This window comes from Microcoleus sp. EPA2 (assembly GCA_020882975.1).
Taxonomy (GTDB): Bacteria; Cyanobacteriota; Cyanobacteriia; order Cyanobacteriales; family Microcoleaceae; genus Microcoleus.
Map to the genome: position 1 here is coordinate 68,732 of JAHRFD010000003.1, position 57,671 is coordinate 126,402.

Below are 57,671 nucleotides of genomic sequence, written 5' to 3' on the forward strand. Positions count from 1 at the left end.
GGGCACCGCCCCTACGCATCGGATGGGGCGGGCACGGGGGCACCGCCCCTACGCATCGGATGGGGCGGGCACGGGGGCACCGCCCCTACGCATCGGATGGGGCGGGCACGGGGGCACCGCCCCTACGCATCGGATGGGGCGGGCACGGGGGCACCGCCCCTACGGTACAATCGAATAGACATCACAATCGAATTATCATGAAGTACGATGCTGCTAAACATCATCGGCGTTCTATTCGCCTCAAGGGATATGATTATTCTCAAGCGGGAGCTTATTTTGTCACTATCTGTATTAAAGATGGTTTATATACATTAGGAGAAATCCGCAATAACCAAATATATTTGAGCGAAGCAGGGCTGATGGTGCAAACTATTTGGGATGAATTGCCGTTGAATTATCCAGGTGTAGAAGTCGATGCTTTTGTGGTAATGCCAGATCATTTTCACGGAATTATTGTTTTGATGCCAGAAAATATTTCTGGCGCTATTCCTAAGAAACCCATGACATTACCAGATGTGGTTCAGCGCTTCAAATCACTGACAACTGCTAAATACCGACATGGTGTTGCCAACTTAGGTTGGACACCATTTCCCAAAAAATTTTGGCAGCGAAATTATCACGAACATATTATTCGCGATGAGGAATCTTGCGAAACAATTCGTGAATATATCCTCAACAATCCAATCGCTTGGGAAGACGAACCTTTGCATTTAGAAAAATACCATCCCCAACCCGATATGTAGGGGCGGTGCCCCCGTGCCCAACCCGATATGTAGGGGCGGTGCCCCCGTGCCCGCCCTGGCCTAGGGCAACCACGGGGGGATTGCCCCTACATCCGCTCTTGTTGTGGCAAACATGGGCAACCACGGGGGGATTGCCCCTACATCCGCTCTTGTTGTGGCAAACATGGGCAACCACGGGGGGATTGCCCCTACATCCGCTCTTGTTGTGGCAAACATGGGCAACCACGGGGGGATTGCCCATACATCCGCTCTTGTTGTGGCAAACATGGGCAACCACGGGGGGATTGCCCCTACATCCGCTCTTGTTGTGGCAAACATGGGCAACCACGGGGGGATTGCCCCTACAAATTCTAGGGCTTTAATGCGTTACTGACATCCCCGAATATTCCTTCTAATTCCTGACCATTCATTTGCTAAACTAGATTGAGAACTGGAAATTTTTCGACCCAACATTTGAGGATTTCTCTCATAAAATATCAGGTCGGCTTTATAGTCACATATTTTTACTTTGTCATTGGTGTTTGAAGGTGTACCGTATTTAGATAGGTTGGCTAGTTGTTCAATAGACTTCAAACCGCGATAGGTGCGACCATTAATTACCCATGTAGGAAAGCTATCTATTCTGGCGTTCTCGCAATGGGGATTAAATCCACGATCTCTACCGGCAGGGAAGCATTCAATATACGGAACTTGGCTGAAAGCATCTCCAAAAACTTGAATTTGTCTTCGACACATAGGACACCAAGAAGCGCTGTACATCTTAGCGCCTGCTTGTTTGAGATGGTAGGCTAGGGATGCGGCGGTTTGTGCGGTGGCTGGTTTGACTAGGCTGGTACAATCTATGCCTATTGCACTGATTAGGGCTAGTGTTGCTAGTATTTTGAATTTTAGTTTAATCATGATTCAATCTCTATGAGAGGGTTGGGATTTAAGGACGGTGGTTGTGGGGAAGTCTGGGTATTGGGGATTGTTTTAGAGGGCGATCGCACTTTGTGTCGTAAAGGGCGATCGCACTTTTTTTAATCGCAGATGAACAAGGATGGATGTAGTGGGGATTAAGGGCGATCGCACTTTTTGTCGTAAGGGCGATCGCCTGTGGAACTAAACCGATTATAATTGCTAAAATAAAACTAAATTGCTCTTTATCTCTAATCAGATTATGACTGTTATTGAACAGATTTATGCGATCGTCAAAACTCTTCCCCAAAATCAAGCTAGCGAAATTCTCACTTTCGCTGAGTTTATTCGTGCCAAGTACCTGAATGGGAATCAATCCACCGATACAGTAGATGCTTTAATTCCTTGGACGGAACTGGTTTATTCCCTAGCTGGAACCTGGGCAGAAGACTTTCCTACTCTGGAAGAGATTCGTACCCAGTCGGGGGAAGACATTTTGCGGGAGAGCTTCTAGATGTATATAACAAATGGGCGATCCTCTTCGAGGGCTTCGCTAACGCACTTCGTCTGTTTTTGCTAAAATTAAATAGCTCTAAACATTACCAATTAGGAGCCTTTGACGCTTTATGTCTAAGCAATCAGTCATCACAAAGTATATTGAAATTACACCGGGAGTGCTTGGTGGTAAACCACGCATTGCGGGTCATCGAATTTCTGTAGCACACATCGCTGAAATGTATCTTAATATGGGAGAGTCAATAGAAGAAATCGCTAGGGATTATAATTTGTCACCTGCTTCGGTTCATGCAGCCATGACTTACTATTACGATAATCGAGAAGAAATTGACCGCCGCACTGCTGAATCAGATGCTTTTGTCGAAGAGTTGAAGCGCAAGAGTCCACCTTCTCGTTTGCAGGAAAAGCTGAGGGAAATTAGAGGTGAGTGAACGCATCCGCTTTCATTTAGATGAAAATGTTAAATCTGCTGTGGCGCGAGAGTTGCGTCGGCACGGCATTGATGTTACAACAACTATTGAGGCGGGGTTACTTGCTCGGAGTGATGAATCACAGTTAGCATTTATCTGCGAACAAAAGCGAGTGATTATGACTCACGATGATGATTTTTTAACGATCGCCAGTCTTAGCAGCGAGCATCCAGGTATTGCTTATTGTAAGCAAGGGACTCGTTCGATCGGACAAATCATTGAAGCTCTGGTTTTGATTTATGAAGTGTACACGCCTGAAGAAATGCTTGGGCGTGTTGAGTTTTTGTGAAAAAGGGTAAGGGCGATCGCTCTTTTTGTGTTAAGGGCGATCGCACTTCTTAATATTGCTGTGACGAACTATGGGGTAACTTTCCTACAGCGTCATCCTATCTGAGTGATTGGATCGTTCAGAGGAATAGTAAATAAGGCATTTTTCACAATGTCTGGCTGCGTGTTGATGACGACACCAAAGATGTTTGTATAGACACCTATAATTTCGTTGTTTTCTGTGTACTGAATAATGGTGTCTGCAATACCATCTTGATTGACATCAGTAGGGGTGAAAGTGAGAATGTTAATTGGTACGCCTCCATTGATGCCAATTAGATCGCCTTCACTCGCATTGAAGTCAAGTAACCAATCAGCAGTAGCAGGATTGGTTTCCTCTATACCTGTATCTGTTCTCAAGATAAAAACATCTGTCCCGCTGCCACCAGTTAGCCGATCTGTTCCTTTTTCACCGATTAAAATATCGTCTCCGTCATTGCCAAAAATTTCATCATTGTTTTGTCCACCCCGCACTAAATCATTGCCAGGGCCTCCTGAGATAAAATCATCACCTTCATTGCCGTTGAGAATGTCGTTGCCATCGTCACCTAAAATGCGATCGCTTCCTTTTCCGCCTCGCAGGTAATCATTGCCAACAGCACCCTCGATAGTATCAGCACCTCTGGCTGCGAATACTACATCAGTTACGGGCGATCCTAAGATTTTCTCATTTTTATCAGAACCTTGGACACCCCCCGGATTTTCAGCCATTATTGCTTGAGTAATCTGAAATGTAGTTCCCGTATCTGTTGGGGGATTGACTTGGCTGGCACTTCTAGTTGTTCTTGAAGCCTCTGGCAAGAGGTAAACTAGAGGCCCTCTCAAAATTGCATTTTGTGCATCAGCAATTATGTTCCTAAAACCATCATAAGTCTCTTGAAACTTATTTCCAAGTTCCTTTGCTCCCTCTCGTATACCAGTAAAATCTCCTATGCGAGTAAAAATAGTCACGGGGACAATTTTACCAAGTAAAGCAGCGGTAGCAGTGGTATTTTCTGGTGAGTCAAATTGACCTACAGTGCTTTTACCACCATCTGAAGTAAAACCAAACAAATCGAGGGTATATTCAGCACCCGCAACTTTAATTCTCTCTTTGGATAATCCTGCACCTGAAAAAAGAAGCCTATCACCATCCAGAACTGCATTGCCTGTATCATTAGGAACAACTTGGTTTTTGACTACAAAGTTAAAGGTTTGGGGGCTGCTTTGTGGTTGGGTGACTGACAGAGTAATTTCAAGAGGAATATCTCCTTTGGGTTCTGAACCTAAATTAGTTACTCCATTTTGGTACGTTAATTTACCGAGGCTAAAATTAATATCGGTTCCTGTACTAAAAGTATTCCCATCAAACTGTACAAAGCTGGCAAATGTAGGTGTTCCTAAACTGAACTTATTGCTGCCACCTCCAAAAGTACCAGTTATTGATCCTGTAAAACTTGGTTTGGTCGTATCAATGTTGATACGACCTGTTTCTGGAGAATAAAACTGTTCTCTATCGAATTTACTTCCATCTGCTTGATAAAAAGACCCTCCCTTTATTAATTCTGTAAAGCCCTTAGTAATAGAGCCGTGATTATCTATAGAATTAGATGCCCCTGGTTGAAGTAGCAGTTTTTCATTGAAATAAATATCCTTGGTTCCTATTTGATCTTTATACCCAAATGTGTTAGGTGCCGAATGACCAGCAATTACTTGTTTAGCATCAGTCGGATCTAGGCGATCGCTTGGAGGAACTGGTTCTTCAACCACACCAGTTCCTAACGCTCCTCCTATCGGTCTGCTCCTAGTTGTAAATTCAGGTCCAGCAGGATCTAAACCTACAATACGATTAATCAGATTACCTGTTAGCTGTCGAAACTGAGCACTTGCAAAGCCAGATATATGAGCACCTAAACTGTGACCAATTAGTTCTGTTTTGTTGGGATCAACTCCCTGATCTCTTAAATACTCAGCGAGTTGATTGCCAACTTCTCTCGTATTTCCTGCTGCGACTTTGTAATCAACACCAATCAAAAAGGGTTTAGCGCCACTTTCCCAGTCCACCGCGACAATATTTGGCTCAACAAAAAAGGCTCATTTGTCTCATTTGGCTCATCTTTCGGCTCTCCAACCTGAGCTATAATTAAATTTGATCGCAATTGTGCTAAAGGACTAACAATGGCTGGTTTGCTCAGAGCATCTGAAGAAGGGCTAAAAATCATTGACATGGTAAGACGCAATCTCGGATGGAACAAAACTGAGGATACTTGGTGCAGAGCGGCTCTAACTTCCAAAGCCACTTTAAGGAGGTTTTGGGCGCAAAACCGAATTCGACGCGAAACATTTATCGATATTTGCAAGGCTGTAGGAATCAATAACTGGGAAGATATTATCGAGCGCAATGATATAAAGGAAACAGAATTACTTTTAGCCGCCCCGATCGCAGATATCCCCCAAGACAACCAAAACGATCGCACATTCCCCCTCCCAGAAAACTTACCCCCCGTCAGAAATTGGGTACAGCGCACCAAAGAAATCGACACCTTAAAAACCCTAATTGCTCCTACTCCCCCCCTTACCAATGAATCGCCCACTCTTGCTCCCCCCCTTACCAAGGGGGGGCTGGGGGGGGTTCCCATCGCCATCTCAATTGTCGGATTACCAGGCATCGGAAAAACCACCCTCATCAGCCAACTAATCCGCCAACTCCACACCGAAAATACCCCCTTCGCCTGCGCCGCTTGGCAATCCTTGGAATCCGCAACAGGCAAAGCACCCCCCTGCGATCGCACAATTGACTCCCTGCTATTCACCCTCTCCAACGGCGACATTACTCCCGCCGTCAACGCTGAAAATGAGTGTGGCAAAAAAACCGAAAATCTGCTCAAAATCCTCAGAGAAAAACCTTGCTTAATTGTGTTCGATCGCGCCGAAACACTTTTGAAAACAGGAGAAGCCAAAGCGGCTGGTTATTTCGCAGACGATTGTGCAGAATATGCTTGGTTATTCAAACAACTATTAGAAACAGAACATCAAAGCAAAATCATCTTCACCAGTCGCGAAAGCTTAGCCGAATTGCCGCCCACTGTCACCCGCGAAATCCAGCTCAATGGATTGGATCGAGATAGCGCAATTTCCCTGTTGCAATCTTTTAATCTGACTGCAAATGCAGAGGAATTAGCGGAAATGGGCGATCGCTATTCAGGACATCCCAAAGCCTTACAACTCGTCGCAGCCTTGATTCGAGATGATACCGAGTTTCAAGGAAATGTCGGGATTTTTCTGCACCAGAGAGACTGGTTGCTGATTCGAGATATTGAAAGATTAATTGATGAAATGATAGCGCGTCTCAGTGACGGCGAGCAAACTTGTCTGGGCCGAATTTCAGTCTATCAAACCTCAGAATATCCCCTATCTTTTGCCGGAATTAGCGCTCAAATGCCAGAACTCAGCAAATACGAACTAAAAGAAAATATTATCCTGGCACTGAAGCGCCGACAATTACTATATTACGATCGCCATTTCAAATCCTATCAGTTGCATCCCCTAGTCCGAGAAAAGGGCGAACATCTGCTAAATCACCATCCCGGACATCTCCGTAACGCTCACAGCCAAGCCTATCACTATTATATCAGCATTCCCCTCAAACCAAAATCAGAATGGCAAAATATCGAGGACATTCAGCCGTTAATCAGAGCGCATTATCACGCGCATCAGGCGGGAATTTTAGATGCAGCAAATGCGATTATTTCTGAAGTTTGTGAGTATCTGCGGCAGTGGAATTGTGCAGAGTTGGTGTGTGGAAATTTAGAGTTACCCTTGTTAGCGGAAGCACGGAAATAATTGGGAATTGGGAATTGGGAATTGGGAATTGAGCATAGGGCATTGGTGACAAATTAAGACTGAAACCCATAATAAATGTCGCTTTTATGCGAAGTCTAGATCCCCCTAAATCCCCCTTAAGAAGGGGGACGAAAGAGAAATACTCTTGTCCTCCCCTTATTAAGGTAAGAAGAGGGGGACGAAAGAGAAATACTCTTGTCCTCCCCTTATTAAGGTAACAAGGGGGGACGAAAGAGAAATACTCTTGTCCCCCCTTATTAAGGTAACAAGGGGGGGACGAAAGAGAAATACTCTTGTCCCCCCTTATTAAGGTAAGAAGAGGGGGACGAAAGACAAATACTCTTGTCCCCCCCTTCTTAAGGGGGGTTAGGGGGGATCTAGACTTCGATACAAACAAAAAAGACTGTCGGCTTGACATTATAATGTTAAAATGATCGAGAGCGATCGCACTCCAACGCTAAAATAAATACCAAGCCTCTTAACCCCAACCCAAGAGTCATGACAGCAGTTCAAGAACTACCCCCTTCCCAAGACATCCCACAAAATGTTATCTTTCCCCCAGGTGACTTATATAGTGACGAACCTCCTGTGGAAACCGAACTTCATCTCCGACAAATAATCCTATTGCTGCAATGCTTAGAATGGCTGTGGCAAGATAGAAATGACTTCTATGCTGTTGGCAATCTTACCATCTACTACAGTCCCCGCCAGCTTAAATCTGAATTGTGTCGAGGCCCAGACTTTTTTGTAGTTTTGGGAACCGAACGAAAAGCTCGTAAAAGTTGGGCTGTTTGGGAAGAAGATGGCAAATATCCTAATGTAATTGTCGAAATTCTTTCGCCAACAACAGCGGCAATTGATAAAGGTTTCAAGAAACTACTTTATCAAAATACGTTTCGCACCCATGATTATTTCTGGTTCAATCCGTATAATTTAGAATTGGCTGGGTTTCATTTAGTCGATGGCGAATACCAACCGCTGGAACCAAATTCCCAAGGACATTTGTTCAGTCAACAACTAGATTTATATCTGGGAATACATGACCAAAAATTGCGTTTGTTCACAACAGCAGGAGAACTGATTCCCAGCCCGGAAGAGGTGGCTCAAACAGAGACACAACGTGCCACACAAGAGGCACAACGTGCTGAACAACAGACACAACGTGCCGATCGCCTAGCGGCAAAACTGCGAGAATTAAATATTGACCCTGATACAATTTAGCAATTTTTCTTGATAGAGTAGCGAAGTTGATATGAGTCAAATAAATCCCGATCGCATTACTGGAACAATTGCGATCGAAGTCTTGCCCCAATCAAACGGGCCCCATAGCCCGTTTATCTAGTCCGCGCAGGCGGACATTGTTTGTGTAGACGCGGTTTCAACCGCGGGGTTTTCTTGGTTTCAACAACATATTTTCAACCATCGACTTTATCAACTTCAACTACTCGAATAAATCCCTCTTTCTTCCAGTTGCTGCATAAAAAACTCTTCCAAACTAGGCTTAGCCAAATTCATCCCTATTAGCTGCCCTCCCGTAGCGCTCAGACTAGACATAAACTGCTTCGGATCGCCCTGCAAATGACCGTACCAGACCTCATTATCAACTTCCAGATCCGGTATCCATTTTTTCAAAATATTCAAATGGCCACCCCTACCTTCAACCCGATAAGTTTCAGTATTACCCAATAGTTCATCGATCGCACCAATGCAGATTAACTCACCTCTCGCCAAAATTGCCACGCGATCGCAAATCTTCTCCACATCTGAAAGTACATGAGAATTAAAAAAAATCGTTTTTCCTTGACTTTTCAGCGATAAAATGATCTCCCGCATCTGATAGCGTCCCATCGGATCTAAACCCGACATCGGCTCATCTAAAAATACCACCTCTGGATTATTAATCAAAGCTTGAGCCATGCCAATTCGTTGCAGCATACCCTTAGAATATTGTCGCAATTGCTTTTTGATTGCCGCCGATTGAGCTAGCCCAACTAAGTCTAGCAAATGCGGAATTCGCTGTCGCTGAATCGAGGGAGGAATTTGAAACAAACCCGCTGCAAATTGCAGAAATTCCCAGCCCGTGAGATAATCGTAAAAATAGGGATTTTCTGGCAAATAGCCAACTCGTTGCTTCACCGCGCGATCGCCCAAAGGCCTCCCCAACAACAGCGCCCTACCAGAAGTAGGCCGCACTATACCCAGCAAAGTTTTCAGCAGGGTAGTTTTCCCCGCCCCATTTTGTCCTAACAGCCCGAAAGTTTCGCCCTCAGTGACAGTCAGAGTACAATTTTTCAGCGATTCAATTTTTTGGTTCATCCAGAAGCCTGTACGGTAGAACTTCCCCAGATTAAATGTTTCCACCACAGGGGCTGCGACGGGCATCTCGATGGGATTTGGCGCATCTATAAGAGGTTCCATTTTCGTCATATAAATAAGTAGCACCTGATTATATTCTATTGCATAAGTCCTGTAATCATGACTCCCTTTAATGTTAAACTTATATTAGCTGTACCTAATTATTACTGAATATGGAACGTTCAAAAATTATTGCTATTATCACCGGCGTGTTTTCTATAGTATTAGCACTGGGCTATTTGCTGCTCGTCACTCTTCTGGACTTCCGAGGCGAAATGGTTCCCGCACCCCAAAGTCAATTGCCAGCATCAGTCCAAATTCAGCAATTAGCAACTGCTAACAAGACTGGGCTAGGGTAGTTATGAGTTATTGGTTATGGGTTATTTGTTATTTGTTATTTGTTATTTGTTATTTGTGAAAACGGAGCGATTAGGAAAGCGCATCAAGAGCATGGGCAGTTGTTATAATTGGCCACGGGAATTGGAACCACTGACCAAAAAACAACAAAATCAATAACCACTAATAACAAACAACAAATAACCAATAACAAATAACTAACAACTAATATAAATGAATTGCTTTAATCATGTGATAAGCAATCAAAAGTTGAGTCAAAGCTAACGGGTAACTTTGTAAAACTTCGCCAGTTGTACCCACAAGTTTGCCAATTTCAGAATTACCTTCAGTCGAGCAAAAGCCTCGCAAATGTGGCATTTCGTTACACAAAATCTTTTCCAATTCGTGTACCTGTTCGCTAGTAGCGTGGGAGTCTACTTCCAAGACATCAACGGGTTTGCCCATATCCCGATCGAGCTCTAAGCGAATGGCGGGTTTAAAATTATCACTACCTTGGCTTAAAATCTCAGTGAAATCTGGGTGAGGAATGGTCGGTCTCAGGACTAAACGGACGCTCAAATTTACTTCATTGTCCTCTTCTGGTAAATAAAAAGTAACGACAACATCAGCAAACTTGCGCTGGGGACGAATAAAGTCTTCGGAATCATTTTCCCGCTTTTTCATTTCCGCAAGTACCTGTTCTTCAGTATAGCCACGCTTCATAATATCGCGCTTAACTTTCCACTGAGTTCGCAGTTCTTCTGGGGGAGCAAGATACACTTTTACATCATAGGAATCGCGGATTGCACGAGTTGAATAACCCAGCAAACCTTCCACTATCACAAATTTGCTGGGCTTGATGTATTCCGGGGGGTCAAATGTACCTGTGCTGTGATTATAAATGGGTTTGAGAATAGCTTGACCGGTACGTAACAGACTTAGGTGCTGTTGCATGATATCTAGGTAATTGCAGTCAGGATGCAATGCTGTAAGCCCTATTTGGGCCCGCTGCGTCCTGTCGTAGCGGTGATAGTCATCGGTACAAATAATGGTGACATTTTCTGGTCCCAATACTTGTGCAATTCCCTTGGTCAGGGTGGTTTTGCCTGCTGCGCTGTCTCCGACAATACCTAGAATGATTGGTCGATCGCTCATGTTTTTTTCCCTGCCAAACAATACTAATTTTTGTTGTAAACTTTAAATCTTATCAAAATTGTGTTCGATGCGATCGCTTAAGAAAGGAAGAAGGAAGAAGGAAGAAGTCACCCCCCCAGCCCCCCAAGGGGGGAAATTTAGGAAAAAGGAAGAAGACCCTTCGGCTTCGCTTCGCCCCATGCCCCATGCCCCATGCCCAATTACCACTCATCCTTTTGTTTGTTGCTGTAAGTTTCCCAATCTTCATATTCCTGCGAACGATACAAGGGTTCCGGTTCTATTTTAGATTCTAATTCGGCTACTATTTCTAATTCTGATTCTTCTGACTTTTGATAAATATTCAAAGGTTCGACGACGCGGGCGATCGCATCTTTAACAAAAGCCTTCACAAACTCATCTTTCCGATTTAATTGAAACTGCCTTTGCACTACTTCCGCAATCCCACCGTCACCCCAATCTTGGTCATGTCGAAAATATTCAATAAAACTTTTACCCGCAATTCTAGTTAAATAAGCAGCACTAACTGCTTGAATAGCCTTGCCAAGTACAAACCCAGCTACACTTAACTGAAGTGCCCTTGACACTATTTGAATTACACCTTCAACTATCCCCAAACTAGCTAAGGTTTTTGCCAGAGAGAATGCCAATTCTTTAGCACGATCGATATTTAATTCACAACCATAAATCTTGCTAATTTCTACTACCATTTGAGCGTTAACTGCTGCTGTTGCCAGTAAATCTACCACTGGCAAAGGCGTTACAGCAATGACTCCGGCCCCAATCCACTGAAATCGCTCCACTACCTTATCAGCTTGCCTGCGTCTTTGCGCGTCAATTAACTTGCGAGCTTGGTCTCCCAAGTGCTGAGATTGCAACAAAATATTATCAGCAATTAAATCTTCTCCTTCCGCTCGCAAAATCGCAGCAACGCGCCGAATTAATGGCATAATATCCGGGTCAGGCTGAAAAATTGTGCCGTTTTCCAGCCTCACTGGTTGAGGATTAGCGCTAATTTCTACCACATCCATTGTCGCTACCAAACCCTTAACTCGTTCCCGGAGTCGAGAGAGAATTTCCTCTCTGTCGCTGTCGAGATAAAGGTCAATTTTATTAAAAACTACGATCGACCTTTTGCCAATTTCCGCCAAATTACGCAGCGGTTCATATTCAGATTTGCGCAAATCGCCATCCAAAACAAATAAGATCAAATCAGCCCTCGCCGCCAACTGTCTTGCCAACTCCTCCCTGTAGGTGCCGGCTACTCCCGCTTCCAATATGCCTGGGGTATCAGTAATTGCTAATTCTCGATCGATCCCTTTCAATTTGAGAGTGTAAGTTGCTTCAACTTCCGTAGTTCCCATCGGCGCGCCTACCTGTCCCGCCATCCTTCCCACCAGGGCATTCACCGCAGAAGTTTTGCCCGCAGAACCGGTGCCGAACACAACTATCCGAATGCTACCGCGAGCCATACTAGCTTCAATTTCTCGCGCTTTTAACAGCAAAGCTTGCCGTGCTACTTCATCTTGAATGCGATCGACTTGTTGCCGAATTGCTTTCAAATTTTCTGTAGCAGCTTCACTTTTTATCACCGGAACCTTGGGCTTAATCACCCGTTTTCCCTTAGTTTTTTGAGGAATTTTTAGCAGATTCAAGTAATAAACAATCGCAAATATTAGCGTACCCAAAAGTACCACGATCGCCAAAATCAGCAAATTAGCCAGCAGCGGAGACGCAGACCACGCAACTTGAGTATAAAGTCCCGTTAAGGAACTGACCAGCCCAATAATCAGCCCCAGGGTGAGGCAGATAGTCGCGATTAATGTTAACAGACGTGGCAAAGACATGAGCGACAGCGACCAATAAAAAGCTTGATGCTTTGATTTTTACATTTTATTTTCTATAGTTGAGTAATCATAGTAAGGAGCCAAAGTTATGGGACTATTTGACCAAATTTTAAGCGCGATCGACAATCCCAACCAACAAGCAAGTCCCAATCAGTTGGGCGGTATTCTGAGTGCAGTAGAACAGTTGAGCGGCAACCAGGGCGTAGATGTCGGCACAACTGAGTTAGCGATGTCGGTTTTAGGCGGCTACGTGCGCTCGGCTTTACAAGATGTGCGATCGCAATCAGGAGATGCACAAGCACAACAAGTTGTCAACCAATTTAGCGGCACAAATCCCAATCCCCAAGCAGTACATAGTTTATTCGGAAACAACCAGTTAATCCAAATAGTTCAGGATATTGCTCACAGAACAGGCTTGAATAACGCCACAGTCCAAGCAATGATACCGGTGTTAGTACCCCTAGTGCTCAATTTGCTGCAAACCGGCAGCAACACCCAGAATCCTGCCCCTGGGGGAAATTCAGTTTTGAATGCGTTTTTAGATGCAGATGGAGACGGCGATGTAGATATTACAGACACAATTTCCATGGCCAGTCGCTTCTTAGCTCAGCGCAGTTAATTTGGGAATGGGGGAATAGGGGAATGGGGAATTGGGCATTGTGAAGTCGAAGCACTTTCTTCCCTATTCCCTATTCCCTATTCCTTCTTTAACCCAAACCCAAATCAGTCACAGCACCGAGACTGCTAGAAGAAACCAACTTAGCGTATTTAGCCAAAACTCCCCTGGTATAACGTGGCCCAGGAGCCTGCCAAGCACTCCGTCGTTGCTCCAATTCTGCCTCAGAAACATTGAGTTGCAACAAGCGATTGTGAGCATCAATTGTGATTGAATCACCCTCTGCTACCAGAGCAATTGTGCCACCAACTTGTGCTTCCGGTGCAACATGACCCACAACCATGCCGTAAGTCCCGCCAGAAAAACGGCCGTCCGTAATTAACCCTACGGAATCACCCAAACCAGCGCCAATAATTGCGGAAGTTGGTGCTAGCATTTCCCGCATTCCAGGCCCGCCTTTTGGCCCTTCGTAGCGGATGACAATCACATCTCCCGGTTGAATTTTGCCGGCCAAAATAGCATCCAGACAGTTTTCTTCAGATTCAAATACTCGCGCAGGGCCGGTAATTGTCGGTTTCTTAACTCCGGTAATTTTAGCAACGGCTCCTTCTGATGCCAAATTTCCTTTGAGAATTGCCAGGTGTCCTTGGGCGTAAAGTGGATTGTTCCAAGGGCGAATTACGTCTTGGTCGGTTCGGGGTTCGCTGGGAATATCTGCCAACACTTCAGCAACAGTTTTGCCGGTAATTGTTAGGGCGTCGCCGTGCAGCAAACCCTGTTCTAGCAGCATTTTCATCACTTGGGGAATGCCGCCGGCTTTGTGCAAATCTGTGGCTACATATTTACCGCTGGGTTTGAGGTCGCACAGCACTGGTACTTTGGCTCGAATTGTTTCAAAATCGTCGAGGGATAGTTCCACACCGATCGCATTGGAAATAGCTAATAAATGTAGCACAGCATTCGTTGAACCGCCTACTGCCATGATGACTGCGATCGCATTTTCAAAGGCCGCTCGTGTCAAAATTTGGCTAGGTAGCAACTGTTTGCGTACCGCCTCCACTAAAGCTTTGGCAGATTCTGCCGCGCTGTCAGCTTTTTCCGCATCCTCAGCAGCCATTGTCGAAGAATAGGGCAAACTCATCCCCATCGCCTCAAAGGCGCTCGACATGGTATTTGCTGTGAACATTCCACCACAAGAACCAGCGCCCGGACAAGCTTTTTGTTCTACTGCGGTGAGCTCCTCTTCGTCAATCTTGCCGGCGCTGAATTGACCGACAGCTTCAAAAGCGCTAACTACAGTTAAATCCCGTCCGTTGTGGTGTCCTGGTTTAATAGTGCCACCGTAGACAAAAATAGCAGGAATGTTCATGCGCGCGATCGCAATCATCGCCCCCGGCATATTCTTATCGCAACCGCCCACAGCCAGCACACCGTCCATACTTTGACCATTGCAAACAGTTTCGATAGAATCAGCAATCACATCTCTCGACACCAGAGAATATTTCATCCCTTCAGTTCCCATCGAGATCCCGTCGCTGATCGTAATCGTACCAAACATCTGTGGCATCGCGCCCGCTTCCTTTGTAGCCGCAATCGCCCGCATAGCCAGTTCGTTCAATCCCATATTGCAGGGCGTAATCGTACTGTACCCGTTAGCAATTCCCACAATCGGTTTAGTGAAATCGCCATCACCAAAACCTACCGCCCGCAGCATCGCCCGGTTGGGCGCACGCTGTACGCCTCCAGTCACAGCTTGGCTTCTCAAATTTTCAGGCATTGTGACATACTCCTACATTCATCATGCTTCACTTGACACTAATACTACCTTTTGCCACTATTTGAGATGTTTCCCACTCTCAAATACCTTTCCAAAGCATTCGATACCGATGCGAAACTAATACCAAAATACGTAGTTAATAGACTTAGCCAGACAGTAATTATTAGGCATATTTTTAATTCTAAAATCGACCTAAGCTATCTTCTCGTTTGACGATCGCTACGCACCTTGCCAGTTTGATTACATGGTACAATACGACTGCCTATTTATTTTGAGGTGGTGCTTACCTAAAATCTGTCTGGCTTAGCCTCTATTTTTTGAACCTTTTATTTTTCTAGATATCCGACGTTGACATAGCGCAGTATTTGTTTAAGTTGTATTTACCAACCTTTTTGTTGTCCATCCAATAGGGTATGCAGCTATTGCCGACAAACTCGGTGGTACGAATTGCTTCATCTACTGCCATCAACTGACTAGATTTTCCCTAGGCTTTGAATTCAAAAACTACTATTATGCTACCTCCCACATTATGCTACAAGTTCTAGCGTAGGAGAGTTGGTGGCGTAACAAAGCTTTACAATTCAAGCCTTCCTATCAGGCGATGTGCTGCCCTTGGGCGGAGCGGGCCTAAGCGCGTAGCCGAAGTAACGGGGTTTTAAACCCCATTTCCCCATCGAGGCACACAATACTTTGAGCCTTGCAAAAATTTTACCGATACTGATACTACAGTGTACAGGGTGAATACCCTGGTTATCTGGGATGATGTGTATGGTATGACCCATCACTCTCCAACGTTTGAAACAAAAAATTGCGAGGCGAATCACATGGAGGCCGATCTAATTCTGAGGCAATATGCGGCCGGAGAAAGAATTTTTCGAGAGATTAACCTCGCGGGGGCTGACCTCAAAGGGGTAGACCTCAGCGAGGCTAACTTTACCAGAGCCAATTTCCAGCAGGCGAATCTCAAAGGTGCTAACCTCACCGGAGCCAACCTGCGCGAGGTGAAACTGGCTGGGGTGGATTTGACGGAAGCTAACCTCTGCGAAGCAAATTTAATTGGAACTGATTTGAGTCACGCTAATCTGAGTGGGGCCAACCTTACCGGAGCGAACCTGCGTGGCTCAATGGCGAGGGAAGTCAACATGAGCAAGGCTAACTTGACCGAAGCTAATTTGACGGAAGCCAACTTTACTGAAGCGAATTTGTTTGCAGCCAACTTAACGGACGCTAGCATGATCCGCACTAATTTGATGAAAGCCAATTTGAGTTGGTCAACTCTCAAAGCGGTAAACCTGACAAATGCCATCCTCAGCGAGTCGGTTTTGGAAAGAGCTAATCTGACAAAGGCAATTCTCAGCGGGGCAATTCTCAGCGGAGCCAACCTGACTGGTGCAGACTTGCGCGAAGTAAAAATGATTGGTGCTAATCTCAGCGAAGCTAATCTTAATAATGCTAATTTGAGAGTCGCTAATATCAGTTGGTCTAGCCTCCGGGGAGCTAATTTGAGCGGTGCTAATTTGTACCGCGCACAACTTTGTTGGTCTAATTTAAGCGGAGCGGTACTGGTAGAAACTGTTTTGATTGATGCTAACCTCAATCGAGCTAACTTCCGGGATGCAGATTTAAGACGGGCGATTATGCCTGACGGCACAACTAATGATGCTTAAAAAGTTGTAAGTTGACTGTTAAACATTAACCGTTGACAAATGTTATTGGTTATTAGTTATTGGTGATTAGCATCCCCAAGCGAATCAAAAATAACAAATAACAAATAACTACTAACTACTAACTACTAACTAATGACTGTCAGCGAATTATTGATTCTGGGTGCGGCGGGACTTTTGGCAGGAATTCTAGCAGGATTTTTGGGCATCGGCGGTGGCACGATGCTCGTACCTCTGTTGGTTGCTCTCAACTACGCACCGGTGGAAGCTGTGGCTACGAGCGGTTTTTCCATCGTAATTACAGCTATTTCTGGCAGTTTCCAGAATTGGCGCATGGGTTACTTCAGTTTGAGTCAGGTAGCAGGAATTGGTTTTCCCGCGGTAATAACAGCACAAATCGGTGTTTATTTGACGGGAATATTTCCCCCATACTTGTTGTTAATTGCTTTTGGGATGTTGCTATTACTGAATATTTATTTAATTCAAGTTCGCAAATATCTGACAGAAGCCAAAAAAATGGCAGAGGGACAACAGGGTATGGGAGGAGAAACGGGACAAGGGGAAAATTCCCCATTGCCGATTTCTGATTCCCGCATCCCGAATCATCCCCATCTTTGGTTTAATCGAACTTTGGCCAAAGTTACCACTGGTGGTTTGGCTGGTTTATTAGCAGGGTTGTTCGGTGTAGGCGGGGGTGTGATTATGGTCCCACTGCAAATTTTGCTGTTAGGAGAAAGTATTAAAACAGCTATTCAAACGAGCTTGGGCGTAATTGTGATCACTGCGATTTCAGCGACTTTGGGACACGCGGCGCGTGGGAATGTTTTGTGGAATGTGGGTTTGATTCTGGGCGCTGGTGGATTGTTGGGTGCCCAGGTTAGCACTCGGTTTTTGCCAAAATTATCGGATCGTCTAGTTAGTTTAGCTTTTCGATCGCTCTTGGCACTTTTATCGGTTTATGTTTTTTGGCAAGCTTGGCAAAAATTTACTCACACTTAACTTTTCATCTCAATTCCGGTTGTATCGGAATGATTTAACCGCGAAGGCGCTCTTGACGCGAAGTTCGAGAAGAGAGAGTTTAATACAGGAGGATGAAGAGAGGATTTGGTATCACTGCTTTACCGATAGCTGCTTCACGGCGCGAGTCAGGCGCTGCAAATAAGGCTTGACAATTTGTTGATTTTGTCGCTGCAATTGGGAAACTTGCTCCTGCAATTGCTGAATCTCGGTTTGCAGTGTCGCTACATCTATGGTGGGTCGATCGAGCAAAACTTGCAATTGCCCCAGGGAACTTTGGATTAGATTAAAGTCTATCTCTTCCGATCGCTGCTGCAACTCTGCTGTCATATTTTTAACTTCTGTTAACTTTTCGTCCATCAACAAAAACCGGACATTCACATTTTCCCAATCTAATTCTCTCAGGGCGCTATTTTCCAAACGGACGAGTTTTTGCTGCAACTCTCCGAGGATAGTGTCTATTTCCTCAGAGTCAGCCGGGTGCGCCTGCATTTGCTGTTGCAGGGAAGTCAAGATGGCCTGTATATCAGGGATGGCGTGGGATTCCAAACTGCGAATTTGCTGTTGCAAGTCAGAGACGGTGGTATATAGTTCCTTCGAGTCTCCCGGAAGTGTCTGAACTTGCTGTTGGAGGGACTTTACTGTCAATTCTACGCCTGCGATCGCAGAATTTGCCTTTTGCTGCATTTTTTGCTCGAAACGTTGGCGATTGAGGAAATTCAGCGACAGTGCAGCGGTTAAAGGAGCCGCAGCGTAGATAATTTGCCCCGACAATCCTGCGATAATCGTGCCAATAGCTGAACCGGCGATGGATGCGTATTCTGCGACTTCTACCCAGTCTCGCTGGTTTGAGGAGCTTCTCAGGACTGGGAATGATACGTCGTTCATTTTCTGCATAGTTGCGGATTAACCTTTTAGTCGTGTGGTAGATTGCGATCGGGATTAGGTTAAACTCAAGAGCTTGTACCAAAAATCCTACATCCAAATCCTACATCCAAAATCAGAAATCAGTCTGTTAGCCACCAGTCAGGAGGTATAAAAAAAATGGGTCTCAAAATTATTGAAAGCTATGACGGCAGTTTCGTCCTCGAACCGGGTGCTAAAGCTGTACTGTTGAGTTTATTAACCGCTGACAGTTTCCAGACACAAGTAGCACAACAATTGCACTGTTCGCGCATTGAGTTTACCAACTTACTTTTTCAGCCAGTCCCTTACAGCACCGAGACTCCCAAGGGAATGCCTGCGGAGTTTGAAAAGTATCACAATCACAGCGATTTTGCGATCGTGAATGTGCCACCTAATTTTATGTTCCAAGCCAAAGTCTTTAAGCCCAGTCGCCTCTGTGCCATTTATCGAGTATTTAATACTTAGCTAAAAACAGTTTACCAATTAGCTCAAACCTAGTTAATCTCTGATTTAACTCTCAAATATTACATCTAAAATCTCAAATAGAATGACAGAAGACATTCCCACATTAGCTAGCTTAGAATTCTTTTCCTACATCGATGGTGAGGGAAAATTGCCAGAATTTGTACAGGGAAAAATAGGCGTTTGCGCGATTTTCGACAGCGATAAAGTCCTCCAATTTGTGGGATATTCTCGCGATATTTACCTCAGCCTCAAACAATATCTAGTGCGCCAACACCAAAACTGCTACTGGCTAAAAGTCCAAATAATCGATCGACCAAACCGCACTATTCTAGAAAATATCCGACAAAGTTGGATTGCCGAAAACGGTTCGGAGCCTGCGGGTAATGGTGTCGATGCTGGGAAGTGGAACGATCCCATCGATACCAAAAGTGTAATGACAGTCGAAGAAATAGCAAATTATCAAGCTATCATCATCGATGAACTTGCCAAAGATAAATTGTTGAAAAATGTAGCGCGGCGGGTAGAAAATGAAATCTTATCCCAACTCAAAGCCCGTGGTGTCACGGAAGAAATTCGATTTAATCCTAAGCTGAAAACTAGCGGATTGCTAGATTTGAAGTAAAGCAGAACCCCCTTTCAATTATCCAAATACCCAACTGCACAGAAGCAGTCGGGTATTTGGTTTTAGAGGAATTTTTGAGATAGTTATGGGCACCAGACTGGTCTGAAAGCGCGTTGTTACCAAGTTTTTGGGATGCCATCAGTAAATCCACTTAATTAGCGGTTCCTGCCCTTCTTTCCGGTTCCCCTGAGCGTAGTCAAAGGGTCAAAGGGTCTTCTTCCTTCTCCCATACAAAAAACATTGATTCTCAAGTTGGGCTGATCGGGGCCAAAATATTATGAATGTAAGTCGTATTGCTATTGTTGCATCTGCCTTCTTCCTTGAACATCTACTTGACATTCAAAATACCCGATGGATATGAAACCAACTCTTTTGAACAACCGCTATCGCATTATTGCCAAACTCGGCACTGGGGGTTTTGGGGAAACTTTTCTAGCCCAAGATACTCAAATGCCTTCAGCTCGCTGCTGTGTGCTCAAGCAGTTAAAGCCTACTGCTAAAAATCCTCAAATTTTACATTTAGTTCAACAGCGGTTTAAACGGGAAGCTGCCATTTTGGAACTACTCAACGAACGGAAATATCGAATTCCCCAACTTTACGCTTATTTTGAAGAGTCTGGCCAATTTTATTTAGTTCAAGAATGGATTGACGGGGAAAATCTGGCGCGTAAGATACAAGAACAAGGGCTGTGCAGCGAGGGAACTGTAAAATCCATATTAATCAGTGTATTGGAAATTCTTGATTATATTCACGCTCATGGCATTATTCACAGGGATATTAAGCCTGACAATATTTTGTTGAGAAAGCGAGATGGACAGCCAGTGCTGATTGATTTTGGAGCGGTGAAAGAAACGATGGCTACAGCGGAAAACTCTGCGGAAAATCCTCGGTCTATCTTGATAGGAACTCCTGGCTTTATGGCATCGGAACAGGCAAACGGACGACCAATTTATGCTAGTGATTTATTTAGTTTGGGATTGACAGCGATTTATTTACTAACTGGCAAAATTCCTCAAGAATTAGAAGTAGATGCAGAAACAGGAGAGTTTGTTTGGCGGCATTTGGCTGGCAATATTAGTTATAGTTTGGCAGCAATTTTGGATAAGGCAATTCGGTTTCACCCGCGCGATCGCTATGCAACTGCTAGGGAAATGTTAGCAGAAATACAAGGAGCGCTTAGTGCTATTCCTGACACACAATTTTCCCTGCCATTGCCCACAGTTGCCGAATTCAGATTCCATGGTCAGCAAGATTTTCGGGCGGATTTAATTAATTTAAAAAAAATTACTTTAGTGGGTGGATTGCTGGGAGCTTTAGCAAGTTTTGCTTTTGTGTTTAAAAGTCCCGAAACCAATCTCAATTCTTCCATGGAAAAACTGATTCCTCTGGCCAAACAGGAACAGCTAATTCCCAATAAGTAAGAGAGGTAGAGCCTTGAGATTACAACACTTGACTTACGCCCTGGTTATCCATTAATTAGCAAATGGCCACTCCGGGCGATCGCAATTTACCACCAAATTCCCTGTCCCAACCCGTTTTTTCCATAAATCCACAAGCTATGATTTGGTGTTGGGAACCTTTCAGAAATCTCAATGCTGAACACAAAAACAATTCTTTCGAGCCTACTGCTATTTATCCCGATTTCGATTGCCGGACACTTCCTGGAATGGGAATCCTCCACAATCTTCATCACATCGGCCCTAGCCATCATCCCCCTGGCTGCGTGGATGGGTACTGCCACCGAAGAAATCGCCGTCGTCCTGGGCCCAAATTTGGGTGGTTTGCTTAACGCTACCTTTGGAAATGCCACGGAACTGATTATCGGTATCGTCGCCCTGAATGCCGGACTCATCGATGTCGTGAAAGCTAGTATTACCGGTTCGATTATTGGGAACCTGTTGCTAGTCATGGGGCTGGCCATGTTGCTGGGTGGCTTGCGCTACAAAGAACAAGAATTTCAGCCGATAGTCGCCAGATTGAACGCTTCGGCGATGAATTTAGCCGTAATTGCAATTTTGGTGCCGACAGCAGTGGATGTCACCTCTAGAGGTATCGATCCTGAGACGATGCAAAAACTTTCCAGCGCCGTGGCTGTAGTCCTGATCGTAGTCTACGTGCTGACTTTGCTGTTTTCGATGAAAACTCACACCTACCTCTACGATGCTGGGGTAGCGGAGATCGAAATGTTGGAAGAACTAGCCGAAAGCAATTTAGCAGGAGACAATCCAGAACACAAAGTCAATCTACCACTGTGGATTGGGGTGCTGTTGGTGTGTACCCTGATGGTAGCTGCGGAGTCCGAACTCCTAGTCGGTACTCTAGAAGAAGCAACGGCCCGTTTGGGACTGAGTGCATTGTTTACTGGGGTGATTTTAGTTCCGATTATTGGTAACGCCGCCGAACACGCTACAGCAGTCACGGTGGCGATGAAAAATAAAATGGATTTGTCGGTTTCTGTGGCAGTTGGTTCCAGTTTGCAAATTGCTCTGTTTGTTGCGCCGGTGTTGGTTTTGGCCGGTTTTGTCCTGGGAAAACCGATGGACTTGGACTTCAATCCGTTTGAACTGGTAGCGGTGACGGTAGCGGTGCTGATTGCTAATTCGATCAGTTCTGACGGTAAGTCTAACTGGCTCGAAGGTACTTTGCTGCTGGCGGCTTATGCAGTTTTAGCCCTAGCGTTCTATTTTCACCCGGTAATTGACGGACTTGCCTAGATGCAAAAGCAGGGGGGAGTAAAGGGGGGGACAGGAATCTTCTGTTTCGTCTCCTTCTTCCCTCACCCTCTCTCCCCCTCTGGCTCTTGCCCCTCTTCCTGCTTGGTTTTTCCGTCTTCCTTTGCAAGTGGTCGTTGCGATCGTACAATGGAAGAGTAAGTGCGATCCGTTCACAGGTCTCAACTGACCATGACAGCGTTAATTACCAGCAAATAGAAGCGTGCCTAATTAATAGGTATAATCTTCAGTTTTTGTCGGTGTCTTCAACAAAAACAAACACAAAGCGCTGTCGTTGTGCGATCGCAATTTTAGATACCATCATGCTCAAAGATATTTCTGAAGAGTGTGTCATATTTGGATTCTCTCCAGATGTCAGAGAAAATCTGAATTGAAAGTATCAAGATGTTAAAGTAAACATTGATAAAGCAACCTCAACTAGGGTTATGTGGCTTCTGTGAGTTATTGCCTCAATCCCAAATGCCCGAATCCCTCCGATCCTGCCAATGCTGGTAAGTCCGCGTGTCTTCACTGCGGTTCAGAACTTTTGTTGCAAGGTAGATATCGCTTGGTCGCCCCTCTCGGAGGCGGCGGTTTTGGTAAAACTTTTGAAGTGGACGACAACGGCACCCGAAAAGTGCTCAAAGTCCTGCTCAAAGAACATCCCAAAGCTGTAGAACTTTTTAAGCAAGAAGCCGACGTATTGGTCAGGCTGAGACATCCCGGCATTCCGAAAGTAGAACGCGACGGTTATTTTACATTTTCCCCGGCTAACACCACGGAGTCTTTTCACTGTCTGATCATGGAGAAAATTGCCGGTGCTAATTTGCAGGACTGGCTGAAACATCGAGGTCGCCCGATTACTCAAGAACTCGCTGTTAATTGGTTGAAACAACTGTCGGAAATTTTAGATCTGGTTCACAGACTCAATTATTTTCACAGGGATATCAAGCCGCACAATATTATGTGCAAGCCAAACGGTCAGTTGGTGCTAATTGACTTCGGGACTGCTAGGGAAGTGTCGGCGACTTATTTCGCCAAAGTGGGTCAGGGTGGAAATGTGACAGGTATTGTTTCTCCTGGTTACACACCGCCGGAACAAACCAATGGTAAGGCCGTTCCCCAGTCAGATTTTTTTGCTCTGGGACGCACTTTTGTTTATTTACTGACGGGGAAACCACCGACGGCTTTTCCTGAGAATCCACGCACGGGTAAACTGATGTGGCGCAAAGGAGCACCTCAAGTTTCCGATGCTGTGGCGAATGTGATTGACTATTTGATGGCACCTTTTCCGGGAAATCGACCTCAAAGTCCACAGGTGGTTTTACAGTGCTTGGAAGAAATTAATCTGGATGAGGGGGAGCCTGAGTTGCCAACTCAGTTACCGACGACTGGTCAAACTAAAATTCGGGCGAATCCTGGCGTGTCTGGGATGACTAAGCAGAGTTCGGGAAATCGGCTCAGACCGCTGAGTTCTGGCTTGAAGAACTATGGCCCAAACAGGTTTGAGTGGAAAAACAAGTTGCTGGCGGGCGCTGCTGTGTTACTGGTGGCTGTGGGTGGCTCTCAAATTTACGGTTCCCTGCGTTATAAGGTGTTTCCGGCAAATCCCATGTGGCTGCTTTCTAGTTTGCCTAGCAGTCAGTTTTTGGAAAATAGTTTGGATAATGTCGGGAGTGTAAATAACATCGCCCTTTCTTCGGATGGTAGAACTTTGGTCACTGCCAGTTTTGGCACGATTAGAGTTTGGAATCTGAGGACGGGAGAGGTGGTGCGGACGCTCAATCAAGTGCATTCTAAAAAATCGGTGAATGCTCTGGCAGTGAGTCCCAATGGCGAAATTTTAGCTAGTGGTGGCGACGATAATAATGTGATTTTGTGGGATTTAAAAAACGGTCGGCGGATGCTGACAATTCCCGCTCACAGCCGTGGGGTGAAGGCGCTCGCTTTCAGCCGAGACGGTCAGACTATGGCTAGTGCTAGTGATGATAAAACTGTTCGCTTGTGGAATGTGAGAACGGGAAGTAGGTTGTTGACTTTGATTGGTCACGGGGGAGAAGTAAATGCGATCGCCTTTAGCCCAGACGGTCAAACTTTGGCTAGCGGTAGCGAAGACAAGACTGTACGTTTGTGGAGTGTCAAAAGCGGAGATGTTAGAAGAATTCTCGCCGGTCATGGGCGGGCTGTGAATGCGGTGGCTTTTAGCCCCAATGGGCAAGTTGTGGCTAGTGGTAGCAGTGACAATACTATCCGTTTGTGGAACGCGCAAAATGGGAAACGGACTGGCACTCTGGAAGGGCATGAAAGTTGGGTCAGGGCGATCGCTTTTAGCCCCGATAACCGCTCTTTAATCAGTGGTGGTGCGGATATTATAGTTTGGGATGTTAAGACTGGAAAAGAAAGAAGCACTCTTTCTGGTCACAGTCAGTTTGTGAATTCTATTGCGATTAGTAAAAATAGCAAAAACTTAGTCAGTGGTAGTCCCGATCGCACGATTAAGATTTGGCGAATTCCTTAGTCAGTTGTTAGTTGTTGGGGGAAATTTACCTGTGGGTAGGTTGGTTTAGGTTTTGAGAAACTGTCAACGAGATTACGAAACAATTCCGCGCCCATTTTTGGCAAATTCATCAACAGTTTGCTGTGACAATTCATGAAGGGCGATCGCTTGCAATACATCCAAAGGCAATGTCAAATGATGGGCACCAGCTAATAAAGTCTGCACCGCTTCTTCCGGCGATTTAATGCTAGCTGCCAAAATTTCAGTATTAGTGTTTTTCAAGACATTTGCCATGTCCCTGACTAGGGCAAAACCGTCTCCCAAAAGTCTGGTGGCGCGATTCACATAGGCGATCGCATATTTTGCCCCCGCGGCTGCTGACACAACTGCTTGGGATGGGCTGTAAATAGCTGTCACCGCGCAAGGAATTTCCGGTGATAGGTGTGCTACTGCTTGGAAACCGGGGATGGTGGCGGGAATTTTTAAGACTGTTTGCTGTCCAATTAATTCAAAAGCTGCTTTTCCTTCTGCTACCATCCCATCAAAATCAGATGCTGTTAGCTGATAATACAATTCCCCTGGAATGATTTGTGCCAGTTCTTGTAGCGTCACTGCTGGAGAGAAATTGCTTTTTGCCAAAAGTGTAGGATTGGTAGTAATTCCCCCTACCCATCCCCACTGACTGGCTAACTGGGCTTCTGTTATAATTGCGGTATCAACATAAATTGCCATTGTTTCTACACCTTAAATTTACTATTTTAGAGAGACGGAGTGTCAGTGGGATAATAAGTTTACCAAAATTATCGTGGAATTATATTCCTAGGGTTTTAGCATACCAGCTCTGGGAGCATATTACCATTAGGTAATCATCAAACTTTAGTTATTTTAGCTACATATAGCAATCCTCGCATCATTTGTGAATTTCTTACTCCCTCCCCTTCATAAGGTCCGGGTTGGGGTGGGGTAAAAACTTTACGACTCGTGCAAGGACTGCTATAGCTACATAAAACAGGGAAATAGGGATTTTTTTTAAATTAAATAACATCGCCAAATGCCGGATACACATAGTTGGCATTTGTAGTAGGGCTTAGATATCGAATAAGTCAAGGAAGTGAGTCAAAATGAGCCACAAACAGAATCAGCCTCCATTGGGGCTAGGAACATCTGCTAAAAAGGCGGACTTGGAACAATCAATAGTAACTGCGGAAGAATTGCCTGTGAATGTGAAATCTAAAACTGCATCTCAAGTATTTGGGAGTCATGGTGAAGACCGTTTAAAGGCTCTAGCCCGCTTGATGATGGTCAGTTTCACTTGGTCCATGGCAGAACTGTCTCAACGCAAGTAAAATTAATATGGGTTGAGTAACTTATTCACGATCGTGTAAATGCTTGAACAACTGCCAAATTTTGAATTGTTGGAATCGCTTTTGTGGCAACCAAATCAGGGGTATTTATTACTAAATAGACATCTTGAAAGATTAGAGCGATCGGCTGAATATTTTAAGTTTAATCTATCATTAGCAGAAGTGTACAAATCCTTACAAGCATTAACTATTAGCTTGGGGAATATTGAAAAAAAAGTAAGATTAACAGTATCTAGGGATGGTAGACTAACCTTACAAGCTCAGACCCTAGAGCGTGGTATCTTAAAAATTGGTGCATCTGTGGGAATTGCCAGAAAGCCGATCGATTCTCAAATCCCCTTTTTGTACCATAAGACAACTTACCGCTTACCTTATACAATAGCTCTGGAGTCACAACCCGAATATCAGGATGTGTTGCTATGGAACGAACAAGGAGAGATGACTGAATCAACGATCGCCAATATGGCGATCGAAACTCCCACAGGCTTAATCACACCTCCTGTGCAGTGTGGTTTATTACCAGGAACATTCAGAGCTCAAATGCTTGCTGAAGGAAAAATCCGAGAACAGTCGATAACCTTAGAGGATTTGTGCCACACGGAGACTTTATTTCTGATGAACTCTGTTCGAGGCTGGATGAGGCTCAAAAAAGAGCAAAATCTAGATGTTTGGAAAGTCAATCGATTTGAATTTTAGCGGATTTGAGATAATATCGAGAATTGATAATTGGTAATTGGTAATTGGTTATTGGTTATTGGTTATTGGTTATTCCCCCTTGGGGGGGTGGGGGGCAGGGGGGGTTCCCCATTACCCATTACCTAATACCCACCTCACTGAGAAAGGGTATAACTCTATATTAATTTTGGTAAGTAACCAATAAAATCATGTCAGTATATTAGAATCATAATTATGACATCAATAAAACCTTGGCATTGGCGAAAGCTTCCCCTAAATCAACGTAGTGGATCGGAGATTTTTCAGGCTTTATTTTTGATTGGTAAAACCGCAGACTCTACAGACTCAATCTCGGATTTACGGCATCAAGATATGGCGGTTCTACTAGAAAGTCCTGTTAAATCTACGAGTAACTTGGCACGATATTCTATTTGTGCGGGTTCTCCGCGGATAATTGATGGTGAATCTCAACTATGGACACCGCCTGTAGGTGAAATTTTACCTTTTTTACGGGTGCTTCTCCACAATCAAAAGCAAAATTTAGAATTGAATGTGCCGCCGTCGATTCCTTTTAGTGGGGGTTGGTTGGGATGGCTTGGTTATGATTTAGCATGGGAAATTGAGCAACTACCCCAAATTAATCCAGATCCGCTGCCTTTCCCGGTTAGTTGTTGGTATGAACCAGCATCTTTTGCTGTCTTAGATCATCAAGAACAATGTCTCTGGTTAGCGGCAAGTGAAAATTCTGAACTTGATGTTATGGAGCATTGTCTAGAGCAAATAGCAGAAACCAAAATACATAAAAATTCAGCTAAGGAGCAAAATAATCCTGGGATTTATAATTTAGGATTGTCTAAACATGAGTATGAAGAAATAGTAAAAACTGCTCAGAAATATATTGAAGCTGGTGATATTTTTCAAGCTAATTTGTCGGTAAGGTTTGAAGCTAGTACGGCTTGTGATAGTTGGTCTATCTATCGCGCTTTGCAGCAGATTAATCCTTCTCCTTTTGCGAGTTATTGGCAAACTCCTTGGGGTGATATTGTTAGTTGTTCGCCGGAAAGACTGGTGCAATTATCAGGTAATAAAGTTGATACCAGACCGATCGCCGGAACGAGGCCGCGGGGTTTAACTGCAATTCAAGACGAACAGTTAGCCCGGGATTTAGTAGAGAATGTCAAGGAAATAGCCGAACATATTATGCTGGTGGATTTAGAGCGTAATGATATCGGGAGAGTGTGTGAATGGGGGTCTGTACAAGTTAATGAGTTTCTGACGGTTGAGCGCTATAGTCATGTGATGCACCTGGTTAGTAATGTGATTGGTAGATTAAGAGCAGATTGTGATGCGATCGACTTAATTCGAGCTGTATTTCCGGGCGGTACGATTACGGGTTGTCCGAAGGTGCGTTGTCTGGAAATTATTGAAGAGTTGGAACCAGTAAAACGTAGTTTGTTTTATGGTTCCTGTGGTTATTTGGACTGGCGGGGAAATTTGGACTTAAATATTTTGATTCGCACTCTTTTATATGCGCCAAAAAGTGATGGTAGTTCGGGGGGAATTGTTTGGGGACAGGTGGGTGCGGGTATTGTGGCTGATAGTGATCCTGAAAGGGAATGGCAGGAGTCGCTGCAAAAGGCGCAAGCTCAACTTAATGCTTTGAAATTAGCGGAAAGATTTTAGCAGGGACTGGGGGGCGATGGGGAATCCCAGAACTAATCTCAAACTGTTGGCTGGATGCCTAAGTCCCGATCGTGGGATAAAATTGTTAAAAAATATTAAGGCTCGATCGCAATGAGTTTGGTTTTTTCGGGGCTGGGACTTCTGTTGGCTGTAGTGGCGCTGGGCGTTACATTGTATCTGATCACGGCTCGCCGTTATCAATCATCTAGTTCTGTGGCTAATTCCTACGATCAATGGACTGAAGACGGTATTTTGGAGTTTTACTGGGGCGAACACATCCATTTAGGTCATTACGGTGCGCCGCCACAGAGGAAGGATTTTCTGGAGGCAAAATCGGACTTTGTGCATGAAATGGTGCGCTGGGGGGGTTTAGATCGATCGCCGCGGGGTACTACTGTGTTGGATGTGGGCTGCGGAATTGGGGGTAGCAGCCGCATTTTGGCGCGGGATTATGGCTTTAAGGTTACAGGGATTACGATCAGTCCCCAACAGGTTAAACGCGCTCAGGAGTTGACTGCACCGGAACTTGAGGTAGAGTTTCAGGTGGATGATGCAATGGCGCTGTCGTTTCCCGATGCAAGTTTTGATGTTGTTTGGTCAATAGAAGCCGGGCCGCATATGCCGGACAAAGCGATTTTTGCCAGGGAGTTGATGAGGGTGCTCAAACCTGGTGGCTTGCTGGTGGTTGCTGACTGGAATCAAAGGGATGACAGACAAAAGCCGCTGAATTTTTGGGAGAAACCTGTGATGCAGCAACTGTTGGATCAGTGGTCTCATCCTGCATTTTCTAGCATTGAAGGCTTTGCGGAACTTTTGGCTGCGACGGGATTTGTAGAAGGTGAAGTGGTAACAGCAGATTGGACTGAACCAACTCTTCCTTCTTGGGTGGATTCTATCTGGCAAGGAGTGGCTAAACCTGAAGGATTGGTGCGTTTTGGTTTATCTGGTTTGATTAAATCTGTGCGCGAAGTACCGACGCTGTTGCTGATGCGGCTGGCCTTTGGCACGGGGCTGTGTCGGTTTGGGATGTTCCGGGCTGTGCGAGCTCGATCGGTGTCAGGATTAAGAGAGGGGGCTTGGAGCAAAGGCGATCGAGAATACTCTCCCAGGGGTGTCTAAATCCTTGAGCTAGACAGGCGGGAATCCCCTTGTTACTCACAAGGTCTTCAGCAGTCTGTTCTAATTCTAGGGGTAGCTTTTGGCAACTTCTTCGATAGTCTGGCTATGTATCCAACATTTAAAAAATGCCAAGGAAAGCAATCTATTCAATACTCTCAAAATGTAAAAGTCTTGAGTAATTGTGAGATTAAATTTCCTGGCAAGCTGGGCACTATCAATGCTAAAATCCATCGGGATATTGAAGGTAAAGTCAAAACTGTGACTATATCTAAAAATCCTGATGGCAGATACTTCGCGTCGATAAGGCATTTTTATTTGTGCCCGCAACCCACGGCTTCCGAAATAGAATTAAATCCGGCGGCTTCTAACTTTTTGAGCAATCCTTGGAGAATCCGCCGCACCATCCAAGGTCCTTCGTAAACCCAACCTGTGTAAACTTGAATTAAACTTGCTCCGGCTGCAATCTTTTCCCAAGCATCGTCAGCGGTGAAGATGCCGCCGACTCCTACAATGGGCAATTCTCCTTGAGTTTGCTCCCAGATAAATCGGATGATTTGTGTCGATCGCTCTTGTACTGGAAGGCCGCTAATTCCACCTGGTTCTTCGCTAATTGGTTTGCCTGTTTCGGGCAAGATTTGGGTTTTTAATCCGTCGCGCCGGATGGTGGTGTTTGTGGCGATAATTCCTGCTAGTTGGTAGGTTTTTGCTAAGTCGAGGATGGATGCGATCGCCTCCCATTCTAAATCCGGGGCAATCTTGACTAAAATAGGTTTAATGCCCTGATTTTGTTGTTGCAAAAGGTCTAAGATGGTGCTGAGCCCAGCGGCATCTTGGAGCGATCGCAATCCAGGAGTATTGGGGGAAGAAACATTCACTACAAAATAGTCTCCCCAATCAACGAGCAGCTTAAAACTCTCCAAATAGTCTATTGATGCCTGCTCTAAGGGTGTTACCTTAGATTTACCGAGATTAATCCCCAAGGGGAATGGGGAGTCAGGGCTGGGGTATGAGTGGTCTAATTTCCGCCCGTTGTATGCAGCCTGAAAGCGGGAAGCCATTGCTTGAGCGCCTTGATTGTTAAATCCCATGCGATTGAGGGCTGCACTGTCGTCTGTCAAGCGAAACAAGCGAGGCTGGGGGTTTCCGGGCTGTGGTTGCCAAGTAACCGTGCCGAGTTCGGCAAAACCAAACCCAAATTTTGTCCAGATGTTAGCAGCTACGCCATTTTTATCAAATCCGGCGGCTAAGCCCACAGGGTTTTGGAAGTTCAATCCCCAAAGTGATTGTTCTAGGCGGGAATCTTGCAGTCGAAAAGATTGCTGGAATTGGTCTAAAATTCGACTGGTTGCGGGGTTAGACTGGGTGCGATCGGCTAATTCGAGAATTTGCAGGGTGCGGTTGTGTAGCCATTCGGCATCGGCTTTAAATAGGGAAAACAAAAGTGGTCGCAGGCCAAATTGATAAATATCCAATGACTTATCCTAGATAATTAAATAAGAAAAAATAATTTTGACAATTTAGATTATAGTGGATGGTCTTGCCAATTTTATTTTAATTCTTAATTTTGATTTTGACAAAGTTTTGGGGGCGCTTGGAAATGAACCACCAGCAAAGACCGAAGGATTTAGACCAACAAATTGTGCATTTAGAGCGAGTGCTCCAAACTCTGCGAGAAGATGAGAATGTGGAGGTGCTGCTTGGGACAACTCTCTCATACTTGCAAGCAGAATTCGACTGGCGATTAATTTGGATCGGATTGTACGATCGCGCTGGGCATAGACTGTTCGGCAAAGGTGGAATGACGCCTAACGGTGACTTGTCTTTTCTGAAACAGCGATTTATTTTGAATCCGGGAGATTTGCTAGAACAAGTTGTAATTCAGCTTCGGCCTGTGGTAGTGCCGGATTTGCGGGAGGAAAATAGAGCGGGAGAATGGCGTTCCTGGGCTCAAAATTTCAATATTCAAGGGGCAATTTTGTTTCCGCTGCGTTATAAAGACCGATGTTATGGGGTAATTTTGCTGGGGACTGATGAGTGGGGAAGCTCGCTTTCGTCGGCGGAAAAAACGCAACTGACGATTGTATTTGGAGCGTTAGCAACAGCTCTTTATCAAATAGAAAAAGACTGGCAGCGCACTTTGACCAAGCGGCCGGATGAGTCACTGATCGGACTGATTTCGCAGTTGCGGGAATTGCGATCGCTAGACCAATATTTGCAAACAGTGGTCGAACAAAGCCATGAATTTATCGAGCCGACAAGGACTAATGTTTATTGGTTCGAGCGAGAGCGGCGCTATTTTTGGCGGAGAGTCAGCAATCGCCAAGTGGCTCCGGGTTTGGGCGGGCTCAACCGACCGGCTTCTGGTATCACTGTCCAAGATTTGGGAGGGTTTTATCAGGCTTTGGCAAAGGAACAAATCGTGTGGATCGGAGAATCCCATAGTTCTCTCAAAAGCGAACTTACCGGGCGGTTGATGCAGCAAATTCGGGCGCGATCGCTCCTGGCGGCACCAATTGTGTTAGAGGGGGAGTTGCTGGGATTTCTGGCTGTGGAAGCGAGCGAACCGCGGATTTGGCAAGAACATGAAAAAAATTATCTGCGGGGAGTGGGGCAGTTGGTGGCTCTGACGGTGCCGTTGTCGGAGATGGAAGGGCGGATTCAGCAAACGGAGATCGATCGAGATTTAACGGCGGGGATAGCTCGCGCCATCTACAGTGATGCCGACTGGGAAACGACTCTCAAAAATACGGCTGCTCAACTTTGTGGGCGGCTCAACTGCGAATACTTTCTGCTGCTGCTGTACCAGGCCGAATTGGATCGGTATGAAATTGTGTGCCAAAATCTGCCCCGTCACCGTAGAGCAGTGCCATCACCGCTTAAGGCTCTTGACTTGGTGGATTTACGGCTGCTGGAGAACAGTGTGGATACAGTGGCAATTGAAAATTGGGAGGAAGACGGGCGATTGGGGGCTTGGCGGGAAGTGCTGACAGAAGCGGGTGTACGCTCGCTGTTGGCTCTGAGTACGCGGGGGAAAAAGTCGCAGGCTAGAAGTTCCAGGGCCGAAGCAGAACACCCGCAGCTCCAATCTCCCATCTCCAATTCTCATTCGATAGAGGGTTTGCTGGTTGTCGGGCACAGTGCTACTCGTAATTGGAGTCGATCGGAGCGAGAATTAGTTCAAGTAGTCAGTCAACAGCTAGGGCTGATACTGCATCAGTGGCAGCAGAGTTCGGAACTGGATAAGTATCAAAAATTCTACCGAGGACTCAAATTAGGCTTAGCTGCTTTAGAAACTCCCCAGGAATACTCTCCCGAACAGATATCGACTTCATCACCGCCGATTTTGCCAGACTTGCCGCGACAAAAACTAGAGTACAACTTTGCTCAATACGTTGCCCAGACTGTTTCGTGTCCTTTAGTGGCGGTAATTACTTGGAATTCTCACCAAGAGGAAGCTTTGATTGTGACGGTGGCGGCGAATCCGGTATTTGCCCTCAATCCCGAAGCAGCGATTCCCGTTAAAACGGATTTTTTGATTCAACAAGTTGTGGCTGCTGGGGGGGTGGTGCAACACAGTATGAGTGAATTGCCGCTGGCGACTAAGCGGTGGCTACGGAGTCCGGGTATTGGGGAGATGATGGCGGTGGCGCTGCGGACTGCGCCGGAACACGAGCCGATGGGTATATTATTGGTGGCGGATGCTGGGGGGCGTCGGTGGTCGGAGTTATCAGTGAATTTACTGGACCAGATGGCTTCTCATTTGGCTTGGTGGCGTCGGTATTTGGCGGTGCAGTCTGTGTGTTCGTTGCAGCGATCGGATCTGGAGTTGCTCAATTGGTATAAGCAGCGGCGTTTTGAGGAGTTTTACCGGATTGTGGGAACGGGGGTGAAGGAGTTGGGGGAGTTGAGTCAGTCGATTTTGCAGTCTGGGAAAGAACAAAAGGATGCTCTCAAAAGTTTGCGCTACCAGCAGGTTTTGCGTCAGATTGGTAATGCTTTGGGGTCGATTCATTTGGTTTTGAAACAGGAACAGTGGCGGCCGCAATTTGCAGTGGATGTAGTGCCTGTGGCTGCTTGGTTGAAGCGATCGCTCGATCGGGCTGCTCCTGCGATCAAGCAGTTAGAAATTTTGTTGGAAGTCAACCGGGAGACGTCGGTTTCGCTACCACCGGGTAAGACTTTGGGCGTTCGGGGGGACAGCATCAAGCTGGATTTGGTGCTGTGGGAATTGCTGGCGGCTGCTTGTCGGCGATCGTCCGTTGGGGGGAAAATTGAGGTTCGCTATCAGATTGTCGCGGCCGATTTGCTGGAGTTGTCTGTGAGCGATCGCGGTGGGTTCGATCCACAATTAATTGCTATCTTCAATGGTATGTCTGCGCCGAATATTTTAGGTGATGCTAATTTTAATCAGCCGATGTTTCAAGTTTTATTGAGTTGTCAGCGGGCGGTGCGGTTGATGGGGGGAAATCTGTCTATGGAAATTTTAGATCGTAATTTGGTTGTAGCTCGGTTGGTATTACCGCTGGCTAGTCTTTAAGATCGATGTTCGCTGTCTGAGAAATTTCTGAGTTGGATCTGCTCGATCGCCCTTTTTGCTACTTTTTGGGTTTCGTCCGCCACGCTGTGATGCCTGCTGCCAAAAGGGCGATCGTGCCACTGAGCAAAAATGAAAATACAAAGGGATGCCACAGGATTAAGGGTGCGGGAACGTGATTTTGTTCTAGAGTCTCGAACAGTTTGTCTGTGCCGCTAGAGGCACAGATGCCACCTGCTGCTATACCGACTCCGATCGCCTGAACTTTGCTTTCTATGCGATCGTCTCGATTTTTCTCTGCTTTTTCCCTGTTGCGGAGTTCGATTTCCTGGGCGCGATCGTTCCTGGCTTGTTCTATTTCTACTATCCCTCTAATAGATGCGATCGCCTGTTCGATTAAACTGGTTCCGTGTCGGAAATATCCTAAGTCCCCTGCTATTTGCGATCGCATCTGAGGCGCATTTTTTATACTAAAATTATTTAATATCGATAGTTCTTCCTTATCGCTTTCAATCATAACACATATTTTCTGCAAAATCTCACTATAATTGTAAAGATTTATAGCAATTGTATTATCAAAATCTGCAAGTTTCCGCAGCAAGCGAGTATAAGTTACAGATTTGCAGAATAGTTGCTTTAACTGTTCCTGCAATTCTTGCAATTGGGAAGAACTTAATACAGTATCCTGGGCAAATTGCTGCTGCAAAACCTCCATATTTTTCTCAATGGTGCGGTATTCGGCATCAAGTTCCTGGTAAATCGGGCGGCTGTCTTGAAAAGCCTTAATAATTTTGTGTCTGTGAAATAATAGGTTAAATATTTCCTGTTGGCAAGTGTTAAAATCTGCATCAGTTTGTTTGTCGCCCAGGAGCCAGACAAAGAGGTGTTGGGGATGGGGAAGATCGGTAAGTGAACCGTATTCAAAAATCGGACTACCAAACAGTTTACCCGATCGGTAAAAACTAGGGGGAGAATCGCCGGAAAATAAAGAATCGCGACATTTATCAGCCAGGGGTTTGAGGGAATCTAAATTATCGGGTAAGTTTGGTTCGGTAAGCCATGCAGTAACAATCAGAGTTTGACCTAAAAAATTGTCATCCCCGGTGATGAGTAAAGCTTGATTGGGGTTAAACTTTTCAATAAAACTGACATCTAAATTATTAGCAGTGCCATCTTCCCGGCAACCGATATTTAAACAGACAGCATAGCTATCTTGAATTTGTCGAGGTTGGGCAAAACCTTCGATCAAGGGATTGCGGGTATTAAAAGGGAGGGAAGTATCGGACAGTAAATCGGCACAGTAGCGGTGAGAATGGGTGGGGAAAACCAGATGGGGTGTAAGTTTTTCATAACTATAGGTAAATTTGGCCAAAATCTGCTCGCATTTTTGCCACAGAGGATTATCGCTGCCCTGGCTGTCATGATAAAGTTGGAAAGCGTATAAGTAAACGTTGGGTGCAGAAATGCGATCGCTCATGTTAAATAGGTTCTTGACGTTGTTATATAAGGATGTTTTGCTATTTGGTAATTACAACTGCTTGATTGTTGACTGTTCTTTACTCCTGACATCTACAGATAAAAACCTAGATTTTAGGTTACTGCTAAGATTATAGGCGGCCCCATCCGCGAATCGGTTACATCCCCACCGGGGATGTAAGCTAGTTTTTTCGGTAAAGGGACTACAAAATTTTCCCCGACATCTCAAAAAAACACAAGCCGTCCCAGAAGCAGGGGGCAGAAGCAGGGGGCAACAGACGCAGTTTATCGGTAATTGCATTGATTTTGTTCAAGGGAGATGAAAGACTCTGCAACGCAGTGATGGCAGGATGGAACAACAAACCGATCGCCCGTGACGGCCACAGAGCAGAGCCAATGGTTGCTACAATCGGAAAAGGTAAATACTGTGGGTAATACTCCAGTCCCTAAAGCTGAAAGCTACTAGCTAAATTATTAAAAATCTGCCTCTGTTGCCATGTTTAAAAATCTGCTCGGCGATCCCAACGCACGCAAGCTTAGAAAATTTCAGCCTTGGGTAGCTGATATCACAATCTTAGAAGAAGAAATCCGCGCCCTAACAGACGAGGAACTCAGAGGCAAAACCGCTGAGTTTAAACAACGTCTGGCGAAAGCTAAGTCTCTCAACGACGAAAAAGAGATTCTAGACGAAATCTTGCCAGAAGCTTTTGCGGTGGTGCGGGAAGCGGGACAGCGAGTTTTAGGAATGCGCCACTTTGATGTGCAACTCCTGGGCGGCATCATCCTGCACAAAGGTCAAATTGCCGAAATGAAAACCGGCGAAGGAAAAACTCTGGTAGCGACACTGCCGGCGTACCTCAACGCCCTCAACGGCAAAGGGGTACACATCATCACCGTCAACGATTATCTCGCGAGGCGGGACGCGGAATGGATGGGGCAGGTGCACCGGTTCCTGGGATTGACTGTGGGACTGATTCAGCAGGGCATGGATCAGGGGGAACGAAAGAAAAACTATAACTGTGATATCACCTACGCGACGAACAGCGAGGTGGGCTTTGACTATTTGCGGGATAACATGGCTACTGTCATGGAAGAGGTAGTGCAGCGTCCTTTTAATTTCTGCGTGATTGACGAAGTGGACTCGGTGCTAATCGATGAAGCCCGGACACCTCTGATTATTTCCGGCCAAGTGGAGCGCCCCAGCGAGAAGTACATCCGGGCCTCGGAGGTAGCGGCCGCCCTGAGAAAGGAAAATGAAGAACATTACGAAGTTGACGAAAAGGCTCGGAATGTGCTATTGACGGATGAAGGATTTGGGGAAGCTGAGCGGTTGTTGGGAGTTACGGATTTGTACGATCCGGCAGATCCTTGGGCGCATTATATTTTTAATGCGATTAAGGCGAAGGAATTGTTTATCAAGGATGTCAACTACATCGTCCGTGAGAATGAGGTGGTGATTGTTGATGAGTTTACCGGGCGGGTGATGCCGGGACGGCGCTGGAGTGATGGTTTGCATCAGGCGATCGAAGCGAAGGAACGGGCGGAAATTCAGCCGGAAACTCAGACGTTGGCGACGATTACCTATCAAAATTTCTTTTTGCTTTATCCGAAGCTGTCGGGGATGACTGGGACGGCGAAGACGGAAGAGGCGGAGTTTGGCAAGATTTATAATCTGGAAGTGACGCTGATTCCGACAAACCGGATTCCTAGCCGTAAAGACCTGTCGGATATGGTTTACAAAACGGAAAATGGTAAGTGGAATGCTATAGCCCAAGAATGCGCGGAAATGCACGGCCAAGGCCGCCCGGTGCTAGTGGGTACTACGAGTATCGAAAAGTCGGAATTGCTGTCGAGGTTGCTGACGGAACTGAGGATTCCTCACAACTTGCTGAATGCCAAACCAGAAAATGTGGAACGAGAGTCGGAAATCATTGCTCAAGCCGGACGCAAGGGTGCGGTGACGATCGCCACTAACATGGCTGGCCGCGGTACTGATATTATTTTGGGGGGGAATTCCGAGTATATGGGGCGGTTGAAATTGCGGGAGTATTTGATGCCCCGGATTGTGAGGCCCGATGATGAGGAAGGATTTGTACCCGTACAAGTGCCGGGTATTAGTGGCCGGCCCGCTGCTCAAGGTTTTGCTCCCACTAAGAAAAAGATGAAGTCTTGGAAGGCTTCAGCGCAGATTTTCCCGACAGAAATCTCGAAAAATGCCGAACAAATGTTGAAGGTGGCGGTGGATTTGGCTGTCAAGGAATACGGGGAGCGATCGCTCTCGGAATTGGAAGCAGATGATAAAATCGCTGTAGCTTCGGAAAAAGCGCCCACCAACGACCCAGTAATTCAAAAACTGCGGGAAGTTTACAAATTAATTCGCAGCGAATACGATGCTTTTACCAGCACCGAACATGATGAAGTGGTCAACTTCGGAGGCCTCCACGTCATCGGTACAGAACGCCACGAATCCCGGCGGATTGACAATCAGTTGCGCGGCCGCGCGGGACGCCAGGGAGACCCTGGTTCTACGCGGTTTTTCTTGAGTTTGGAAGATAATTTGCTGCGGATTTTCGGTGGGGAACGGGTGGCTGGTTTGATGAAAGCTTTTGGGGTAGAGGAAGATATGCCGATCGAATCGGGAATGCTAACTCGTTCCTTAGAAGGCGCCCAGAAAAAAGTTGAAACCTACTATTATGACATCCGCAAACAGGTATTTGAGTACGACGAAGTGATGAACAATCAACGTCGAGCCATCTATGCTGAACGCCGTCGGGTATTAGAAGGTTTGGACTCCAAGGAACAGGTGATTAAGTATGCAGAACAGACAATGGACGACATTGTGGGAGCATACATCAATCCCGATTTACCTTCGGAAGAGTGGGAACTAGAAAAACTGGTCAGCAAGGTGAAGGAATTTGTTTATTTGCTAGCTGACATGACACCGGATCAACTAGAAGATTTGTCAGTAGAAGAAATTAAGACTTTCCTCCACGAACAAGTTCGCAATGCTTACGATATGAAAGAATCGGAAGTGAATGCAATCCGAGCTGATTTGATGCGAGATGCGGAACGGTTCTTTATTTTGCAACAAATTGACACTTTGTGGCGAGAACATTTGCAACAAATGGATGCTTTGCGCGAGTCTGTCGGGCTGCGCGGTTACGGGCAAAAAGACCCGTTAATCGAGTACAAAACAGAAGGTTACGAGCTGTTTTTGGATATGATGACGGATATTCGCCGCAACGTGGTTTATTCGCTGTTCCAGTTCCAGCCACAGCCAGCCATGCAAGTTTCGACAGAGATGGTTTGAAAATAGTTAATGGTTGACTGTTGACACTTTTTGCTCGTTCCCAGACAGAGCCTGGGAACGCAGATCCGGAGGCAGAGCCTCCTCTTTTGCTCCCCCAAGGGAGGCAGAGCAAGAGTGATATTGGTTCCCAGGCTCTGTCTGGGAACCAGTTAATTTTATGGATTTTTTGTTACGGATTGCTGGCTGCAAACATTAATGCAGTTGGTTAAAAGTCTCAAGGAAATTTGAGATTAAACCCAATCTTCTTGGTCGCTTTTTTGTTTCCTATAAACTTCACCTTGGGCGTGAATTTTTCGGGTTTGTTCGTAAAGAGTTTCTGGTGTAAGATTCCATTTTTGCAGGACTTTTTCTAAGTCTTTTTGGATATCTCTAGCACCAGGAAAGCCGCGGTAACGAATTTTGAGTCTGGCTAATTCTGATAAATTGTAGTCGGTTGCTTCAGAGGTTAATAAAGTATCGACTGTAGCGCGATCGCGTCGATATTGGGGATGCTGTTGATCTTGAGTCTTTTCTATGGAATCCATACTAAGTAAGTGGGTACAAATAAACATTACATAGGAGCGGGCGGGTTTAGGAGATTATTAGTTTTAGGCTATTATGGTTGGTAAAACCCGCCCCTAAAATTCATGTTTTTCTATTATTGGTTTTTTGCGTTTAATATCAAATCCTATCTTCATCGGAATTATTCAGATCTCTATTCTCGGACTCTGTGTCCTCTGTGTTCTCTGCGGTAAAATAATTCCGATCCAACGTTAATGAATAATTATAACCAGAGTCCCGACTTCGCAGCAGAAGTCGGGACTCTCAAAAAACAGCGTTTTACTGAAGGGATTCTAACTCCGAGCGATCGCACAATCAAGGAGAAAGCCGCCACACCTTAATCGTGTCATCAAAACTACCACTGACGAGAGTTTGATCTTGAGGATTAAAAGCCAATTCTACCCAAGTAGCATGACCTTTAAGCGTACCAGTCATTTCGCCAGTATTCGTCTGCCACAGCTTGATAGTGCCACTCAAGTCGCTGCTGGCCAACTTGTCACCATTGGGACTAAAAGCTAGAGACTGAATTCGATCGGCATGGCCAATCAAAGTCCGCAATAAAGAACCCTTGGGCTGTAGAGAATCATGACTTACTTTGATTTTCCAACTAAAATCATGAGACTCAAGGCGATCGGAATTGTCTGTAAAATTCGGTAACTGAGAATCCCCAGGTAAAGGAGACTCATGATTAGGACTAATGTCCCACAACTTCACAGTCTTGTCCCAACTACCACTGGCGAGAGTTTGACCGTCGGGGCTGATAACAAGAGACCAAACGGCGTCAGAATGGCCAATTATAGTCTGTTTCAATTCACCAGTCTGGGAGTTCCAAAGCTTGATAGTACCATCGCTGTTGCCAGTAGCTAGAGTTTGGCGATCGGGACTGAAAGCCACCGACTGTACCCGATCCGAAAGCCCTTTAAAAGCTTCTAACTCAACAGCGTCGTCTACTTGCCACAATTTCAAAGTTTTGTCCTTACCGACACTGGCAATTACCGTACCATCGGGACTGAAAGCCACGGAGAACACGCCATCTTTGTGTCCTTCCCAACTCCGAATCAACTTGCCGGTGTAGAGATTCCACAATTTAATTGTATTATCAGCACCGCCGCTGGCGATCGTCCGGCCATCAGGACTAACAGCCACGGACCACACCGGGCCGGAATGTCCGGCTAAAACCTTGAGCACTTTGCCGTGACGCTTGTGCAGGAGGCGAATTGTCCCGTCGTTATTACCACTGACTATGGCGCGGCCGTTGGGGGTGACAGCCACTGCCCAAACGGGGTTTTGGTCAAGAGTAGTCAGAGTTCGCACCGCCACAGGTTCTGGTGATGTCTGAGGCTGGAAATCGGACATGGGCGGGGGATTGAACCGAATTTCAGGAATAGTAGCAGGTTCTTGATAAGTGAAAGCCTGGGGCTGGGGAGACTGGAAACGAGAACCCAGAACCAGGGATAGCAAGCCGACAACCGCCCCAGCCCAAGCGGCTAAAGTCCACTGTGGCTGGCCCAGAATCAGATCCATCGATGCCGGGCCATGTTTGATGTCTTGGAGAATTGCCGAGGCTGTGGGATAGCGTTTCGAGGTTTCGCGCTGTACCATGCGATCGAGAATGCGGCCTAGTCTTGCCGAAACCGGCACTTTCAAATAATGTCGCCAGGCCCAGGTATCTGCTTTGATATCAAACAAATCAAAGGGTGACATTCCCGTTAGCAAATGAATGCAGGTGATGCCTAAACTATAGATATCGCTGCTGGGAATAGCTTGACCTTGAATTTGTTCTGGGGCTGCGTATTCAGCAGCACCGATGGCTGTGGCTGTTTTGAGCGGGCCGCTGTTAGCGGGAATTGCTGAGCCGAAATCGACTAAAGCTAGACCTCCGAGACTTTCCTTTTCTCCCAAAGCTGTCACTGCTTGAGGGGATTTCCGGTGAATAATAATATTGGATGGTTTGATATCTCGGTGAATCAGTTGATGGTCGTGAACAAATTGCAGTACGGGCAACAATTCGCTCAGGATATACCAAATGTGAATTTCTTTAAAAACACCTTTTTCCAAGAGTTGGGTGGCCAAATTGCGACCTTCGATGTATTCTTGTACCAAATACTGGCGGGAGTCGAGTTCAAAAGATGCCAGTAGTTGTGGTATTTGGGGATGTTTTCCCAACTCATCTATGGCCCAGTCTGGGGCGCGAAATGTGGGATTTGGTAGTTTTTGACCGTCAGCGACTGTTTCGGCCCCGAAAAATTGTTGAATTACGCAACGGGGTTGGGAAGGTTGGTCTTCATCTACTGCTAAAAAGGTGCGGGTTGTGAGACTTTCACCTAGGGTGTGAAAGACTCGGTAGCGCCCTTTTAGTAGCAAATTCGAGCCGCAACTTTGGCATACTGTAGCGCGATCGAGATTTTGGGGGTGAGGACAATGGGAATTGATGCAGTAACTCATTTGTCTTTCCGCTGGAGACCCCCATCAGACTCTGGTTAGTGGGGGAGGAAAGCGGGGCGGTGGGTGCCGCTTCCTGTGGGCAAATTAAATGATTGCAATATTTGTTCTATGATAATTGTTTCCCAGATTTTAGCCACTCTTGCCAAGGTCGATCGCGCGTAAAATATTATTACTGACCGCAAGCTGCTGGGCTAGAGTCGCCAGATTCATCCCTAGGCTCAAATCGTCAATCTCCCACCTCAAATCCCTTGAGTTTCCTGTGAGGGCTGTTTAATATGTCGATCGCGCCCTGGTTGTGAAATTGTTGGGTTTTAGTAACATTACGTTATAATTTATTTGTGATTTGGCCGCGAAATAGTCGCTTCTTGGCGCTGTGTTCGCTGAAGACTGCTGGATAACTTGTTGAATATTCTCGAACCAGTAACTACTAAATTTTAACTATTACTTATGCCGTTGATTCGTATTCCAAAATCCTGGGAAATTCTCGATCGAGAAATTACTCCAGAAAGCGTCTTTCTCAACCGTCGCCGGTTTATGACCAATTTAATTGGAGTCGGTGTCAGTGCTTCACTCCTGCCACTTGCGGGCTGCAAGAGCAATTCTGGATCGAATACAGCTTTGGAACAAACAGCAACTCAAGCATATTCCGGCTTAACCCGCAATGGAGCTTTCGCTAAAGTCGATCGGGCAATTACAGACGAAGCCCTAGCGACAAAATACAATAACTTTTATGAATACGGCGGCACAAAATCTATTTGGGAAGCAGCCCAAGCCTTACCCACCGAAAACTGGAAAGTAGAAGTTACAGGTTTAGTAAAAAATCCTCGAATTTATGACATTGACCAACTCTCCAAAAAATTCCCCCTCGAAGAAAGAGTCTATCGATTTCGCTGCGTAGAAGCGTGGGCGATGGTAGTTCCCTGGGTAGGATTTCCGATGAAATTGCTGATGGCTGATGTCGAACCCACATCCAAGGCAAAATTTGTTCGCTTCACATCTTTTTACGACCCCAAAATTACTCCCGGTCCCGGTTTGATGTCGCAATTTTATCCTTGGCCTTATACCGAAGGTATGCGAATCGAAGAAATGGCGAACGATTTAGCCTTTTTTGCCACAGGTTTGTACGGCAGAAAACTACCAAAACAAAATGGCGCGCCACTGCGGCAAGTAATTCCTTGGAAATACGGTTTTAAGGGTGCAAAATCCATTGTTAAAATTGAATTTGTGGAGAAACAGCCAGCGACTTTTTGGAATACAATAGGTCCGAATGAATACGGTTTTGAAGCAAATGTCAATCCCGATAAACCACACCCAAGATGGTCACAAGCTAGCGAAAGAATAGTAGGGCCTGGTAACAGTTGGTCGTGGGAAACTCGCCCGACTTTGCCCTATAACGGCTACGGAGAATATGTTGCCAGTTTGTACAGTTAACTGACGGAAAATCCCTCGTTCCTAGGCTCTGCCTGGGAACGCAGATCCGGAGGCTCTGCCTCCCTATTCCCGCAAGGCAGAGCCTGGGAACGATAAAAAAATTGATGAAGCTACCAAGGAATTGTTAAATGGTAACAACAACATCAACTCCCGTCGAACAGCAAGTTACCCCAGAAAACCGAGTAGTTTTAAAAGGTGTCAGTTGGTCAACTTTTAAAGCATTGCTGGCAGATGTTGGGGACGATAGAGCTTGGAGAATTGCTTACGATAGAGGAGTATTAGAAATCAGGATGCCACTGGAAGAACACGAAGAACCCAAACGACTGATAGAAAGCTTTGTGGAAGCTATTGTAGATGAGCTGGAAATTGAACTTAGAAGTCTCGGTTCTCTGACTATCGAACGAGAAGATTTAACTCGCGCTGTGGAACCAGATTCCTGTTTCTATATTCAAAATGAATATTTAGTTAGAGGCCGAAATATCAATTTACCAAATGACCCGCCACCTGATTTAGCAATAGAGTCGGATTACACGAATTCTTCTGTTAATAAAGATGCCATATATGCTGCTATTGGGGTTCCAGAACTTTGGAGATATCGGCGACAATCTCTGCAAGTTTATCAACTTGTGGAGGGGAAATATGAAAAGTGCGATCGCAGTTTAGCTTTTCCGTTTTTACCTGTTGCCGAAATTCCGGGTTTCATCGAACAAAGCAGAACTATCGGACAGCGTTCGGCTGTGCGTTTGTTTCGGCAAAGAATTAGAGAAATTTTGCAGAGTCAAAAATAACACTTACTCTCTCCTTACATCCTTCTCTGCGTTCTCTGCGCCCTCTGCGGTAAAAAAATCCTTATTGTTCGCAAAACTCTGCAACTCTCTGCCAAACTCGATCGCACAAATCGGGTTTACTAACATCAAACCATTCAATTTCAGGATAAGCTCGAAACCAAGTCCGCTGACGCTTCGCAAATTGCCGCGTGTGCAAAACCGTTAATTCCTTGGCTTCCTTTAGGGTAATGTCGCCCGCCAAATATTGTTTGATTTCTTGATATCCCAAAGTATTTAGTAAGGGCAAATCGCAGCCGTATTTGTGACACAAATATTCAACTTCATCAATCCAACCGGATTCTAACATTTGATTAGTACGCTGTTCTATTCGTTTGGTCAAAATTGCCATGTCGCAATCCAAGCCAATTTGCAAGATAGGATAACTTGGAGGATTTTCGCCCTGCTGTTCGGAAATAGAGCGCCCAGTCACATAAAATACTTCTAGTGCTCTTAAAGTTCTGACTGGATCGTTGAGGTGAATTTTCTCAGCAGCAGATGGATCGACTTGCTTTAGCATCTGGTAACATTGGGGTTGACCGAGTTCGATCAGTTGCGATCGCAATTCTGGCATGGGTGCAACTCTGGGAATTTTCAAACCGCGCACGATCGACTTAATATATAAACCTGTCCCTCCCACCAACAACAGCGGAACATCGTAAGCCATGATTAACTTTTGAGCTTGCTGCTGGTACTCTGCCAGTGTTAGGGTTTCCCTCGGATCGCAAATGTCAATTAAGTGATGTGGTACCGAAGTGCGATCGACCTTTGTGGGTTTGGCAGTCCCGATGTCAAATTCGCGGTACACTTGACGAGAGTCTGCACTCAAAATGGGCGATCGCAACCGCGAAGCCACAGCCACAGCCACTCCCGACTTCCCCGTCGCCGTCGCACCACAAATCGTAATTAATTTAGACATAGAGCCTCCTTCTGGGTGCAGGCAGACTTGTTCAATTGCTGAAACCATTGATTTGATTTAATTTCCCTGATTCCTTGTTCCTGGTTGCTTCTTCCATAGCTTACTTGCTGGCGGGCGATCGCACTCAACTCTCCTAGCTGACCACAAAAAGTCCGCCCCGCTCCAAGCTATCCATCCCCTCAATAAATTTCCATTCAGAATGCCCTAGCATCGCCATTAAGGGTTTTGTGCTATAATTTTAGAAGTTTTCCCATTTTAGAAGCTTTTGGGGCTTTAGCCTCATTATTGGAGCTATTTTTGTATGACCAGCAGCTACAGCGCCGACCAAATTCAAGTTCTCGAAGGTCTCGAAGCAGTCCGCAAACGACCGGGGATGTACATCGGTACCACCGGCCCGCGAGGACTCCACCATCTAGTTTATGAGGTTGTTGACAACTCGATCGATGAAGCGCTGGCTGGCCACTGCACCCACATCGAAGTTGACATCAACGCCAACGGTTCCGTTACCGTGACAGACGACGGACGGGGAATTCCGACCGGCATCGTTGCCAAAACTGGCAAATCGGGAATAGAAACAGTAATGACTGTACTCCACGCCGGCGGTAAATTTGGCGGTGGCGGCTACAAGGTTTCTGGAGGATTGCACGGTGTAGGTATTTCGGTGGTGAACGCGCTGTCGGAGTGGGTAGAAGTCACCGTTTGGCGCGACCAAAAAGAACATTTACAGCGCTACGAAAGAGGCAATCCTGTAACCGAACTGAATGCTAAGCCCTACAAAGGAAATCGCACCGGCACTTCAGTTTCTTTCTTGCCAGACACTCAAATTTTTAGCACAGGCATTGAATTTGATTACACTATACTTGCCGCACGTTTGCGAGAACTAGCTTACTTGAATGCGGGCGTTAAAATTACTTTTGGCGACCACCGTTTGGAACTGCTCAAAAGTGGCGAACCTCGCATCGAAACTTACTGTTACGAGGGTGGCATCAAGGAATACATCGCCTACATGAACCGCGAAAAGCAGCCTTTGCATGAAGAAGTGATTTACGTGCAAGGCGAACGCAATAACGTGCAAATAGAAGTGGCTTTGCAGTGGTGTGTGGATGCTTTTAGCGATAATGTTCTCGGTTTTGCTAACAACATTCGGACGATCGACGGTGGCACGCACTTAGAAGGTTTGAAAGCTGTTTTGACGCGGACGATGAATTCGATCGCCCGTAAGCGCAACAAAATCAAAGAAAATGAACCTAACCTCGCCGGTGAAAACGTCCGGGAAGGTTTGACAGCCGTTATTTCTGTCAAAGTCCCCGACCCGGAATTTGAAGGTCAAACTAAAACTAAACTGGGAAATACTGAAGTTCGGGGCATTGTCGATTCCTTAGTTGGCGAAGTATTAACCGAATATTTAGAGTTTCGCCCCCAAGTAGCCGACGCTATTTTGGAAAAAGCAATTCAGGCATTTAAAGCGGCGGAAGCAGCCCGTCGCGCCCGCGATTTAGTCCGCCGTAAATCGGTCTTAGAATCGTCTCCATTGCCCGGAAAATTAGCGGACTGTAGCTCCAGAGACCCCGCCCTGTCTGAGATATACCTGGTCGAGGGGGATAGTGCTGGGGGCTGTTTTTTTTCATTTCAGGAAATAATATTAGCTGACGGTACGACAAAAACTATCAAAGAGATAGTTGACGAACAAGCAGAAGGTAAAGAACACTTTTGCTACACGATTCGCGACAGTGGAAACATTGGGCTTGAGCGGATAACTAACGCTCGGATGACTAAAACAAATGCTGAAGTCATCAAACTGACATTAGACAATGGGGAGACAATTACTTGCACTCCCGACCATCTATTTATGTTGCGGGATGGCACTTACAGAGCAGCAGCAATGCTGACACCGGAAGATTCGTTGATGCCTCTTAACCGCAAGTTGTCTGAAAAAAAATCAAACGGGCAAGGACTTAAGGGTTATGAAATGGTGTGGAATCCAAACACTGATAACTGGATTTACACTCATCTTTTATCGGATTTTTACAACCTAAAACACGGTGTCTATGAATCATCTGAGGGCAATCACCGCCACCATGTTGATTTCAACAAACTCAACAACAATCCGACAAATATTCAGCGATTGCCTGCTGAGGTACACTTGGCTCTTCACCGCGCGAATCTTGAGAAAACATTGCACCGCCCGGATGTAATTGAAAAGAGCCGTCAAATTCACATGAGTGAAGAATTTCGGGCGATGATGAAAGAGCGGATGCAGGAGCCGGAAACGCGGCAAATTCTTTCGGAACAAGCGAAAGCTCAGTGGGAAGATGAAGAGTATAAAGCTTACATGACGAAGAAGTGGCGCGAGTTTTACGATTCTAATGAAGCTTATCGCGAACAAAATCAGGAACTGTTGGATCGAGCGCAACAAGAATATTGGAGTTGCGAAGAAAACCGTTTAGCTCAGTCGGAACGGGTTCGGAATCATTTTGCGAACAATCCTCAAGCGCGGGAAACTCTTTCACAACTTGCTAAAGAACAATGGCAAGATGAGAATTTATTAGAGTGGAGGCGTGAAAAAACGAAGGAACAGTGGACACCAGAGTTTCGCCGCAAACGCAAAGCTGCTTTGGATGAAACTTATTACCGCAAAACTCTGGAAGCTTTGAAGGCTGTTGAGATGAAAATGGGCTGGGTTGATGTTGATTATTACAATCTCTATCGCCGAACCAAAAAAGATAAGTGTTTGTTGAAGTATGAGACTTTTTGCGATCGCTATTTTGGTGGAGACGCACTCTATGCTCGTCAAGCAGTTCGGAACTACAATCACCGCGTGGTCAAGATCGAAGCCGTAGCAGAACGCTATGATGTTTATGACATCGAAGTTCCCAACAGCCACAACTTTGCATTAGCTGCGGGAGTCTTTGTTCATAACAGTGCTAAACAAGGGCGCGATCGCCAATTCCAAGCCATTCTCCCATTGCGGGGTAAAATCCTCAACATTGAGAAAACAGACGATGCCAAAATCTACAAAAATAACGAAATTCAATCGTTAATTACAGCCCTGGGTTTGGGCATTAAAGGCGAAGAATTCGATCCGGCACAATTGCGGTATCACCATATAGTGATTATGAGCGTAGCAGGGGACGAACCAACACTGGTGATGGACGATACAGGACGCACCGAATTTGTCACCATTGGTGGGTTTATCGATGACTGCGTAGAAGGCCGCCGCGCTGCCGATCGATATCAAGTGATGTCTTTCGATCAAACTACTCATGCTACTCGTTTTCGCCCTCTGAAAGCCGTGATTCGTCACGGACATGAGGAAGGGATGTATAAACTAACAACGCGCTACAATCGATCGATCAAAGTGACATCATCTCACAGCGTTTTTGTCTTTGAAAATAACGAAGTTATTCTCAAAAAAGGTAACGAAGTTAAGCCAGGAGACCTCCTAGTTGCCAGTCGGCGTTTACCTCGTCCAGCAGCAAGCCCAACGCAGATAGATTTGTTGGAAACTTTCTATAGTGCTGAGTTAACCAAATCACTTTATCTCAAAGGTGAGGACGTGCGAAAAGTTGCAAGTCAGCGTGTCTTGGCAAAAGTTTCTGTCCCCGATCAATGGAGTGAACCGCGAGTACAAATAGATGCGGAAGCGTGGCAAAAATTAATCGCACAGCGCGAAGCAATCGGCATTACCCAAAAGCAAGTTGCGGCTTCCGTGGGAGTAAAACAGCCAGTCACAGTTAGCCAGTGGGAACGTGGAATCAGTCGCCCAATTTTATCTCACTTCTTGACTTATCTTGAAGCAATTGGTAACAGTGACAATGTTGTCTACGAAATGCTGCCGTCGAAAATTGACGATCGCCTCGCTCAAGATGATACCAGCAAAAATGCCCGTTGGCGCGAAGTTAGCTGTTACAAACCGCTCGATGACTTCACAGCCAGCGAAATAGCACAACTGGGCGAAGATGTGCAAATTGTGCCACAAGCACACAGCGACAAAGCGTTTGCACGCTACCTGCCAATCAGTCGCGAATTGATTTGGTTCCTGGGCTGGTATGTAGCTGAGGGAACTCTCAGCCAACATCAAGTTAGTCTTAACTTGGGCAAAAAAGATCAGCGGTTTATTCCTGAAATGATTGCTGCTATTGAGTCGGTATTTAACGAAACACCTCGCCAATATAACGACCCAGACAGTGACGGAATTAAGCTCTACTTCCACAGCGTTGCAGCGGCGCGATTAATCCAAGCTTGGGGTTTAGGGAAACAGGCACATTTGAAGCAACTGCCAGATATTGTGTTTAGCTTGACAGAAGAACTGCAAATGGCTTTTCTCGAAGGCTATTTCCTCGGCGATGGTACAACAGGAGGCAGTCATTTATCCCTGACAACTAATTCTCCCAAGCTGAAAGATGGGTTGCTTTATTTGTTAGGACAGTTGGGGATGATTGCCAGTCCAACTCGTCACGAACCCTCTACTGCTGTAGATGCGGAAATTCAAACGCGACATCCCTATTATTCGATCGCAATTTGTAGCAAAAATCAGCTCGAACTGTGCCGCCAAATTTGGCATCGACACGCCAATGCCGATCTGATTGAAGCACATCTAGCACGCCCTAGTCGCAAATCATCGGACTACGTGCCAATTAGCGATGATTTGATGGGACTGAAAGTGATTTCGGCTGAGGAGATTGAATTAGTAGGCGACTATGTTTATGATTTCTCCGTCGAAGATGATGAAAACTTTGTCTGCGGTACTGGCGGTTTGTGCGCCCATAACACTGACGCTGACGTAGATGGAGCCCACATCCGCACGCTGTTGCTGACTTTCTTCTATCGCTATCAACGAGCACTTGTAGAACAAGGTTACATCTACATTGCTTGTCCTCCTCTGTATAAAGTGGAACGGGGACGGAATCATTACTACTGTTATAGCGATCGCGAAATGAACAATTTGATTCGGAATGAATTCCCGGCGAATGCGAACTACACGATTCAGCGGTTCAAAGGTTTGGGCGAAATGATGCCGACACAGTTGTGGGATACCACGATGAACCCGGAAACTCGGACGCTGAAACGGGTGGAAATTGACGATGCTGCTGAGGCCGATCGCATCTTTACCATCTTAATGGGCGATCGAGTCGCACCCCGGCGCGAATTCATCGAAACCTACGGTCCCAAACTCAACCTGCTGGACTTAGACATCTAAGTTAGTCAGTAGTCAGTAGTCAGTAGTCGTCAGTAGCTAACAACCAATGACTGACGACTACTGACTAAACTGTTTGTGTCTTTGACAGCAACCGCCAAGATGCTGAGGACGTTTTCAATAGCCCAAACCATTGATTTTCTGCCTTCTGCCTTCTGCCCAGTATAAGTTTTGTTATAAAAATTAATACAATCTCTCATTAAATCAGTCTAAGGTAATAACTTAGGTATTTTTTAGATTGTTGGCGCATCCATCGACGACCACGAAAATAGAAAGTTGGACAATATATTATGAGCATCAATTTAGCGACCAAATTGCGTGAAGGAACGAAAAAATCTCACACAATGGCAGAAAATGTCGGTTTTGTCAAGTGCTTTTTAAAAGGCGTTGTAGAAAAGACATCTTACCGGAAATTAGTAGGCAACCTCTACTTTGTATACTCCGCCATAGAAGAGGAAATGGAACGCCAAAAACAGCATCCGGTAGTTTCAAAAATTTACTTTTCTGAGTTGAATCGGAAACAAAGTCTAGAAAAAGATTTGTACTATTACTACGGCGTGAATTGGCGGGAACAGGTAGCTCCCTCAGCAGCAGCAACAGCTTACATCGAGCGAATTCACAAGATTTCAGCCACCGCACCAGAACTGTTAGTGGCTCATTCTTACACTCGCTATCTCGGCGATTTATCCGGCGGACAAATCCTCAAGGGCATTGCTCAGCGGGGAATGAACCTTACCGAGGGAGAAGGTACTGCTTTTTATGAATTCCAGGATATTCCTGATGAAAAAGAGTTCAAAACTAAGTACCGTCAAGCAATGAATGAATTGCCCATTGACGAAGCCACAGTAGAGCGAATTGTGGACGAAGCTAATGCGGCTTTTGGCATGAACATGAAGATGTTCATGGAGTTAGAAGGCAACTTGATTAAAGCGGTTGGTCAAATGTTGTTCAATACCCTGACGCGGAAACGCGGTGGTGGGAGTACCGAATTGGCTACGGCTGAGTAAGTTAAAGTTCCCTGACGATAAGTTTAATCTCGTTAAGAGAGCAAAATTTGAAATCCTGGGGGTTTGATGGCTGGTTTTACAGTCACCAGAGCTCCAGGATTTTGCATTGTGGGCGATCGACTTTCTCGATCGCTTCGAGACACTCGTGTCATATCGTTTCCGGTTGTATTGGAATGATTTAACCTTACTAGAACACAGAGGACACAGAGTCCGAGAATAGAAATCTGAATAATTCAGATGCTACCGGATTTGATATAAAAATTACCCAGATGCTCCACTATACCAAAAGATTCAACGTCCCACACCCCGATTCGGAGGTTCCTCCGGCACCGTTGGTGAAGCAGACCTCGCCTGTCCCTCCAAATACTTGTTCAAAGCGTAAGCAATGTCGCCACGAGTCATCGGCTTCAAAGGATTAATCTTATTAGTTCCCAATTCAATATTGACAAAACCTTCATAAAGTGCAGTCGCCAGAGACTTTCTCGCCCAATTAGGGATTTCCGCCGCATCTGGATAATTAGCTAAAATCTCAGAAACATTAACATCGGGAAACTGAAAAACACCATAAGCTTGAGCAAAAATCGCTAAAGCCTCAGCACGAGTCACCCTTTGATTCGGAAAAAACATTCCATCGCGATATCCAGTCATAGTTCCCGTTTTCAAAACAATTTGAATCGCACTATAGGCCCAGTAACTTTTAGGTACATCTGGCAAGTCCCGATCGGCTTTCTGAGAAGTTTTCCGGTGTTCTAAACCAAAAGTTTTCACCAAAATTGTAGCCAACTCCGCACGACTCACAAAACCCTCAGCATTAAAATTGCCACGGGCATCCTTAGTCATCAATCCCGCAGTCACCACCCGCTCAATCGGGTCAATCATTAATTGAGCTTGAACGGCTGTCGGGATTCCTTGCAATAGGGCGATCGTAAAAAAAAGGCTAACTAAATTTTTCACGATTTTAAAATAAAACATTGGCTTCCGGCAAAGCACCCTGCATCTTACCCAACCAATCAATCAAATTATCCAATTGCTTGTCCGCAGTCAAAACGGCCATCCCTCGAATAGTAACCTTTCCCTTGCTGTAGACAAAACGAGACTGCAAATGTTCCGGCAAATTAGCCTTAAGCAACAGCCAAGCAGGCTCCTCCATAGATGTTTCCAAAACAATATGCTGCTTATTTTCCACTTTAATCCTAGAAAAACCAATTTGCTTAGCAATTTGTTTGAGTTCAACAATACGAATAAGTTGTTTTGCAGGAAGAGGAATCGGCCCATAACGATCGCACCAATCAGCCTGAATCTGCTGCAACTCTTGGGTCGTACTAGCAGAAGCAACAGAACGATAAGCACTCATCTTCTGATCCAAATCCCCAATATAATCAGCAGGAATAAAAGCCGTCAAACTAAGGTCAATTTGAGTATCTTCAACCTTGGGAATTTCTTGACCCTTAATTTCGCGAATTGCCTCCTCCAACATTTCAGCATACAAATCAAAGCCGATCGCCTCCATTTGACCAGACTGTTCCGTGCCCAAAATATCACCCGAACCCCGAATTTCCAAATCCCGCATCGCCAACTGATAGCCCGAACCCAACTGAGCGAACTCTTGAATCGCCCGCAACCTCTGCCTTGCAGCATCAGTCAACTGACTTTGCTTAGGATACAACAGCCAAGCATGAGCTTGAATACCCGCGCGTCCCACCCGTCCCCGCAACTGGTAAAGTTGACCCAAACCAAACCGATGGGCGTCTTCAATCAAAATAGTATTGACACGAGGAATATCCAAACCAGACTCAATAATAGTGGTGCAAACCAAAATATCGAAATCCGCCGCACTAAAAGTCAGCATAATCGATTCCAATTCCGAAGCATCCATTTGACCATGGGCGATGGCAATTCTCGCAGACGGAACCATCACCTGCAACTGAGCAGCCAACTCCTCAATCCCCTCAATCCGGGGCACCACATAAAAAACCTGACCACCCCTGTCTAACTCTTGACGAATAGCCGATCGTACCGCTTCCGGGTCATAGGGAGCCAAATGGGTCTGAATCGGTCGCCTACTCGGAGGCGGAGTCGCAATCAAACTCATTTCCCGAATCCCCGACAGCGACATATACAAAGTCCGAGGAATCGGCGTCGCAGTGAGAGTCAGAACATCCACCTCTGTTTTGAGAGCTTTAATAGCTTCCTTTTGCTTAACCCCAAACCGCTGTTCTTCATCCACCACCAACAAACCCAAATCCCGAAACTTAATCGCCTTACTCAAAACAGCTTGAGTACCCACAATCACATCTAACTCCCCAGTAGCCAAACGCTTATGAATCTCCCGGCGTTCCGTTTCAGTGCGAAAGCGATTGAGCAAACCAACTTGAATAGGATAAGGCGAAAAACGCTCTGAGAGCGTGTGATAGTGCTGTTGGGTCAAAATCGTCGTCGGCGCAAGCATAGCCACCTGCTTGCCCGCCGTAACCGCCTTAAAAATCGCTCTCAGAGCCACTTCCGTCTTACCAAAACCGACATCACCACAGACCAAGCGATCCATAGGTCGATCGCCCTCCATATCCCGTTTCACATCCTGAGTTGCCTTCAACTGATCCGGAGTCGGCTGATAAGGAAAAGAATCCTCCAACTCTTGTTGCCAAGGCATATCAGGAGGAAAAGCATACCCTGTTTGTTTAGCTCTTTTAGCATAAAGATTCAACAAATCCACCGCTAATTTCTTAACAGCTTTGCGAACCTTTGTTTTAGTTTTTTCCCAAGTTTGACCTGTGAGTTTGTTAAGTTCGGGCACTTTATCAGCTACAGTCCGAAACCTCGACAAAGCCCCCAATTGGTCAGCGGCGACTCTGAGAGTACCATCAGCATATTGAATCAGCAAATACTCGCGAGTTTCGCGATCGATCGTCAAACGCTCCAACTTAATAAACTTACCCACTCCATGCTGACGGTGAACCACAAAATCACCAGGACTTAATTTATTCGGGTCTACTTGTTTAGAAGCAGCACGACGACGCTTGCGAACATAGCTAAAAGTAGCTAGAGAATGTTGACCGTAGAATTCCCGATCGCAAATCAAAACAATCCGAAAAGTAGGCAGAATAAAACCTTCCAATTCAGCCAAACCGCTGTACTTCAAAGCAACCGGAATATGCTGCAATTGCAACTTATCGATCGCCAAATAATCCCGCGGATTCACCACAAACTGAGCCGGACAGTCATGTTCCGAAAGCAGAGAAACAGAGCGACTCGGTTGAGCCGAAACCAAAAACACCGAAAAACCGCGATCGCGCTCCTCCCTGAGCATTTGAGATAACTTAGCAAACTGGTGAGGCATCACCGGCACCGGGCGAGAAGCCAAATTAATCGCACCAGAAACAGAAACAGAAGATTCAGCCAATTCCGAAAGATAAAGTCGAGGAAAAGCTTCCACATCCGCCATAGACTCAACAAAAGAGCGGTGAATCTTAGGAACAGAAACAATTAAACTTTCCCATTGCTCCTGAGCACCTTCAAACCAACGATCGCAGTGAGCCTCACACTGAGCCGGTTCATCAATAGCCACCAAAGTATTTGACGGCAAATAATCCAAAAGAGAAGCAGGCTGCTCAAAAGCCAAACCCAACAACCCCTTAATCACCTTCCCTACCCCTTCTTCCCCCTCTTCCCCCTCTTCCTTCGTGCCCTTGGCGCCTTCGCGGTTCGTTAGTAAACTCAACCTTTCACCCAAAGCCCCCCGCACAATCCCGCCAAAATCCGTAGGAGTCAAAACCAAGCGATCGATCTTATCAAGAGAACGCTGAGAAGACGGGTCAAACTCCCGAATTTGCTCCAAATCATCCCCAAACCATTCCAGACGCACCGGCAACTCCGCAGCCACCGGAAACACATCCACAATATCGCCCCGACGACTCCACTGGCCCTCCATTTCGACTAGAGGCACCCGATCGTAACCCATCGAAACAAGTTGGCGGTCTAAAATCTTCGAGTCTTGAACCATACCTCGCGCCAAAGTCAGACAATAGGGTGCAAAAGCAGCAGGTGGTGGCAAATGACACTGGAGAGCTCTTTCTGTAGCGACAATCGCCATCGGCTTAGAATTAGTAGTGATTTCTGGTTGCTGAACCAAATCCGCCAGCACCTGCATTTGGCCCCAAGTCATTTCGCTCTCATCGGAGTAAGATAGCTCGTAGGGCGAAGCCTCCGAAGTCGGGTAAAAATGCACAGTCTGCCAGCCCATCGCCTCCAGCCCCGCCACCCAGCGGCCAGCTTCTTCCAGAGTTGCTGTGACTACAAGTAAACTTTGCCCCTCTTGCTGTGCGAGGGCTGAAGCTACCAAACCTTTGGGTAGGCGGGCTACGCCGGAGAGTTGCACGTAGCCATGACGCTTGAGTTTGTTGAGTAGTTCTGTGGCTAGGGGCGATCGCCCTAGAGTCCGAATGATTGAAGAGAAAGTCATGGGCTGTTAATTTTTAATCCCCGATCGGCAAAGGCTCTTTCTCTTTGCCTGTTAAGGAGATTGTACGACAAACATCATTGATTGTGTCGAGGAGCTGTTGTCGCCGAGGAACTTAACAGGGGGTTAATTTTTGCTCTAATATATCCAGGCTGCGATCGAAACGAGCGAGTTCCGTTAATCTAGGTACAGGATTGATAGCAACAAAATTTCGATTTTGCCATCGAGATTGACAGCTTTCAGGCCTCTCCTTTAACCGGGCTGTGCTTGCCGTTACCACTGATAATTTTAGAAATGTCCCCAAGTACCGACCTTCTGATTGTTCTGCTGCTGGTTTTCCTCAATGGCTTATTTGTGATGTCAGAGATGGCCATCATCTCAGTACGCAAGGTAAGACTGCAACAGATGGCCAACCAAGGTTCGACCAATGCCCGCGTCGCATTGGATCTGGCTAATGCCCCCAATCAGTTCTTACCCACAGTCCAAATCGGGATTACGCTGCTGGCGATTCTGTCGGGCGCTTTTGGAGAAACGACTATTGCTAAAAGAGTAGAGCCTTTGTTGCGACTGATTCCGGCTCTAGCGCCCTACTCAGGGGCGATCGCCTCAGTCATCGCGATTTTAACCATAACTTATCTAACCATAATTATTGGCGAACTCGTGCCCAAGCGACTGGCACTCAACAACCCAGAGCCCATCGCCTCCAGCGTAGCCATTCCCATGCGAATGCTCTCCAAAATAGGCGCTCCTGCGGTTTATCTGTTAAGTTATTCTACTGAATTAGTGCTGCGGCTCATGGGGATTTTGCCCTCCACAGAACCGCAAGTTACAGAAGAAGAAATTAAAGTTTTAATCGAGCAAGGAACCGAAGCCGGCACTTTTGAAGAAGCCGAACAAGATATGGTAGAAAGGGTTTTTCGTTTGGGCGATCGACGAGTCAGCGCCTTAATGACACCGCGCCCCGATCTTACCTGGCTCGATCTCGACGATTCAGTAGAAGAAAATCGCCAAAAAATGCTCGGCAGCGGTCATTCTCGGTTTCCCGTGTGCCACGGAGGCCTCGACAACGTTGTCGGTTTAGTACACGTTACAGATATGCTGTCACGGACTTTAACTGGTCAACCCCTCGATTTAAGCGCTTCTCTACGAAGACCTTTATTTGTACCAGAAAGCACGCGGGGTTTAAAAGTATTAGAACTTTTCAAGCAATCTAGCAATCAAATAGCCTTGGTAGTAGACGAATATGGCGTGATTCAAGGATTGGTTACAGTTAACGACATTTTAGTCGAACTCGTGGGGGAATTTCCCTCTATTGAAGATGCCGACGAGCCACAAGCCGTCCAACGAGAAGACGGTTCTTGGCTGTTAGATGGAATGCTACCAGTTGAAGATTTTTTTGAGTTATTTGGCATCGAAGAATTGTCAGCAGAAAACAAAGGAAGTTACCACACAATGGGCGGTTTTGTGATTACAAATTTGGGCAAAATTCCCGCAGCCGCCGATCACTTTGAGTGGAACAATTTGCGTGTCGAAGTAGTCGATATGGACGGGAACCGAGTTGATAAAATCTTGGTAATGCCGATCGACAAAGCAACGAATCTAGCCCCAAGCAATCCAAAAACTTGACACACTCCCACATCAAGCCGAGTACAGCTACTTGTGCGATCGCGTAGCCGAAGTATGATGTGGGCTTCTTAACAGCCCTAGCGAGGACGTACCCGACTCCTTAGCCAAGAAGAATTCACCTCTCGTTCAGACCACTTGGTGAGGGAATAAACTAGAGAATAACATCCATCTTAGTTCCTTGTCACCCATACCCACAGACTCTGGCTCATCGCTTCTTCTTATTTTTTTCATCCTGCCGCAACACTTCTAAAATTGAACTACCCACATAATTACTAAAAACCACTTCTCCCGCTTTGTTATAATGACAGCAGCTATCGACATAAA

The 57,671-nt window shown here is 45.8% G+C and carries 43 protein-coding genes (1 of these 43 cut by a window edge); 27 read left to right on the plus strand and 16 right to left on the minus strand.

Annotated elements, in window-relative coordinates; genetic code table 11:
- Positions 1–743, plus strand: a 743-nt coding sequence (locus tag AAFP14_RS04630; RefSeq protein WP_341731139.1) for a transposase, incomplete at its 5' end; no start/stop codon positions are given.
- A gap of 366 nt (positions 744–1,109) precedes the next feature.
- Here AAFP14_RS04630 and AAFP14_RS04635 read toward each other — a convergent pair.
- The gene (locus AAFP14_RS04635) at positions 1,110–1,643 is read right to left on the minus strand and encodes a thioredoxin domain-containing protein (protein WP_341731140.1); all 534 of its coding nucleotides are present in this window, start codon (positions 1,641–1,643) and stop codon (positions 1,110–1,112) included.
- A 259-nt stretch (positions 1,644–1,902) separates the two neighbouring features.
- On the opposite strand from AAFP14_RS04635, the gene AAFP14_RS04640 reads away from it, so the two are divergent.
- The 3 genes from AAFP14_RS04640 to AAFP14_RS04650 all read left to right on the plus strand — a co-directional run bounded on the left by AAFP14_RS04640 (position 1,903) and on the right by AAFP14_RS04650 (position 2,915).
- Positions 1,903–2,154 (plus strand): DUF2281 domain-containing protein, encoded by a 252-nt coding sequence (locus AAFP14_RS04640; RefSeq protein WP_341731141.1) that lies wholly within the window; start codon positions 1,903–1,905, stop codon positions 2,152–2,154.
- A gap of 112 nt (positions 2,155–2,266) precedes the next feature.
- Complete coding sequence (locus AAFP14_RS04645; protein ID WP_341731142.1) at positions 2,267–2,587, plus strand: DUF433 domain-containing protein; 321 nt, start codon at positions 2,267–2,269, stop codon at positions 2,585–2,587.
- Positions 2,580–2,915, plus strand: coding sequence for a DUF5615 family PIN-like protein (locus tag AAFP14_RS04650; protein WP_341731143.1), 336 nt, complete (start codon positions 2,580–2,582; stop codon positions 2,913–2,915). The genes AAFP14_RS04645 and AAFP14_RS04650 overlap by 8 nt, the downstream gene beginning before the upstream one ends.
- A 92-nt stretch (positions 2,916–3,007) precedes the next feature.
- Here the strand turns inward: AAFP14_RS04650 and AAFP14_RS04655 are convergent, their stop codons facing one another.
- The gene (locus tag AAFP14_RS04655) at positions 3,008–5,005 is read right to left on the minus strand and encodes a choice-of-anchor K domain-containing protein (RefSeq protein WP_341731345.1); all 1,998 of its coding nucleotides are present in this window, start codon (positions 5,003–5,005) and stop codon (positions 3,008–3,010) included.
- A gap of 105 nt (positions 5,006–5,110) precedes the next feature.
- On the opposite strand from AAFP14_RS04655, the gene AAFP14_RS04660 reads away from it, so the two are divergent.
- Together AAFP14_RS04660 and AAFP14_RS04665 are read left to right on the plus strand one after the other, a co-directional pair.
- Positions 5,111–6,775, plus strand: coding sequence for an NB-ARC domain-containing protein (locus tag AAFP14_RS04660; protein ID WP_341731144.1), 1,665 nt, complete (start codon positions 5,111–5,113; stop codon positions 6,773–6,775).
- A 498-nt stretch (positions 6,776–7,273) separates the two neighbouring features.
- On the plus strand, positions 7,274–7,996 hold the full coding sequence (locus AAFP14_RS04665) for a Uma2 family endonuclease (RefSeq protein ID WP_341731145.1): 723 nt from the start codon (positions 7,274–7,276) through the stop codon (positions 7,994–7,996).
- Positions 7,997–8,212: 216 nt separating this feature from the next.
- Here AAFP14_RS04665 and AAFP14_RS04670 read toward each other — a convergent pair whose 3' ends face one another.
- The gene (locus tag AAFP14_RS04670; RefSeq protein WP_341731146.1) at positions 8,213–9,193 is read right to left on the minus strand and encodes an ABC transporter ATP-binding protein; all 981 of its coding nucleotides are present in this window, start codon (positions 9,191–9,193) and stop codon (positions 8,213–8,215) included.
- A gap of 110 nt (positions 9,194–9,303) precedes the next feature.
- On the opposite strand from AAFP14_RS04670, the gene AAFP14_RS04675 reads away from it, so the two are divergent.
- On the plus strand, positions 9,304–9,489 hold the full coding sequence (locus AAFP14_RS04675; RefSeq protein ID WP_341731147.1) for a hypothetical protein: 186 nt from the start codon (positions 9,304–9,306) through the stop codon (positions 9,487–9,489).
- Between the two features lie 202 nt (positions 9,490–9,691).
- On the opposite strand, the gene AAFP14_RS04680 is transcribed toward AAFP14_RS04675, so the two are convergent.
- Positions 9,692–10,621, minus strand: a complete 930-nt coding sequence (locus tag AAFP14_RS04680; RefSeq protein ID WP_341731148.1) for a phosphoribulokinase — start codon at positions 10,619–10,621, stop codon at positions 9,692–9,694.
- 200 nt (positions 10,622–10,821) lie between these two features.
- Positions 10,822–12,465, minus strand: a complete 1,644-nt coding sequence (locus AAFP14_RS04685; protein WP_341731149.1) for a YcjF family protein — start codon at positions 12,463–12,465, stop codon at positions 10,822–10,824.
- 88 nt (positions 12,466–12,553) lie between these two features.
- On the opposite strand from AAFP14_RS04685, the gene AAFP14_RS04690 reads away from it, so the two are divergent.
- On the plus strand, positions 12,554–13,084 hold the full coding sequence (locus AAFP14_RS04690) for a DUF937 domain-containing protein (RefSeq protein ID WP_341731150.1): 531 nt from the start codon (positions 12,554–12,556) through the stop codon (positions 13,082–13,084).
- Between the two features lie 88 nt (positions 13,085–13,172).
- Here the strand turns inward: AAFP14_RS04690 and ilvD are convergent, their stop codons facing one another.
- Complete coding sequence (gene ilvD, locus AAFP14_RS04695) at positions 13,173–14,858, minus strand: dihydroxy-acid dehydratase (RefSeq protein ID WP_341731151.1); 1,686 nt, start codon at positions 14,856–14,858, stop codon at positions 13,173–13,175.
- A gap of 824 nt (positions 14,859–15,682) precedes the next feature.
- On the opposite strand from ilvD, the gene AAFP14_RS04700 reads away from it, so the two are divergent.
- A complete protein-coding gene (locus tag AAFP14_RS04700; protein ID WP_341731152.1) occupies positions 15,683–16,525 on the plus strand; it encodes a pentapeptide repeat-containing protein in 843 nt (280 codons plus the stop codon).
- A 132-nt stretch (positions 16,526–16,657) separates the two neighbouring features.
- A complete protein-coding gene (locus AAFP14_RS04705; RefSeq protein WP_341731153.1) occupies positions 16,658–17,521 on the plus strand; it encodes a sulfite exporter TauE/SafE family protein in 864 nt (287 codons plus the stop codon).
- A gap of 111 nt (positions 17,522–17,632) precedes the next feature.
- Here AAFP14_RS04705 and AAFP14_RS04710 read toward each other — a convergent pair whose 3' ends face one another.
- On the minus strand, positions 17,633–18,427 hold the full coding sequence (locus AAFP14_RS04710) for a hypothetical protein (protein WP_341731154.1): 795 nt from the start codon (positions 18,425–18,427) through the stop codon (positions 17,633–17,635).
- Positions 18,428–18,583: 156 nt separating this feature from the next.
- Between AAFP14_RS04710 and AAFP14_RS04715 the strand changes: the two genes are divergently transcribed.
- From AAFP14_RS04715 to AAFP14_RS04735, 5 genes are all read left to right on the plus strand, one after another.
- Positions 18,584–18,910, plus strand: coding sequence for a hypothetical protein (locus AAFP14_RS04715; protein ID WP_341731155.1), 327 nt, complete (start codon positions 18,584–18,586; stop codon positions 18,908–18,910).
- 82 nt (positions 18,911–18,992) lie between these two features.
- A complete protein-coding gene (locus AAFP14_RS04720; protein ID WP_341731156.1) occupies positions 18,993–19,532 on the plus strand; it encodes a GIY-YIG nuclease family protein in 540 nt (179 codons plus the stop codon).
- A 351-nt stretch (positions 19,533–19,883) separates the two neighbouring features.
- The gene (locus AAFP14_RS04725) at positions 19,884–20,954 is read left to right on the plus strand and encodes a serine/threonine-protein kinase (RefSeq protein WP_341731157.1); all 1,071 of its coding nucleotides are present in this window, start codon (positions 19,884–19,886) and stop codon (positions 20,952–20,954) included.
- A gap of 171 nt (positions 20,955–21,125) precedes the next feature.
- The gene (gene cax / locus AAFP14_RS04730) at positions 21,126–22,247 is read left to right on the plus strand and encodes a calcium/proton exchanger (protein WP_341731158.1); all 1,122 of its coding nucleotides are present in this window, start codon (positions 21,126–21,128) and stop codon (positions 22,245–22,247) included.
- A 445-nt stretch (positions 22,248–22,692) separates the two neighbouring features.
- Positions 22,693–24,762 carry a serine/threonine-protein kinase gene (locus AAFP14_RS04735; protein WP_341731159.1) on the plus strand — a complete coding sequence of 690 codons (2,070 nt, stop codon included), beginning with the start codon at positions 22,693–22,695 and terminating at the stop codon, positions 24,760–24,762.
- A 72-nt stretch (positions 24,763–24,834) separates the two neighbouring features.
- Here AAFP14_RS04735 and AAFP14_RS04740 read toward each other — a convergent pair whose 3' ends face one another.
- On the minus strand, positions 24,835–25,473 hold the full coding sequence (locus AAFP14_RS04740; RefSeq protein WP_341731160.1) for a transaldolase family protein: 639 nt from the start codon (positions 25,471–25,473) through the stop codon (positions 24,835–24,837).
- A gap of 389 nt (positions 25,474–25,862) precedes the next feature.
- Between AAFP14_RS04740 and AAFP14_RS04745 the strand changes: the two genes are divergently transcribed.
- From AAFP14_RS04745 to AAFP14_RS04760, 4 genes are all read left to right on the plus strand, one after another.
- Entirely contained in the window at positions 25,863–26,087 is a 225-nt protein-coding gene (locus AAFP14_RS04745; RefSeq protein WP_341731161.1) for a hypothetical protein, read from the plus strand.
- A gap of 39 nt (positions 26,088–26,126) precedes the next feature.
- On the plus strand, positions 26,127–26,801 hold the full coding sequence (locus tag AAFP14_RS04750; protein ID WP_341731162.1) for an aminotransferase class IV: 675 nt from the start codon (positions 26,127–26,129) through the stop codon (positions 26,799–26,801).
- Between the two features lie 213 nt (positions 26,802–27,014).
- A complete protein-coding gene (locus AAFP14_RS04755) occupies positions 27,015–28,463 on the plus strand; it encodes an anthranilate synthase component I (RefSeq protein ID WP_341731163.1) in 1,449 nt (482 codons plus the stop codon).
- Between the two features lie 111 nt (positions 28,464–28,574).
- Positions 28,575–29,582 (plus strand): methyltransferase domain-containing protein, encoded by a 1,008-nt coding sequence (locus AAFP14_RS04760; RefSeq protein ID WP_341731164.1) that lies wholly within the window; start codon positions 28,575–28,577, stop codon positions 29,580–29,582.
- Between the two features lie 311 nt (positions 29,583–29,893).
- Here the strand turns inward: AAFP14_RS04760 and AAFP14_RS04765 are convergent, their stop codons facing one another.
- Entirely contained in the window at positions 29,894–31,054 is a 1,161-nt protein-coding gene (locus AAFP14_RS04765; protein ID WP_341731165.1) for a quinone-dependent dihydroorotate dehydrogenase, read from the minus strand.
- A 125-nt stretch (positions 31,055–31,179) separates the two neighbouring features.
- On the opposite strand from AAFP14_RS04765, the gene AAFP14_RS04770 reads away from it, so the two are divergent.
- Positions 31,180–34,119: a sensor histidine kinase gene (locus AAFP14_RS04770; RefSeq protein ID WP_341731166.1), complete on the plus strand. Its 2,940-nt coding sequence runs from the start codon at positions 31,180–31,182 to the stop codon at positions 34,117–34,119.
- A gap of 58 nt (positions 34,120–34,177) precedes the next feature.
- On the opposite strand, the gene AAFP14_RS04775 is transcribed toward AAFP14_RS04770, so the two are convergent.
- A complete protein-coding gene (locus tag AAFP14_RS04775; RefSeq protein ID WP_341731167.1) occupies positions 34,178–35,593 on the minus strand; it encodes a hypothetical protein in 1,416 nt (471 codons plus the stop codon).
- 495 nt (positions 35,594–36,088) lie between these two features.
- Between AAFP14_RS04775 and secA the strand changes: the two genes are divergently transcribed.
- Positions 36,089–38,902 (plus strand): preprotein translocase subunit SecA, encoded by a 2,814-nt coding sequence (secA, locus tag AAFP14_RS04780; protein WP_341731168.1) that lies wholly within the window; start codon positions 36,089–36,091, stop codon positions 38,900–38,902.
- 230 nt (positions 38,903–39,132) lie between these two features.
- On the opposite strand, the gene AAFP14_RS04785 is transcribed toward secA, so the two are convergent.
- A complete protein-coding gene (locus AAFP14_RS04785; RefSeq protein ID WP_340517405.1) occupies positions 39,133–39,426 on the minus strand; it encodes a DUF3288 family protein in 294 nt (97 codons plus the stop codon).
- A 231-nt stretch (positions 39,427–39,657) separates the two neighbouring features.
- Between AAFP14_RS04785 and AAFP14_RS04790 the strand changes: the two genes are divergently transcribed.
- Complete coding sequence (locus AAFP14_RS04790; RefSeq protein WP_341731169.1) at positions 39,658–39,783, plus strand: hypothetical protein; 126 nt, start codon at positions 39,658–39,660, stop codon at positions 39,781–39,783.
- On the opposite strand, the gene AAFP14_RS04795 is transcribed toward AAFP14_RS04790, so the two are convergent.
- Complete coding sequence (locus AAFP14_RS04795) at positions 39,758–41,887, minus strand: serine/threonine-protein kinase (RefSeq protein ID WP_341731170.1); 2,130 nt, start codon at positions 41,885–41,887, stop codon at positions 39,758–39,760. The two genes, AAFP14_RS04790 and AAFP14_RS04795, sit on opposite strands and share 26 nt — an antisense overlap.
- A 447-nt stretch (positions 41,888–42,334) precedes the next feature.
- On the opposite strand from AAFP14_RS04795, the gene msrP reads away from it, so the two are divergent.
- Together msrP and AAFP14_RS04805 are read left to right on the plus strand one after the other, a co-directional pair.
- Complete coding sequence (gene msrP, locus AAFP14_RS04800) at positions 42,335–43,318, plus strand: protein-methionine-sulfoxide reductase catalytic subunit MsrP (RefSeq protein WP_341731171.1); 984 nt, start codon at positions 42,335–42,337, stop codon at positions 43,316–43,318.
- 128 nt (positions 43,319–43,446) lie between these two features.
- Positions 43,447–44,106, plus strand: a complete 660-nt coding sequence (locus AAFP14_RS04805; RefSeq protein WP_341731172.1) for a Uma2 family endonuclease — start codon at positions 43,447–43,449, stop codon at positions 44,104–44,106.
- A gap of 61 nt (positions 44,107–44,167) precedes the next feature.
- On the opposite strand, the gene miaA is transcribed toward AAFP14_RS04805, so the two are convergent.
- Positions 44,168–45,061 (minus strand): tRNA (adenosine(37)-N6)-dimethylallyltransferase MiaA, encoded by an 894-nt coding sequence (gene miaA / locus AAFP14_RS04810; protein ID WP_341731346.1) that lies wholly within the window; start codon positions 45,059–45,061, stop codon positions 44,168–44,170.
- Positions 45,062–45,362: 301 nt separating this feature from the next.
- Here miaA and AAFP14_RS04815 point away from each other — a divergent pair, with 301 nt between their 5' ends.
- Entirely contained in the window at positions 45,363–50,261 is a 4,899-nt protein-coding gene (locus tag AAFP14_RS04815) for an ATP-binding protein (RefSeq protein WP_341731173.1), read from the plus strand.
- A gap of 287 nt (positions 50,262–50,548) precedes the next feature.
- Positions 50,549–51,265 (plus strand): biliverdin-producing heme oxygenase, encoded by a 717-nt coding sequence (locus AAFP14_RS04820; protein ID WP_341731174.1) that lies wholly within the window; start codon positions 50,549–50,551, stop codon positions 51,263–51,265.
- Positions 51,266–51,556: 291 nt separating this feature from the next.
- Here AAFP14_RS04820 and AAFP14_RS04825 read toward each other — a convergent pair whose 3' ends face one another.
- Both AAFP14_RS04825 and mfd read right to left on the minus strand, forming a co-directional pair.
- A complete protein-coding gene (locus AAFP14_RS04825) occupies positions 51,557–52,237 on the minus strand; it encodes an S-layer homology domain-containing protein (RefSeq protein WP_341731175.1) in 681 nt (226 codons plus the stop codon).
- Positions 52,224–55,724: a transcription-repair coupling factor gene (gene mfd / locus AAFP14_RS04830; RefSeq protein ID WP_341731176.1), complete on the minus strand. Its 3,501-nt coding sequence runs from the start codon at positions 55,722–55,724 to the stop codon at positions 52,224–52,226. Before mfd ends, AAFP14_RS04825 begins: the two co-directional genes overlap by 14 nt.
- 291 nt (positions 55,725–56,015) lie before the next feature.
- On the opposite strand from mfd, the gene AAFP14_RS04835 reads away from it, so the two are divergent.
- Positions 56,016–57,347: a hemolysin family protein gene (locus AAFP14_RS04835; RefSeq protein WP_341731177.1), complete on the plus strand. Its 1,332-nt coding sequence runs from the start codon at positions 56,016–56,018 to the stop codon at positions 57,345–57,347.
- 205 nt (positions 57,348–57,552) lie between these two features.
- On the opposite strand, the gene AAFP14_RS04840 is transcribed toward AAFP14_RS04835, so the two are convergent.
- A protein-coding gene (locus AAFP14_RS04840) for a hypothetical protein (RefSeq protein ID WP_341731178.1) crosses the window boundary here: on the minus strand, positions 57,553–57,671 show its final stretch. Its footprint extends 1,210 nt past the window's final position; only the last 119 of its 1,329 coding nucleotides appear in the window; its start codon lies beyond the right edge, outside the window; the stop codon is at positions 57,553–57,555.

What these genes read in the sequence shown, in the direction of transcription:
- AAFP14_RS04635 (WP_341731140.1), bottom strand. Translation starts at nt 1,643, where the DNA reads ATGATTAAACTAAAATTCAAAATACTAGCAACACTAGCCCTAATCAGT.
- AAFP14_RS04640 (WP_341731141.1), top strand. Translation starts at nt 1,903, where the DNA reads ATGACTGTTATTGAACAGATTTATGCGATCGTCAAAACTCTTCCCCAA.
- AAFP14_RS04645 (WP_341731142.1), top strand. Translation starts at nt 2,267, where the DNA reads ATGTCTAAGCAATCAGTCATCACAAAGTATATTGAAATTACACCGGGA.
- AAFP14_RS04660 (WP_341731144.1), top strand. Translation starts at nt 5,111, where the DNA reads ATGGCTGGTTTGCTCAGAGCATCTGAAGAAGGGCTAAAAATCATTGAC.
- AAFP14_RS04665 (WP_341731145.1), top strand. Translation starts at nt 7,274, where the DNA reads ATGACAGCAGTTCAAGAACTACCCCCTTCCCAAGACATCCCACAAAAT.
- AAFP14_RS04670 (WP_341731146.1), bottom strand. Translation starts at nt 9,193, where the DNA reads ATGGAACCTCTTATAGATGCGCCAAATCCCATCGAGATGCCCGTCGCA.
- AAFP14_RS04675 (WP_341731147.1), top strand. Translation starts at nt 9,304, where the DNA reads ATGGAACGTTCAAAAATTATTGCTATTATCACCGGCGTGTTTTCTATA.
- AAFP14_RS04680 (WP_341731148.1), bottom strand. Translation starts at nt 10,621, where the DNA reads ATGAGCGATCGACCAATCATTCTAGGTATTGTCGGAGACAGCGCAGCA.
- AAFP14_RS04685 (WP_341731149.1), bottom strand. Translation starts at nt 12,465, where the DNA reads ATGTCTTTGCCACGTCTGTTAACATTAATCGCGACTATCTGCCTCACC.
- AAFP14_RS04690 (WP_341731150.1), top strand. Translation starts at nt 12,554, where the DNA reads ATGGGACTATTTGACCAAATTTTAAGCGCGATCGACAATCCCAACCAA.
- ilvD (WP_341731151.1), bottom strand. Translation starts at nt 14,858, where the DNA reads ATGCCTGAAAATTTGAGAAGCCAAGCTGTGACTGGAGGCGTACAGCGT.
- AAFP14_RS04700 (WP_341731152.1), top strand. Translation starts at nt 15,683, where the DNA reads ATGGAGGCCGATCTAATTCTGAGGCAATATGCGGCCGGAGAAAGAATT.
- AAFP14_RS04705 (WP_341731153.1), top strand. Translation starts at nt 16,658, where the DNA reads ATGACTGTCAGCGAATTATTGATTCTGGGTGCGGCGGGACTTTTGGCA.
- AAFP14_RS04710 (WP_341731154.1), bottom strand. Translation starts at nt 18,427, where the DNA reads ATGAACGACGTATCATTCCCAGTCCTGAGAAGCTCCTCAAACCAGCGA.
- AAFP14_RS04715 (WP_341731155.1), top strand. Translation starts at nt 18,584, where the DNA reads ATGGGTCTCAAAATTATTGAAAGCTATGACGGCAGTTTCGTCCTCGAA.
- AAFP14_RS04720 (WP_341731156.1), top strand. Translation starts at nt 18,993, where the DNA reads ATGACAGAAGACATTCCCACATTAGCTAGCTTAGAATTCTTTTCCTAC.
- AAFP14_RS04725 (WP_341731157.1), top strand. Translation starts at nt 19,884, where the DNA reads ATGGATATGAAACCAACTCTTTTGAACAACCGCTATCGCATTATTGCC.
- cax (WP_341731158.1), top strand. Translation starts at nt 21,126, where the DNA reads ATGCTGAACACAAAAACAATTCTTTCGAGCCTACTGCTATTTATCCCG.
- AAFP14_RS04740 (WP_341731160.1), bottom strand. Translation starts at nt 25,473, where the DNA reads ATGGCAATTTATGTTGATACCGCAATTATAACAGAAGCCCAGTTAGCC.
- AAFP14_RS04745 (WP_341731161.1), top strand. Translation starts at nt 25,863, where the DNA reads ATGAGCCACAAACAGAATCAGCCTCCATTGGGGCTAGGAACATCTGCT.
- AAFP14_RS04750 (WP_341731162.1), top strand. Translation starts at nt 26,127, where the DNA reads ATGCTTGAACAACTGCCAAATTTTGAATTGTTGGAATCGCTTTTGTGG.
- AAFP14_RS04755 (WP_341731163.1), top strand. Translation starts at nt 27,015, where the DNA reads ATGACATCAATAAAACCTTGGCATTGGCGAAAGCTTCCCCTAAATCAA.
- AAFP14_RS04760 (WP_341731164.1), top strand. Translation starts at nt 28,575, where the DNA reads ATGAGTTTGGTTTTTTCGGGGCTGGGACTTCTGTTGGCTGTAGTGGCG.
- AAFP14_RS04770 (WP_341731166.1), top strand. Translation starts at nt 31,180, where the DNA reads ATGAACCACCAGCAAAGACCGAAGGATTTAGACCAACAAATTGTGCAT.
- AAFP14_RS04775 (WP_341731167.1), bottom strand. Translation starts at nt 35,593, where the DNA reads ATGAGCGATCGCATTTCTGCACCCAACGTTTACTTATACGCTTTCCAA.
- secA (WP_341731168.1), top strand. Translation starts at nt 36,089, where the DNA reads ATGTTTAAAAATCTGCTCGGCGATCCCAACGCACGCAAGCTTAGAAAA.
- AAFP14_RS04785 (WP_340517405.1), bottom strand. Translation starts at nt 39,426, where the DNA reads ATGGATTCCATAGAAAAGACTCAAGATCAACAGCATCCCCAATATCGA.
- AAFP14_RS04790 (WP_341731169.1), top strand. Translation starts at nt 39,658, where the DNA reads ATGAATAATTATAACCAGAGTCCCGACTTCGCAGCAGAAGTCGGGACT.
- AAFP14_RS04795 (WP_341731170.1), bottom strand. Translation starts at nt 41,887, where the DNA reads ATGAGTTACTGCATCAATTCCCATTGTCCTCACCCCCAAAATCTCGAT.
- msrP (WP_341731171.1), top strand. Translation starts at nt 42,335, where the DNA reads ATGCCGTTGATTCGTATTCCAAAATCCTGGGAAATTCTCGATCGAGAA.
- AAFP14_RS04805 (WP_341731172.1), top strand. Translation starts at nt 43,447, where the DNA reads ATGGTAACAACAACATCAACTCCCGTCGAACAGCAAGTTACCCCAGAA.
- miaA (WP_341731346.1), bottom strand. Translation starts at nt 45,061, where the DNA reads ATGTCTAAATTAATTACGATTTGTGGTGCGACGGCGACGGGGAAGTCG.
- AAFP14_RS04815 (WP_341731173.1), top strand. Translation starts at nt 45,363, where the DNA reads ATGACCAGCAGCTACAGCGCCGACCAAATTCAAGTTCTCGAAGGTCTC.
- AAFP14_RS04820 (WP_341731174.1), top strand. Translation starts at nt 50,549, where the DNA reads ATGAGCATCAATTTAGCGACCAAATTGCGTGAAGGAACGAAAAAATCT.
- AAFP14_RS04825 (WP_341731175.1), bottom strand. Translation starts at nt 52,237, where the DNA reads ATGTTTTATTTTAAAATCGTGAAAAATTTAGTTAGCCTTTTTTTTACG.
- mfd (WP_341731176.1), bottom strand. Translation starts at nt 55,724, where the DNA reads ATGACTTTCTCTTCAATCATTCGGACTCTAGGGCGATCGCCCCTAGCC.
- AAFP14_RS04835 (WP_341731177.1), top strand. Translation starts at nt 56,016, where the DNA reads ATGTCCCCAAGTACCGACCTTCTGATTGTTCTGCTGCTGGTTTTCCTC.